Below are 57671 nucleotides of genomic sequence, written 5' to 3'. Positions count from 1 at the left end.
TCCGGCAACTTCACCTGGCGCGACGGGTTCGACAGCAGCACGCCGCAGCGCGAATGGCTGTCGTTGCGCGTGCCCAAGCGTGACTGGGCCGACCTGCGTGCACGCCCAGGCTGGCTCACCCTGCACGCCACACCGCAAGGACTGGCCAGCACCGGCAACCCTGCGTTTCTGGGGCGGCGCCAGCAGCACACGCACTTCACCGCCAGCACCGCGCTGGAGCTGCCAGCCGATGCGGGCATCAGCGCCGGCCTGGCCGCGGTGCAGAATTCCAACGCGTGGTACGCGCTGGGCGTACGCCGCGATGGCGATGGCGCGGAGGTCTTCGTGGACAAGCGCGACGGCACGCGCACCACCACCCTGGCACGTGCGCGCATCCCGGTCACCACCGCCCCATTGCGACTGCAGATCAGCGGCGATGGCGGGCGCTACAGCTTTGCCTTCGATGCAACCGGGCACGGCTGGCAATGGCTGCAGCGTCACGACGACGCCAGCATGCTGAGCACTGCACAGGCCGGCGGCTTTGTCGGCAGCACGATCGGGCCCTTCGCCCAGCTGGACCCAGACCGCACCAAGGAGGATTGAGCATGCATTCCCACCCTGCCCCGCACGCCCGCGTGCCACACCGTGCCCTGGCGCGCGGCCTGTTGCTGGCGCTCGGCGTGGCCGCCGGCAGCACGCACGCCGCAACGCCACCCCCGCCATATCTGGACCCCACGCAACCGCTGCAGGCGCGCGCCGTCGATCTGGTATCGCGCATGACGCTGGAGGAAAAGGCCGCGCAGATGCAGAACGCCGCGCCCGCCATCCCGCGCCTGCAGGTGCCAGAATACGATTGGTGGAACGAAGCCCTGCACGGCGTGGCCCGCGCCGGCGGTGCCACGGTGTTTCCGCAGGCAATCGGCCTGGCAGCCACGTTCGATACCCCGTTGATGGCCGAGGTGGCCACCGCCATCAGTGACGAAGCGCGCGCCAAGCACCATGCCTTCCTGGCGCGCGGCGAGCACAAGCGTTACCAGGGGCTCACGTTCTGGTCGCCCAACATCAACATCTTCCGTGACCCGCGCTGGGGCCGTGGCCAGGAAACCTATGGCGAGGATCCGTTCCTCACCGCGCGCATGGGCGTCACCTTCGTGCAGGGCCTGCAGGCGCAGCAGGGGCCGTATCGCAAGCTCGATGCCACCGCCAAGCATTACGCGGTGCACAGTGGCCCGGAGGCGGATCGTCATCATTTCGACGTGCATCCCAGCGAGCGCGATCTCTACGAGACCTATCTGCCCGCCTTCCAGGCGCTGGTGCAGGAAGGCCACGTCGCTGCGGTAATGGGCGCCTACAACCGCGTCAACGGCGAGTCCGCATCGGCCAGCACGCGGCTGGAAGGCATCCTGCGCCGTGATTGGGGGTTCGATGGCTACATCGTCAGCGACTGCGCGGCCATCCGCGACATCTGGCAGAACCACAAGATCGTGCCCACGCCCGAAGCCGCCGCCGCACTCGGCGTCAAGCACGGCACCGACCTGGATTGCGGCGACACTTACGCCGCCTTGCCTGCCGCGGTGCGCGCCGGACTGATCGATGAAGCCACCATCGATCGGTCGCTGACACGGCTGATGGCCGCGCGCCTGCGGCTGGGCATGTTCGACCCGCCGGCCAAGGTGCCGTGGGCGCAGATCCCGGCATCGGCCAATCAATCGCCGCAGCACGATGCACTGGCCCGGCGCACTGCGCGCGAATCGCTGGTACTGCTGAAAAACGACGGCCTGCTGCCGCTCAAGCCCACGCTCAAGCGCATTGCCGTGGTCGGCCCCACCGCCGACGACCCGATGTCGCTGCTGGGCAACTACTACGGCACACCGGCCGCGCCGGTCACCATCCTGCAAGGCATCCGCGACGCCGCCCCGCAGGCCGAGGTGGTGTATGCACGCGGCAGCGACCTGGTGGAAGGCCGCGAAGACCCCAACGCGGCCGCACCGATCGACGCGCGCTACCTGCGCCCGGCCGCCGGTGCCAGCCAGAACGGCCTCACCGGTGAGTACTTCCGTGGCCGTGCACTGGCAGGCCAGCCGGTGCTCACCCGCATCGACCCACGCATCGCCTTCCGTTGGGACCGCAATGCGCCCACCGACGATGCGGTCGGCCGCGGCGAACTACAGCCCGGCCAGGCGCTCGGCAAGGACGACTTCAGCGTGCGCTGGCACGGCCAGTTGCTGCCGCCGGTGTCGGGGAACTACGAGCTGCAGATTGCTGCCGACGACGGCGTGCGCCTGTATCTGGATGGCAAGCCGCTCATCGACCAGTGGAGCGATGCGCCGCGCATGCGGAGCGGCACCGCCACCGTGGCGCTGCAAGCCGGCAAGGCCTACGACCTGCGCGTGGAATATTACGAAGCCACCCGCGATGCCGGCGTACGCCTGGCCTGGCGCATGCCCGGCGCCAAACCGCCATTGCAGGAAGCCCTGGATGCCGCGCGCAATGCCGAGGTGGTGGTGTTTGTCGGCGGCCTCACCGGCGATGTCGAAGGTGAGGAAATGGACGTCAATTACCCCGGCTTTGCCGGCGGCGACCGCACCGACACGCGCCTGCCCAAACCCCAACGCGAGCTGTTGCAGGCACTGCAGGCCACCGGCACGCCAGTGGTCGCGGTGCTCACCACTGGCTCCGCATTGGCCATCGACTGGGCGCAGCAACACGTGCCCGCCATCCTGCTGGCCTGGTACCCCGGCCAACGCGGCGGCACCGCAGTGGGCGATGTGCTGTTCGGCCAAGCCAGCCCAGGCGGGCGCCTGCCGATCACCTTCTACAAGGAAGACGAACGCCTGCCGGCCTTCGACGATTACGCCATGCGCGGGCGCACCTACCGCTACTTCGACGGCAAGCCGCTGTACCCGTTCGGCCATGGCCTGGCCTACACGCAGTTTGCGTATTCGAACCTACGGCTGGACCGCACCACCGTCGCCGCCGATGGCACGCTGCGCGCCACCGTGTCGGTGAAGAACACCGGCCAGCGCGCCGGCGATGAAGTGGTGCAGCTGTATCTGCACCCGCTCAACCCGCAGCGCGAACGCGCACGCAAGGAGTTGCGCGGCTTCCAGCGCATCACCCTGCAACCGGGCGAACACCGCGAGGTGAGCTTCACCATCACCCCGCGCGAGGCGCTGCGTATTTACGACGAGCAGCGCAAAGCGTACGCCGTGGACCCAGGCGCCTACGAGCTGCAGATCGGTGCCTCCAGCGCAGACATCCGCAGCAAACAACGCTTCACCGTCACCGCAAACTGATCCCACCGCACGCCGCGGAATCAACGCCCCTCTCCCGTCGGGAGAGGGGTTGGGGTGAGGGTAAGGCCACCAGCGAACTTGCATCACCCCACGATTTCAAGCAAACACCCATGCCAATTCCAACGCTCTCCATCGCAACACTCGCCCACCTACCGACCACCGTCCTCACTCCCAACTACAATCCCCAACACACCACCATCGGCATCGTCCACTTAGGCGCCGGCGCCTTCCATCGCGCGCACCAGGCCGTCTACATCGATGACCTGCTCGCCGACGACCCCGCCTGGGCCATCTGCGCGGTGTCGCTGCACAACCCGCAGGTGCGCGATGCGCTGCGCCCGCAGGACGGCCTGTACACGCTCGCCCTGCTCGATGCACAGCCACAGCTGCGCGTGATCGGTGCCATCGCCGAAGTGCTCTGCGCCAGCGATGAGCAACCTGCCGTGCTCGCCCGCCTCGCCGATCCGGCAGTGCGCCTGGTCACGCTCACCGTCACCGAAAAAGGCTATTGCCTGGCAGGCGACACGTTGGACCTCAGCCACCCCGATATCGTGCATGACATCGCGCATCCGCAGACACCGCGCAGCGCGATCGGCTACCTGGTCGCCGGCCTGCATGCACGCAGGCAGCACGGCCGCGCACCGTTCAGCGTGCTCAGCTGCGACAACCTGGCCGACAACGGCAGCCTGCTGCGCCGCGCCACCGTGCTGCTTGCGCAGCAACGCGATCCCGCGCTCGCCGCCTGGATCGAACAGCACGTCAGCTTTCCGCGCTCGATGGTGGACAGCATCACCCCTGCCACCGACGAGGCGCTACGCGCGCAAGTGCTCGCACAGACCGGCCTGCACGACGCCTGGCCGATCCAGCGGGAGCGCTACGCCCAGTGGGTGATCGAAGACCGCTTCTGCAACGGCCGCCCGGCATTCGAACGCGCAGGCGTCACGCTCAGCGACGATATCGCCGGCTACGCGCGCGCCAAGCTGCGCCTGCTCAACGGCCCGCACTCGGCGCTTGCCTACCTCGGCAGCCTGTTGCAGCTGGAGACCGTAGCCGATGCCATGCAGTACACGCCGCTGGCCAACTTCGTCGAAATGCTGATGCGCGAGGACATCGCCCCCAGCCTGGCGCCGATGCCCGGCTTCGACCCGCACCGCTACAGCGACGCCATCCTGGCCCGCTTCCGCAACCCCGCCATCCGCCACCTGCTGGCCCAGATCGCCTGGGACGGCTCGCAGAAGATTCCGGTGCGCCTGCTCGGCACCATTGCCGACGCACTCACCGCCGGCCGCCGCATCGATCGCCTCTGCTTGCCGGTCGCAGCCTGGCTGCACTTTGTGCGCAGGCAAGCACACGCGGGTGTTGCGTTGGTTGATCCGCTGGGCGACGCACTTGGCACGCTGGGGCGTTCGGCCATCGATGATGCCGGCACTGCGATGTCGACCTTTTTCACGTTGGAGACCGTGTTTGGTGCGCTGGCTGCAGACCCGCGTTTCACCGAGGCCCTGCAAGCGGCCTACGCCGCGCTGGGCAAGGGCACGCCGGCAGACGTGGACCGCGCGCTTCGAGCGCAGCGTCTCACCTGAGTGATGTGCTGCGGCCGGCATTGGCTGTGAAACTGGACACGCTGCAGGTGCCAGCGGGCACGTGCGCATGCTGTCCCTGCAAACCTAGCGCCGCACTTCTTCACTGTGGTGTAGCCCTGCGGCGCCATGAGCAGCCTGGCGTGTGATCACGGCGTACATCACCCGGCTGCGATCACCTGCCCGATCCGCAGCAAGTTGCCGCTCTCATCCACAATCGCAAATTCGCGCATGCCCCAAGGCTTGTCGCCGACTGGATCGATCCGTGGGATGCCTTGTGCCGGAAGCGCCGCCGCGCGCATCGCGGCATAGACCCCATCCACATCAGTCACGCGCAGATAGCAGCCCGCATAACAGGCCGTCGGATCAAGATCCGGATGCGCAAAGAAGTGCAGCTCCACATCGCCGCGCCGCAGGATCGCGTAGCCCGCATCATGCGGGTGCGCATCGCCGGTAAAGCCAAGCGCGCGATAGAACGTCAGCGTCTGCGCAATCGAGCGGCTGGGAAGGATTGGGATGGTCTGGTCACCGACATTGGCGCTGGCATTCATTCTTGTCTCCTCTGTCCAAGGGATCAGTGCTGAACACATTACGGCGATCATTGGCAGCGTAATAGCCCAAGCGGTGTTCACGCCACCGCCCTGCGATTTACCTGATTCACCACGCAGCTCAGAACCTGCCATCGGCCCAGGCTTCATCATCACATTGTCGCTTGCAGATAGTGCCGCCCGCTCCCTCAGACCGCCTGATCACTTCGCATGGCGGCGTTCTTCTTCAAAAGACGCATCAGCACCACTGCAAGCAGGATCAGAAAGCTAAACTCCCACACGTAGAACGCGGCGCCCACGTGATCGATCATGACCTGATGACCGGCCTCGTTCTTGTCGAACCTGGTTGCGCGAAAGGTATCCAGTCCGATTAGGCAGGCTGATACCAGCAAGGCTGCAGCCAACTTGTCCAGTTTGAGGAAGTAACAAAGCCACGCCAGGAAGAACAGTGGGTTGCTTAACCAGGCGATACATTGGCCATCGACCAGCTGGATCCAGCCAAGCAGCAAAATGACGAAACCGCCAAGTTGATCGTTGCCTCCATGCAATGCGGGAAGACAGAGCGCAATGCCATAGAGCAGTGCAGATAACACGAGGAGAGATACTTTCACGACCGTCCTTGTCTGAGACGAAGCCTGCGCTTCATCGCTTGGGGTGGGTCCACAGAGCAGGCGCCTGCCAGCGGCCCCGTACTATAGACAATGGGCCCGAAGTTGTGGCCTGCCAGATGACTGGCCATGTCACCTCGTGAGCGGTTCATTCCCGAGGCATGGCTACGGTACATGGCTATGACATGCTTGAGCCCTCATCGCCATGCCTCTTGAGTCAGCACCCACATGGCAGCGCCCAAGAAACAACACTTGCCAGAGAAGGTTTGCGTTCAGTGCGGACGACCGTTTCGTTGGCGCAAGAAGTGGGAGCGTGTCTGGGACGAGGTGAAGTACTGTTCCGATCGCTGCCGTCATGCGCGTAAGGCTCAGCCGAGCAGCTGATGTCCGTTGAGTTTGCGCGGCGCTCCCTGCAACGTGCCGCGTTGTAGCGAGCGAGGGCACCGGCTTGGCAAGCCGCGGCGGTTAGCGCGGAGCATCCGCGCTGCCTGGTGGCCTGCTGCGGTGCAGACGTGCTGGATGGATGCTGCGTACTGGCGAGTTGGAGCAACCATCAACACGACGACGCAGCCGCCCGCGCCGGTGCACGGAATCCTAGGCAGCGCCGTGCACCCAAGTTCCTCCGTGTCGTCCGCACCCACTCGCTCACTACGTTGTATTGGCCGCTCCTACTCCGGGGCTTTCCTGGTTTTCGATTGCTTCGCAACCGCCATATTGTCCACCAGGTTGGGGTACGGACGGCCTGCAGCCTTGGCGCGGGCCTTGGCTTGGGTTTTCTGCGCAGCCGACAGTGGCCTGGATGTCTTGGCCGGGTTGGCTTTTCTCCAGGGAGCTATCTTCTTGCTTGCGGGTTTCTTGGCAGCCGTCTTGTTGCTTGTTGCTTTTTTGGCAGCCACCTTCTTGGTGGCGCTCTTCCGCACGCTGCTCTGCTGTGTCGCGCGTCTGCTAGTGGCATTCTTTGCCGTGCCCTTGCGGGGTGGGGTCACGGCGCACGCGCGTGCCGATACACTGGCCAGTCACCGCAATCAGGCAGAGACGTCCATGAGCTCTTTGGCGACTTCGCTCCGCGCAGCCGTGTTCGCTGCCGGGGTCACATGTATTCCTGCGCACGTATACGCCACACCCGATGGCAACCGCACATCGGCTGAAGCCGCACAGGCGGTGCGGCCCGCGCAGTGGCGCACGGTGGCCACGCACAACACGCCGCACGCGCGCCATGAGAACAGCATGGTCGCCATTGATGATCGCCTGTACCTGCTGGGTGGGCGCGACGACCGGCCACTGGAGATCTTCGATACCACCACGCAGCGGTGGTCGCAGGGAGCCACACCGCCGCTGATGGTCAATCATGCCCAGGCCGTGGTGTCGTCCGGCAAGCTCTACGTGGTGGGTGGCTTTACGGGCAACTATCCCGAAGAAGCCTCGCTCACCAACATGCTGATCTACGACCCGAAGACCGACCATTGGCAGGTCGGGCCGAAGATTCCCACGCAGCGCCGTCGCGGTGCCGCCGGCACGGTGGAGCATGCCGGTGTGTTGTATCTGGTCGGCGGCAATACGCGTGGCCACATGAGCGGCTACGTGCCCTGGCTGGATGCTTTCGACACCCGGACACAACAATGGACGCAGCTGCCCGACGCACCGCATGCGCGCGATCACTTCCATGCGGTGGTACTCGACGGCAAGCTGTATGCCGCCGGCGGGCGTCGTTCCGCGCATGAAAGCGGCAATACCCTGGCGCAGACAATCAGTGAGGTCGATGTGTATGACATTGCACAGCGCAGCTGGACAGTTGCACCCGCCATGCTGCCGACGCCACGTGCGGGCACCGCCGTGATCGCACGCGATGGCCGGCTGCTCGTCATGGGCGGCGAGAGCACGCGTCAGGTGAAGGCGCACGAGGAGGTGGAGGCCTACGACCCGCGTACGGCGCGCTGGACGATACTGCCAACGTTGCCGCAGGGGCGCCACGGCACGCAGGCAGCCGCGGTGAAGGGCGATGTCTATCTCGCTGCGGGTAGCGCCAATCGAGGCGGTGGGCCGGAGCTGGAGGATGTGCTGGTGTTGGCGAAGGCTCAGGGGACGCAGTCACTGGACTAGCCAGTGCGCTGCGGGTGTGCCTGCATCAAGTGCCTGCACATGCCGTGCATCGGCACTGCCCTGTCGCGGCCAAGGCCGCTCCTACGGTGGAGCGGCTATCGCGAGCCTTCGGTGCGTGGTGCGCTTGTCAGCGTACAAACTCCAACCCAAGCGAGGTCACCTGCACCCGCGCCAGCAGTGCGTGCGAGGTCATGTACAGCGTGTGGCCATCATTGCCGAACGCGCAGTTGGAAATGGCGGCACCGGTTTCGATGCGGCCGAGTCTGCGGCCGTCCGGATCGAACACGATGACGCCGCCGGGGCCGGTAGCGAACAGGCGGCCATCTGCCGACACCGCCATGCCGTCCGGCAAGCCGGGCGTGTCTTTGTTGACCAGGTCGGAGGCATCGGCGAACACACGCTTGCCGGTCACCGCGCCCTGCGCATCCAGCGCATACGCCATCCAGATCGGGCGCGCCGGATCGGAGTTGGCCACGTAGAGCGTGCGCTGATCCGGCGACAGCGCAATGCCGTTGGGAAAACTCAGGCTGTCGTCGAGCAGGTGCACGCTGCCGTCGGTGTCCAGGCGATACACGCCGTTGAAGCGCAGTTCCTTGACTGGCGACTCGTTCATGCCCTTCAAGCCATACGGTGGGTCGGTGAAGAACACCACGCCATCCTTGCGCCGCACCACATCGTTGGGGCTGTTGAAGCGCTTGCCATCGAAACTGGTGGCCAGCGGAGTTTTCGTGCGCGTGGCAGGGTCCAGCCGCGCCACGATGCGGGTACCGGAATCGGCCAGCAACACGGTGCCGCCCGGTTCGGCAAACAGGCCATTGGCACCGGCTTCGCGCAGCGCGGTGACATCCGTGCCGGCATAACCGGAAGGCGACAAGAACACCGATAACCCCGCATCGTCGGACCAGCGATACAGCTTGTTTTCTGGCACATCGGTGAACAGCAGATAGCCACCCTGCCGCACCCAGGTGGGGCCTTCGGACCAAGTGAAGCCCTCGGTGAGTTTTTCGATGCGCGCCTGCGGCGCCACCACCTCGCGAAACGCCGGGTCGAACGTGGTGATGCGGCCCACGGCGGTGAAGCGCTGCGCAGGTGGCTCGCGCTTCACGCAGCACGTGAGCAACGTAATCACCGAGACAGCCAGCAGTACGCGGGTCGGGAGGCGCATCGGCAATTCCTGTTGGAGGGCTGCGCAATGATGCCATCCGGGGCGCCAGCACGCTTCATCTCAACGCTCGCCGAGCAACGCTGCTCAGCGCGCTGCAGTCGGTTGGCCTGCGCCAAGCGCACACGACAGCTACACTGCGCGCAACGGTGATGCCGCACGCGCGTTGCGCGGTGGCGAGCCAAAGGAGAGCTGCAGCATGGACATTCATTTCGCCGGCGGGATTGACCCGCCAACGCTGCGCGTCGCCCGCGCAGGCCGTCGCGTGCAATGCGGCGCGCTGTTACTGGCGACCGCATTGCTGGCGGCCTGCGCGGGTGCGCAACCCTCTATCCCATCGAATCCCCATACACAGGAGCGGGCCATGTCGGAGATGACGTCAGAGCAACTGGCACACGCAGTCGTACGGCTGATCCTTGCGATCGGCGGCAAACGCGATCTCACGCCCACGCAGGTTGCCGCACACACGGGCCTGCACATTGCGGCGCAAGACAACACGCAGAGTTTCGGCGCATCCGGTCAGCTGGCCGATGGCAGTAGCTATGCCTTGAGTTCAGTTGCCGATGCAGACGGCCTGCCACCCTCGCGGTTGGACATCACGTTTTCGCAGGCACCCGGGCGCGCAGCGGCTGTGGATTGTGCGCAACCCATCGGGCCTTACCGGCAGGCGCTGGTCGACGCAGGTTTCGTCGCGCAGTGGATCGCGCCGCCGCGTCTGGGCAGCCTCGGGCGTTGGCACTTCGAGCGCGGCGACATCGTCGTGTATGCCTTTGTCGGTAAGGACGCTGCGCAGGACGATGCACGGGCATGCGTGTCTACCGTGCAGATCCTGGCCACCGCATAAGGAGATGGGAATGGCAGACCTGAAACAGATGCTGGACACGTTCGAAGCAGCGCACGCCACAGAAGGCCGGGCGCTGCGGCAGATGCTGGACAACACGCCAGAACTCAAGGCGCAAGTACAGCAGGCAATTGATCAGAAGCAGCTGTCCGGCTTTGCGCCGTCCGAAAAGGAGGGAAACGGTTACTTCAGTCCGAGGACCGGCCAAATCGGGTTGCCCATGGACGTGCTGCGCAGCGCGAGGATGGATGTGCCGCGCGATGACTCGGCCAATACCGCGCGAATGGTTCTTGGCCATGAGATCGGACATGCGCTCAACAAGGCCGCCATCCAGACGTCCGACCGGACATTCGAGAACAAGATCGCCGAGGTTGCCCGATCGCCGTCGCCGCACGACTACACCGCCCTGATCAAAGCGCACGTCGCGGAAGATCGCACACGTGAAGCCAAGGACGAGATCGCCGGCATCAATACGCTGGCCGGCCACATCAAGCGCAGCACCCCCAATGCAACGCTGGGGGATCTGTATGAAGCCAGCAGGGAGATGGCCAGCTACATCGACAAACAGGGCGTGGCTCCCCACGCCGTCTACACAGCCAAGGAGGGCCTACGCTTTGGGAACGATCTGAAGATCGATCCGGCTGTGCCGAGCAATGTCGAGGCCATGGGCAAGTTGTTCTATGACGCGCGCGGCTACCCACAACAATACGGCGCACGCGACCTGGTTGCGGCGGCCGAGGCCGAAGCAGCCGCGCAGCGGGCTGACCCCACGCGCGCGCAGCCGGACGTGCATGTGGACCTGAAAGCAATTGGCATCCTGGAAAAGGACGCAGCGGCATCATTGTTCGGCAGCGGCTTTCGCGACACCAGCGCAACGCCGCCGGACGCCAAGCGGGCCGCCGAGCCGAGCGAGGCGAACCGTGCCTTGCACGGCAAGCTTCGTCGTGGTGTGGCCGAGGCCGAGCAGGCGCTGGGCAAGGACTGGGACGACAACAGCGAGCGCATGACCGCCAGCCTGACCTTGCTGGCCAAGCAGAATGGCTTCACTGACCGCGACCAGCTGTCGGTGGGCTTCAACCGTGCGACCGCCGCGCATCAAAGTGGCGAGCTGGCGTTCGTCTACCGTGACGGCCCCACGGCGTCGCCCGACCCCCACGCCAACCGTGCGCACATGACGACGCAGGAGGCGATTGCGCGGCCGGCGCAGGACACCTACCAGCAGTTGCAGGAGCAGAACGCGCAACACGCGCACACCCAGCGCACGGTGCAGGCGGAACAGCCGGACCACGCGCAGGCGCAGACACCATCACCGCAGGTGTTGACACGCTGAGCCACGCTGGCGCGTGCGCGCCCCCGGCAGCGGACCCTAGACGCTAGGGCTGCTGTCGCGGTGCGGGCGGCGCCGCTGCCGGCACCGCCAGCACCGCATCCAGGGCCGGCTTGGGCTGGTGGTTGCGGTCGAACAGCAACGGGTAGTTGGTGCGGCCGGGCACGGGGTAATCGTTCTTCCAGGACATGCCATCGGTGACGCCCCAAACGCTGACGCGCGCCAGCTTGTCGCGCTTGCGCCAGAACAACGCGAACAATTCCGCATAGCGGTCACGTAGCTGCGTCTGCACCTGTGGTGGCAGGCCATCCGGGTACGGGTCGAGGAAGTGCTTGAATTCCGGCAACTGGAACTGCTTGTGCGCAAACCCGGTGCCGATCACCTGGCCTTCCTTGGTGACCGGCAGCACGTCGATGTCCAGCTCGGTGATCATGACCTTGACCCCGAGCGCAGCGTAGGCGTCGATGGCGGCTTCGATGTCCTGCACGCTGGGGTAGTTCAGGCCCCAATGCCCTTGCATGCCCACGCCGTCGATGCGGATGCCGGCCTGCTGCAGCATCTTGACCATGCGCACGATGCCGTCGCGCTTGGCCGGCCGCCAGGCGTTGAAGTCGTTGTAGTAGAGCTGTGCGTCGGGCGCATAGCGCTGCGCGAAGGCGAACGCATTGCGCACCACGGTGTCGCCATCGCCGACGCGCTGCACCCAGTTGGTGGAGCGGTAGCTGCCGTCCTCGTCGATGATCTCGTTGACCACGTCCCAGGCCTGCACCTTGCCCACGTAGCGGCCGGCCACGCGTGCGATGTGCGCGCGCATGCGTTCGAGTTGGGCCTGCGACGTATTCGGTTTGCCGTTTGCATCGACAAAGAACCACTCCGGCGTCTGGTTATGCCAGACCAGCGTGTGGCCAACGATGAACATGCCACGCCGCTGCCCGTCGGCGACAAAGGCATCGGCCGCGGTGAAATCGAACACGCCCGGCTGCGGCGCCACCACCTCGGCCTTCATCACGTTCTCGGCGGTCACCGCGTTGAAGTGGCAGCCAACCAGCGCTGCGGAGGCCGCATCCTTGCCGGAGACGATGTCCGTATTGACCGCGGTGCCGATCAGAAAGCCGCCTGCATACGCGTCCTTGAGCGCCGTGGTGCCCGGTGCGCAGGCCGCCGAGGCGATGGGCGAGACGGCCATGCCGAGCAAGCCCAGCAACATTGCACATCGAAAGGAGAGTGGGCGAAACAGGTGCATGCAGTGATTCCTGGAAGGGATGCTGTCACAGCGGGTGCAGTTGCGCGCGCGTTGGGCCATGGACGCCTCTGTAACTGAGCGAGCGACCACGGGCAACACCACGCTCATTCCGCCAGCACCTGCACGCTGGCGGACTGCAGCGTGTCGGATTGCACGTGCACGGTGATCGGCCCCTGCGCGCCCGGTTTGGCGCGCACGATCACCAGGCACAGACCGTTGAAGGCGTTGCGCTCGGGCAGGACGAAGGCCTCCAGGTTGGTCGGGTCACCGTTGTCGGTGGCGACCAGTTCGCCTGCGCCTTCCACGCGGAACCGCAAGCGGTCACCTGCAGTCGGTGCAGGGCGCCCGTCGGCATCGAGCAGGCGCACGGTGATGAAACTCAGGTCCTTGCCATCGCCACGGATCTGGTTGCGGTCGGCGCTGAGCTGCATGCGCGTGGCACGGCCGGCGGTCTGCACACGGTCGCTGGCCCACGGCTTGCCATGTTTGTAAGCCTGCACGCGCAGCTCGCCCGGTTGGTACACCACCGCATCCCAGCGCAGCCGGTACTGCAACGGCGCCTTGCGCTTGCGGCCTTGCGAGACGCCGTTGACGAACAGCTCGGCCTCGTCGCCAGAGGTGAACACGTGCACCGGCGTCACCTGGCCCTCGCGCCCCGGCCAGCTCCAGTGCGGCAGCAGGTGCGCCATCGGCAGCTCCGGCCGCCAGCGCGCCTGATACAGCCAGTAGCGGTCCTTGGGGAAGCCAGCCAGATCCAGGATGCCGGAATAGGAACTGCGTGAGCTGTAGTACGGCGTGGGCTCGCCGAGATAGTCGAAGCCGGTCCACACAAACTCGCCGGCCACGAACGGATGCCGATCCAACGCGGCAAAGACCTTGTCGGCACTGGAGCCGAAATCCACCGCGTGCAGCTCATACGCACTGACCTGGTGAGCCACTGAATCGCCGCCGCGGCCATCGCGCACCGGCGCGCTGCTCTGCGCACTCACCGGAAACAGGTACACGCCCCGACTGCTCAGCGCCGAGGCTGTCTCGCTGCTGAGGATGGCCTTGCGCGGGAATTTGGCATGGAACGCCGGGTATTGCGGCGGCTTGCGGATACGCTCGGTGCCTTCGAACTCGGGCGTATCGCGGATGCCTTCGCCCTGGTAGTTGAGGCTGATCACATCCAGCGCCGCCGGCAGCGGCATCTCGGGCGAGGCGTAGTTCATTGCAGCCGTCGCCGGGCGCGTAGGGTCTTCGGCGTGCACGATGGCGTGCAGCCTGCGCGCGATCGCGGCGCCCGCTTCGCCGGTGTATTGCTCGCCCACTTCGTTGCCCACGCTCCACAAAATGATGGAGGGATGATTGCGGTCGCGGCGCAGCATGGCGCGCAGATCCGGCTCGTGCCACTGCGGAAAGATCAGGTGGAAATCCAACGGGGTCTTTTTCATCTCCCAGCTGTCGAACACCTCGTCCACCACCAGCAGGCCCATGCGGTCGGTGAGCTCCAGCAATTCCGGCGCGGGTGGGTTGTGGCTCATGCGGATGGCATTGGCGCCCATCTGTTGCAGTAACTGCAGCTGCCGCTCGGCGGCGCGCATGTTGAACGCGGCCCCCAGCGCGCCCAGATCGTGATGGTTGTTGACCCCGCGGATGGGCACATGTTCGCCGTTGATGACCAAGCCCTTGTCCGGGTCGAAGACCACGCTGCGCACGCCGAACGGCGTTTCGACACGATCGACCACGCGGCCACCCTGGCTGACCTCGGTCACCGCGACATAGCGATGCGGTTGCTGTGTCGGTGGCGGGCCCCAACGCCGTGGCGCCTCGATCTGCGTACTGCCCTGCACGCGTGCACTGCCACCCGCCGCCACCTGTACCTGCACCGCGGCGATCTGCGCCACCGCCGGGCCACGGCGCAGCCCGCTGGCGTCATCCAGCGCGTACAGCGCGGTGCTCACCTGCGCCTGCACGGCAGCGGCACCGGCATTGTCCAGCTGCACCGCCAGCTGCACCTGCGCGCGCTCGGCCGACACCTGCGGCGTGCTCAGCTGCGTGCCCCACTGGGCAACGCGGAGCGGGCCGGTCTTGGTCAACCAGACATTGCGATACAGGCCACCGCCGGGATACCACCGCGCCGAGTCAGGCGGGTTGTCCAGCCGGATCGCGAGCTGGTTGTGCCCGCCCGGCACCACATACGGCGTGAGATCCACGCGCCAGCTGGTGTAGCCATACGGCCAGCCGCCCACCAGCTTGCCGTTGAGCCAGACGGTGGCGTAGGACATCGCGCCATCGAGATCGAGAAACAGCGAGCGACCGCGGTCGCTGGCCGGAATCTGCAACGCCTTGCGATACCAGCCAACGCCCCAGCTTGGCAATCGCCCCATGCCGCCATGCGGGCCATCGGCCAGGAACGGCCCTGCGATTGCCCAATCGTGTGGCAGGTCCACGCGCTGCCATGCGCTGTCGTCGAACATGGGCTGCACGTAGGCCACCGTACTGCCCGGGTGCCCGGGCGGGCGCACATGCCGCTGCGTGGGGTCGGCGATCAGGTTGTTGGCAGTTGGCAGGATCCACGGTTTGAGCACGTCGCGCGCGTCGGCGTCGATGCGTTGCGCCTGCTCGGGCCGCGCATCGGCCACCTTGCCGTCTTCGCTGCGAACCACCTCCGGGCGTACGTCGTAGTCCAGCCGCACGGTATTGCCCGGTGGATCGGCGCGCTGGAAGCGCCAGTCGGCGTTGAGCGAGATCCGTTCGCGCGGCGCGTTGGTTGGCTCCGCCGCTGCGGCTACACCTGCTGTAGTGCAGAGGCAGATCAGCGCCATGCACCCAGCACGCAGGCTGCGCTGCAGCGATTGCTGCGTAGTGTCTGGGCGCCCATCGCGTGCACGCCTGCGGAGGCGATGCAGCACACCCCGTAGGTGATGGATGGCGCAGGCCATCGCCACGCCTACGCCGCGCTCGCTCACGCGCTGTGCGGTCGTGGTTGCCTGCTGCTGCATAACGCCTGGTGTCATCCCCTCACTCCCTCACTGCCCTCAGGTGCAGGCCGCCTGCAGTGCGCCAGTCCTCGCAAGGGCGCACACCGCGCCGATGTCCGCGCTCACAACTTATAGGCCTGCTTGGGCAGGCGGTACGCCAGATCGATCGCGACCTCCATGGCCTCGTCTTCGTCCAGTCGATGCTCGGCCACCAGCTTCGCAAGGAATGCGCTGTCCACGCGCCGCGCCACATCGTGGCGTGCGGGAATCGACAAAAACGCGCGGGTGTCGTCGTTGAAGCCCACCGTGTTGTAGAAGCCGGCACTGGCCAGCGTCTGCTCGCGAAACCGCCACATGCCTTCCGGCGCATCGTGGAACCACCACGCCGGGCCCAGCAGCAGCGCCGGGTAATGCCCGGCCAGCGGCGCCAGTTCGCGGCTGTAGCTGGTTTCGTCCAACGTGAACACGATCAGGCGAAAGCGTGCGTCGTTGCCGAACCGGTCCAGCAGCGGCTTGAGCGCATGCACGTAGTCGGTGCGCATCGGGATGTCGGCACCCTTGTCGCGCCCGTACCGCTCAAACAGCGCGCGGTTGTGATTGCGGAAACAGCCCGGATGCAGCTGCATCACCAGGCCATCGTTCACGCTCATCGCCGCCATCTCGGTAAGCACCTGCGCGCGGAACAACTCGGCCTGCGTCGGCGTGGCCTGGCCACGCACCACCGTGTCGAACAGGCGTTGTGCCTCGGCGGCCGAAAGGTCTGCGGTGGCCGCACTGGGATGGCCATGATCGGTGGAGGTGGCACCGGCCGCAGCGAAGAACGCGCGGCGCTGCCGATGCGCACGCAGATAGCCGGGCCACTGCATGACATCCTCGCCGGTCAGCGCGCCGAACTGCTGCAGCGCGCTGGCGAATTGCTCATGCTCCGGGTCCACCACCGCATCCGGGCGGTAGGCGGTGAGCACGCGCCCGCTCCAACCGCTGTCGCGAATGGTGGCGTGGTGCTCCAGCGTGTCCAGCGGTGACTCGGTGGTGGCGATCACCTCGATGTTGAAGCGCTCGAACAGCGCGCGCGGCCGGAACGCCGGCGTCTGCAGCGCGGCGGTGATGTGGTCGTAGTAGTGGTCGGCGCTGCCGGCATCCAGGCGGATGCGCAGATCGAACACCTGATGGAAGACGTGGTTGAGCCACAACGCCGAGGGCGTGCCACGCAACAGCGCGAACTGGCTGGCGAACACGCGCCAGGCCTCACGCGGGTCCACCGGCGCACGTGATCCATCGGCATGCGGAATGCCGAGTTGATCCAGGTCGATGCCCTGGCTGTACAGCATGCGGAACACGTAGTGATCGGGCACCAGCAGCAGCTCGGTCGCGTTGGCGAACGGGGCATCTGTGGCAAACCAGGCCGGGTCGGTATGGCCGTGCGGGCTGATGATCGGCAACGCCGCGGTCTGCGCATACAGGCGGCGCGCGATGGCACGCGTGGCGGGGTCTGCCGGCAGCAGGCGGTCGTCGTGCAGGATCAAGGGTGTGGGCATGGACTCAGGTCACCAGACAACAGGGGAGAACGGTACAGCCACGGCAGCGCATCACGGCGCGCGCACGCCAGGATGCTGGGCCACGTAGTCGCGCAACCAGCCCAGCGCCGGCCGCTCGCTGCCATCGGCGCGGATGAGATAAGCCGCTTCCTTGTCGCGCCACAAGCCGGGGCGATAGCCCCACAGCGTGATGCCGCGCACCGCCGGGTGCTCCCAGAACACCGGAAACACACGCTGGTAGCTGGCCACCTGCTGCGCATCGCTTAGGCCATCCAGATCGAATTCGGTGATGTAGATCGGCAGGCCGGTGCTGGCCAGCGTGTCGAGATTGGCACGGTGCACCGACATCGCCACGTTCGGTGTGGTTTCGAACGCGTGCTCCTGCACGCCGATCGCATCCACCAGCTGCTCGCGCTGCAACAGCTGCACGATCTGCAGGTAACGCTGCGTGGCTTGCGGGCTATTGGTGATGCTGTAGTCGTTGATCATCAACCGTGCACGCGGAAACTGCTGGCGCGCCAGCCGGAACGACTGCAGCACCCACTCCCAGCCGCTGGCACCGTTGCCGCCGAGCGCCTGCAGATAATTGCCGCCGCCGTTATCGTCCTTGCTGGGCGGGTCGTTCAGCGGCTCGTTGACCACTTCCAGCAGGTCGATATCCGGGTAGCGCTGCGCCACCGCGGCAAACCATTGCTCGATCTCGCGGCGCTGCTCGGCCGGCGGCAGGTGCTTGATCCATTCCGGCTGCTGGTTGCCCCACACCAGCACATGCATCTGGAACGGCATGCCGTTGGCCTTGGCGAAGTTGTAGGCGGCATCCAGGCCGCTCCAGTCCATCTGGTCGCGCACCGCCTCCACACTGCCCCACTTGCCGGCGTTTTCCGGCGTGAGCTTGTTCCAGTACTGGGTAAACCCCGGTGCCTGCTGCGGGCCATAGGCACTGCCCAGGAACTTGGACGCACCCGCCGCCAGCGGCGCGGCCTGCGCGGCTGGCGCCAGGCCAGCGGTGAGCATCAACAACAGTGCGCATGCATGCGTGGACATGGTGGGCCCTCAGGGGTGCGTGGCGGGAGGTGCGGGTGCATCGGCGGGCAGCTGCGCCGGCTCCAGCCGCGGCACCAGATGGTGCACGATGGCCAGCGCCAGTAGGTAGGCCGAGCCCGCCATCAGGAACACCGGCACGTAGCTGCCGGTGGCTTGCAGCAAGAACCCGATGAAGGTGGCGATCAACATGCCGCCCACCGCGCCGGCAAAGCCGCCGATGCCGACCACGGTGGCCACCGCATGGCGCGGAAACATATCCGAGGGCAGCGTGAACAGGTTCGCCGACCAACCCTGATGCGCGGCCGTGGCCAGCCCGATCAAACCGACCGCCACCCAGAGATTGTCGGCACGCGCGGCAAACACGATGGGCACCACCGACAACGCGCAGATCAGCATCGCGGTCTTGCGCGCGCGGTTGACGCTCCAGCCGCGCGCAATGAAGCGCCCGGCCACCCAGCCGCCGGCGATGCTACCGATATCGGCCAACACGAAGATCACGATCAACGGCGCGCCCAATTGCAGCAGGCTCAGGCCGTATTCGGCGTGCAGGAATTTGGGCAGCCAGAACAAAAAGAACCACCAGATCGGGTCGGTAATGAACTTGCCCAGCACAAATGCCCAGGCCTGCCGGTGCCGCATCACCTGCAGCCACGACAACCGGCGCTGCACCGGCTCGTACACATCGCTGCGGATATGCGCAAGCTCGGCCGCCGTCAGCCCCGGCTGCTGCTCGGGTGGGTGGTAGCTGCACCACCACACCACCAGCCAGGTGGCACTGAGCACACCGGTGAACAAGAACGCGGCCTGCCAGCCCCAGGCGGTGGCGATCACCGGCACCAGCAACGGCGCGACAATGGCGCCGATATTGGAGCCGGAATTGAAGATGCCGGTGGCCAACGCGCGCTCGCGGCGCGGGAACCATTCGGCCACGGTCTTGATCGCCGCCGGGAAATTGCCCGATTCGCCCAGCCCCAGGAAAAACCGCGCAATCGCAAAGCCCACCACGGTGGTAGCCAGCGCATGCCCCATCGCGGCCAGGCTCCAGATGCCGATGGCCAAGGCATAGCCGGCCCGCGTGCCGAAGCGGTCGATCACCGCGCCGCTGCACAGCAAGCCGAGGGCATACGCGGCCTGGAAGGCGGTGACGATGTAGCCGTACTGGATTTCGTTCCAGCCGATCTGCGTCTGCAAAAACGGCGCCAGCACGCCCAGCACCTGGCGGTCGACATAATTGATGGTGGTGGCCGCCAGCAACAGCGCGCACACACGCCAGCGCATCCGGCCCAGCCGCGCCAGCGGCCCGGTCGCTGCGGCGTTCACCGGCAACTCGCTCACAACGTGCACCGCGGCGGCAGCGCGCAACGGCAATCCGCCAATGCCCTGTGCGCGCTGCCCCTGCGCGCCATTTGGCAACGCGGTGAACGTGGCGCGGTGGCCGTGTGTTCTTCGGTTCGATTCATCGACCACTGCACCTGCACGAGGGTGGCATTGCGCCACGGGTGATAGCGCTACCATTACCATGCGCATCGGCAGAATCCATTACGCAGTGCAGCACGCCAATGCGCACTGCCGTGATGCAACACCACGCACCTGCCTGTCACACAGCCGCCTCCGCTATGCCTGCCAATCTATGCTGCCCTGCAGCGTGATGTCTGCGATTTGGTAGCGCTAACATCCGGCGCCACCAGTCGCCTGTTGCTCCGCCGCTTCATCGCCGCCCCGCATCCGCCGGTGCCGGCACTCCCTGCGCAGGGGCGATGCGTGGGACATCTGCTCACCTGATAGGGAAGGGATTACGGTGAAGAACAGTTATGCACGTACCACGTTGTCCTGCGCATTGAGTACCGCCTTGCTGGGCATGGCCAGCACCTGCGCCTTTGCGCAATCCACCGATGCAGGCGCTGCGGCCACGACCGCACAGACGCAGCCCAACACCGCCGGCAGCGGCGATGCCGTCACCCAGCTCGATACTGTCACCGTCTCCGGTTACCGGCGCAGCATCCAGTTTTCCACCGATGCCAAGCGCGATTCGGTCGGCTTTGCCGACACCGTGTTTGCCGAAGACATCGGCAAGTTCCCGGACATGAATATCGCCGAGTCGCTCAACCGCATTCCCGGCGTGCAGCTCTCGCGCGACGTCAATGGCGAAGGTCTCAACATCGCCATCCGCGGCCTGGGCACCAGCTTCACCAAGACCACGCTCAACGGCGCCAGCATCGCCACCGCCTCGATCGGCCTGAACGCGCAGAACCAGAACCGCGAGGTCGACCTCAACCTGTTTCCCACCGAGTTCTTTACCCAGCTCACCGTGAGCAAGACACCTACCGCCAGCATGCTCGAGGGCGGTGTCTCCGGCGTGGTGGACATGCGCAGCGCGCGCCCATTCGATCGCCCCGGCGTGCACGTCACCTACCAGGCGCAGGCAGACTGGAACAGCACCAGCGAAAAGACCACCCCGCGCGGCGCGGTGATGGGCAGCTGGACCAACGAGCAAGGCACCTTCGGCGCGCTGTTCGGCGTGGCCTCGGTGCGCAGCAAACTGGGCGTGGAAGGCTTCGAGAGCGTGGGCTGGACCAATCCCGGCCTCACCTACACCCAGTGCGGGCTCACCCCACCGGCCGGCACGCCGGCAACCAACCAACCCACCGCCTGCAACGTCAATGGCGGTGGCAACTGGCGCATTCCCGACCGCGTGCCGGCCACCGCCGGCAGCGGCCTCACCACGGGCGAAACCATCGACGCGGCATGGCTGCTGGCGCGCAACCCGGGCCTGAGCATCGACCAGATCAGCGATGCATTGATTCCGCGCCTGGGCCGCAGTGTGTACATGACGGGCGATCGCGACCGCGATGCCTCGGTGATGTCGCTGGAATGGCGCCCGTCCGACAGCATGCATTTCTACCTGGACACGCTGTATTCGGAAGCCAAGCGCACCACCGAGCGGATCAGCATGAATTTGATCGGCCGCAACGGCAACATGATCCCGCTCGGCATGCAGCTGGATCAGAACAACGTGGTCACCAGCGCCACCTTCGCCAACGCGCAATACTTCCTGGAAGCGCGCCCGTACCGCGAGGAGGTCAAATTCTGGAGCGTCAATCCGGGTGCCGAACTGCTGTTCGGCGAGAACCAGGACATCAAGCTCAACGTGCAGGCCAATGCCACGCGCAGCTGGCTGGCGCGCGAGTCGCCCAGCATCCTGGTCACCTCGCCATTCACCACCGTGGACTACCGCAACGAGGGCGGCGACCGCCCGTCGATCAGCAGCCCGCTGGACCTCAACGACCCTAACCTGGGTTGGGGCTGGGCCGGTGGCCGCGTCAACATCCAGAACGAAAAGCGCGTCACCCAGACACGCGGCGCGCGTGCCGACCTGCAGTTCGGCGAAGACAAGCGCAACATCAAGATCGGCACCTCCTACGACCAGGCCGAGCGCACCATCCGCGGCTTCGACAACAGCACCGCGTGGGAACAGGTGATCTGCCGCGGCGGCGGCGGCAACGTGTGCAATGGCGGGCCGGGTTCGGCGATCCCCAACGCGGCGTTGTCCGGCTATTTGCGGCCCGGCCCGGGCGGGTTCATCACCGCCGATTTCAACCGCTTCCTTGGCGATACCAACTACTACGCGTTGCGTGATTCCGCACCGGAAACCAACTCCGCCAACACCGGCGCCTCGGCCGGCGGCATCCGCGAAAAGAACCTGGGTTTCTACATCGAAACCAATGCCGAAACCGAAGTGTGGAACCGCACGCTGCGCCTGAATGCCGGCGTGCGCTACGTGACCACCGACCAGACCATCACCGGCCCGGTCACCATCAACGGCATCCGCCAGGTGCAGGTGCTGGATTCGGACTACAAGGAAACCCTGCCCTCGTTCAACGTGGCCTGGGATGTGGCCGACAACGTGGTCATGCGCCTGTCCAGCTCGCGCACGCTCACCCGTCCCGACCCCAGCGCGATGTTGCCCAACACCAACTTCAGCGACCCCTCCGCGCAGACCGCGACGCAAGGCAATCCCAACCTGGCACCGTACCTGTCCACCAACGTCGACTTCGGCGGCGAGTGGTACACCGGCGGCGAAGGCTATGTGGGCCTGACGTTGTTCAACAAGCGCATCAGCGGTTTCACCGTTAACGGCGTGCGGCGCATCCCGTTCAATGATCTGGGCGTGCCGTACGAGAGCCTGCTGCCGATCCAGCAAGCCGGCCTGGACCAGCGCGGCGGCCCGAATGCAGCCACCGTGGACGTGCAGACCCAGGTCAACGCCGATGGCGTGCTGAACATCCGCGGCACCGAAGCGATCTGGGTGCAGCCGCTGGACAAGCTGGTCGACGGCCTGGGCTTCAGCGTGAACTACACCCACGTCACCCAGTCCTCCGAAGGCGAAGGCGTGCCCGCCGTGGCAGTGGGAGTGGCGCCCAACCTGTGGAACGGCACCGTGTACTGGGAAAAGAACGCCGCCTCGGTGCGCCTGTCCTACACCTGGAACGACGACATGGTGATCTCCGGCGCCAACCAGAACGGCATCCCGTATGCACGCCTCAACGCCGATGCACGCGGCCAGCTGGATCTGTCGGCGAGCTACGCGCTGGATTGGCTGCCATCCAAGCCGCAGATCACGCTCAACGTGACCAACCTCACCGACGAACCGCTGCGCACCACCTACGCCTGGCCCAACGCCACCTATGACCTGTACCAGCCGGGGCGCACGGTGATGCTCGGCATCCGCGGTACCTTCTGAGTGTTGCCGTCACCGGTCGCGGGTCCTCCCAACCGCGACCGGTGGCGCACTGCGCGCCGCGGCGTTTCCGCAGCACTCCTCGAGCCTGCCCCACCTCATGAATGATCGGTCACAGCAGCTGTCCTTGCGCGAAAAGATCGGCTACAGCCTGGGCGACCTGGCGGCCAATCTGATCTTCCAGACCCTGGTCACCTTCCTCGCGTTTTTCTACACCGATGTCTTCCGCATTCCCGCAAGCGCGGCCGCCACGCTGATCTTCGTGGTCGGCCTGCTGGGCGCATTTGTGTTCACGCCCATCATCGGCATCCTGGCCGATCGCACGCGCACCCGCTGGGGCAAGTTCCGCCCGTGGATCCTGTGGACGGCGCTGCCGTTCGGCGCGCTCTCGTTGGCCGCGTTCAATACCCCGGCACTGGGCGAGCACGGCAAGCTCATCTACGCCTTCGCCACCTACACGCTGTTGATGCTGGTGTATGTGGCCAACAACCTGCCGTATTCGGCCTTGAGTGGCGTGCTCACCGGCAGCATGGAGCAACGCAATAGTTTGTCGGCGTATCGCTTTCTGGCAGTGACCTTCGCGCAGTTCATCATCCAGGTGCTGTTGCTGCCGCTGGTGCTGATCCTGGGCAATGGCGACAAGGCGCAGGGCTTTCGCAACACCATGGCGTTGTTCGCCGCGATCGGCACGCTGTGCTTTTTGATTACCTTTTTCACCACCCGCGAGCGCGTGCTGCCGATCACCGAGCAGCGCACCAGCGTGCGCCAGGACCTCACCGACCTGGTACGCAACAAGCCATGGCTGGTGATGCTGGCGCTGACCATCCTGGTGTTCATCAATCTCGCCATGAAAGGCGGGATGTACATCTACTATTTCAAGTACTACCTGGACGCCGGCGCCTTGGCGCAGTTTCTGGATAACGCCGGCTTCAACCGCTTCATCGGCGCCATCAACGGCGTGCTCACCGGTGCCGGCATGAGCGCACTGCAGTGGCCGCAGGACGCGCCCACCTCGGCCTTCAGCGTGTTCAGCGCCGGCGGCATCCTGGCGATGATCGTGGGGATTGGTTTTTCCAAGCGCCTCGCGGACCGCTACGGCAAGCGCAATGTGTTCGGTGGCGCGCTGCTGATGTCCACCCTGTTTCTGCTGGCGTTCTACGTTTACTCGCCCACGGCGATCGGCTGGGTGTTCGCCTCCTACGTGCTGCACGGCTTTTTCTACGGCATCACCATCCCGTTGCTGTGGGCGATGATCGCCGACGTGGCTGACTACTCGGAATGGAAGAACCACCGGCGTGCCACCGCCATCATCTTCTCGGCCATGTTGTGCGGCCTGAAGATCGGGCTGAGCGTGGGCGGCGCCCTGGTCGCCGGCATCCTGGCGTTCTACGGCTATGACGCGGCAATCCCGCAACAGAGCGCCGCGGTCAACGGCGGCATCCGCCTGGCCATCAGCGTGTATGCGTCCATTCCGTTCCTGCTCGGCACCGCGCTGCTGGCGCTGTACGAGATCGACAAGGCGCTGGAAACCCGTATCGAACACGAGCTGGGCACGCGCCGCCAGGCCGCGCCGCTGGCTGCTGGCTGATACCCCTCCCCTCCCTCTCATGCACAGGTACGCGCATGTCCAATGAACTGGAAGCCGCCGCACTGCAGGCCCTGGCGCGCACCGCCATTTCCACACCGCTGGTCACCCACGTCTACACCGCCGACCCGTCCGCGCATGTGTTCGACGGCGCCCTGTACATCTATCCCTCGCACGATATCGATGCTGGTGTCGCCTTCAGCGACGATGGCTCGCACTTCGACATGGCCGACTACCACGTGTTCCGCATGGCGCATCCTGATGCGGCGGTGGAAGACCTGGGCCAGGTGCTGCACGTGCGCGATGTGCCGTGGGCACAGCGCCAGATGTGGGCGCCGGATGCCGCGCAACGCGATGGCAAGAACTACCTGTATTTCCCGGCAAAACGGGCCGACGGCATCTTTCAGATTGGCGTGGCGGTCGGCGATGGACCACAAGGCCCGTTCGTCGCCGAACCCGAGCCCATCGCCGGCACCTACTCGATCGACCCGGCCGTGTTCGCCGACGACGACGGCGCGCATTACCTGTATTTCGGCGGCATCTGGGGCGGCCAGCTGCAGCACTACCGCGACAACGTGTATGCCGCCACCCACCAGGAACCGGCCGACGATGCACCTGCGCTCGGCCCGCGCGTCGCCCGCCTGCGCGAGGACATGACGCAACTGGCAGAACCCACCCGGGAGATCGTCATCCTCGACGAACACGGCGCCCCGCTGCGCGCCGGCGATCACGCCCGCCGTTTCTTCGAAGGCCCCTGGGTCCACCACCACGCCGGCCGCTATTACCTGTCGTATTCCACCGGCGACACCCACCTGATCTGCTACGCCACCAGCGACTCACCCTACGGCCCGTTCGTCTACCAGGGCGTGCTGCTCGACCCGGTGGTCGGCTGGACCACGCACCACTCCATCTGCGCGTTCGAAGGCCAGTGGTATCTGTTCTATCACGACGCCGTGTTGTCGGGCGGGCAGACGCATCTACGTAGCATCAAGATGGCGCCGCTCGAGCACACTGCAGATGGGAAGATCGCGCGCATTTATCCGTATGGAGAAGCGGCCGTGTCGCCTTGGTGACGCGCTGAGGTGTTGCTGGTTGCGAGGTTCAAGACCCGTCATATGCTCGATCGCAGTAGTGCACGGGGCGCTGCTCGTGCATGTGCCTATACGCATCGCTGATGGCCTGTGTAGCGACTGGCTCTTGATCGGGCAGGCATCAACTTGAGGTTCAATACAGCGCTGACTCACACGCAATCTCGACGCGCTAGCGTTCTCGCCGCAATGCTGAAGCAACTTGAACGGTAGAGTCCGGTCAGCGCGCTAGAGCCCGTCGCATCTCGGTAAAGGATGCCCTGCACAACGTGCATCCAGACGCATCGTTGCTACGTAGGCCTAGGAACGTATTTCTCTTGGGTGAGGTTGCCATGCGGCAGGGTTCGATGCTGTTCTTACTGACACTCGCAGTCTGCGGGAGTGCAAGCGGCAGCGAGCCGCGTCCCGCATTGCCCCGCGCAGACAGCGTTGACGTGCCGCGCTTCATGGGCGACTGGTACGTCATCGCGCACATTCCCACCCGGCCGGAACGCAAGGCCTTTGACGCAGTGGAGCGGTACGCGCTGCGACCGGATGGCCGCATCCAGACCACCTTCACCTTCCGCAAGGGCAGCTTCCAGGCGCCGCTCAAGTCCATGCACCCGGTCGGCCAGGTCGCGCCGGACGGCAACGGCGCGCTCTGGAGCATGCAGTTTCTGTGGCCGTTCAAGGCCGAGTACGTGATTGCCTGGCGCGATGCGAACTACACGCAGACCATCGTGGCGCGCAGCAAACGCGATTACGTCTGGTACATGGCCCGCACGCCGCAGGTCTCCGACGCCGACTATCAGCAGGCCATTGGGCGCATCGCAGCCATGGGCTACGACGTGAGCCAACTGCGCCGCGTGCCGCAGTCAGTGCGCTGATACCCAGCCGCGCGATGGAGGGTCTGCGAGCTGTGCAGTCCTCCGAACCGGCCGAATGCGTCAGGCGTCTTTCGTGTCCACAGAAAATTCCCATCCATCGTTCAAGCCGCCCAAGGGCTTGGCCTCGCTGGCCAGCTCTTCCTCGAACGCCGAAATCGCCTTGTACGACGGCACCATGGTCGGATACACCGTGACATCCATGGGAAATGCCGTGTTTTCTGCGTAATGGCAGCAGCGCACCTTCTGCTCGAAGCGCAGCAGCGTCACGGAAAATTCCAATGCCGATTCTTTCGTCGGGAACACCACGGAAAACGCAATCTCCCGCGGCTTGGAAAGATCCACCCCTTGCTGGGCGATGTGCCAGAGGGTGTCGCCGTTATCGTCGTTGGGATACAGGTCAGGGTTTCGCTGCATGGTTGCTTCAGTCTGTGAGGCCGGTTGCCGAATGCGCATCGTAGCGTCTGGCTGGTGTGCGGTCTGAGTCAGTGCCGCCAAGCGCCGGGCGTTGGATCGTGCAACCAGCCGCGTCCCGTTTTACCAACGCTTGCCGCAGCAATGAGTGCAACGCAGGTGGCCGCGCCAGGCGCGACCACCTTGATGACGTTACGGAATCCAGACCAGATTCATCAACTGCGGGTCGGCGGTGACCTTGACCAGCTTGCCGCTGGGGCCGAACTGCACCTGGTATTCGGCGAAGCTGGTGCGCCAGTAGCGCCACAGCGAGGCGTCCAGGTTGGGGTTCTCGCTGCTGATCGGGTAGCCGACCGCCATCAGCACCTGTTCGCGGGTCATGCCGCCGGTGAGCTTGCCTTCGGTGATGGCCTGGCGGATCTTCGGCGGGAAGGTGGCCAGCTTGAGCTTGGGGTCGGCGGTGACCACATAGCGGGCGGCGAAGGCGGTGTTGTCCAGGTCGCGGCTGTAGTCGTTACCGATGGACTGCTTCTCGCCGGCGACCTTGATGTTGACGCGGTTGCGGCCAAAGCCGGTGACGCTGACCGGGGTGCCCACGGCAAGCACGCGCTTGCCGTCTTCGGCGTAGTTGCTGTCGCTGATCCAGCTGCCGTCGGTGCGCAGGTTGCAGCACAGGAAACCGTCGTACTTGGTGACGTCGGCGGCCGTGGCCAGGCCGGAGGCGGTGAGCAGGCTCAGGGCCAGCAGGGAAGAACGCAAACGCATCGTACAGACTCCTTTCTCGACGGCCGTGGCCGCGCGGCAATGATGGGGTGGGGCGCGCCGCCGTTTCCCCAACGGCGCGCCCGCATTGTCGCAGCCTCCGCCGGGTTGGCAAGCCGGGTGACGCAGGTCGCCGGGGGTTGTGTATGCTCGGGGGGTGGAGACGCTCTCACCCGCCGAGATTGCCGAGCAGATCGCCGAGTTGCGACGCGCGCACCGCGCGTTGGACGAGGAGATCCAGCGCGTGCCTGCCAATGTGGACGACGAGCTGCAGATGAAGCGCCTGAAAAAGCGCAAGTTGCACCTCAAGGACTGCATCACCCGGCTGGAAATGGAGCTGGTGCCTGACGAGCCGGCCTAGGTCGGCGTCGTTTCTGGTTGAGCTCGTTTGTTGGCGTGGAACTGGCGCGCCTGTGCAGATAGTGCGCTTGACGTTCGCGCCCCCGAGTCTGGGTGTTGAGGTCTACCTGTTGAGGTTGGCCTGCCGCCAGTGCAGCGCTTGAGTGGCTGCAATGCCGCATACCCTGCTGAAGCCTCTCTCGCCTTGAGAAAGAAGCTCTGCTACCGCGTGCCGATGGAATCGCAGCGCTTGGTGCAGGCCGATGCGCGGCATTGAGCGAGCTTTCCTGCGTCAATCCGCCTGATCGATCGCGGCCAGTCGTAATCAGCCTTTTCTGGCAGCGGCTTTGCACAGGCGAGCCAACTGCAGGCACTGGAAGCACGCGAGTGATCGGGTGCAGGCATCGCGTGGCGATACCTGCACCCGTGTGCTCAGCCCGCGCGCAGCAGGATCTTGCCGCTGCGTCCGGGCTCGTCGCTGGCCGCGGCGGCCTTGGCAGCATCCTTTAAGTCGAACACCGCTTCCACCGGCAGCGCCAGGCTGCCATCGAGCGCGGCCTTGAGCAGTTCGCCGATCATGCGGCGCTTGTCCTCGGCCTTGGTGGCCTGCATCACCTTGCTGCCCCAGAAGCCACGCACAGTGGCCTGCTTGAAGATCACATCGCCACTGGAGACCTGCAGCGGCTCGCCGGTCATCGCGCCGAAGGAAATCAGCTCGCCGCCTTCGGCCAGCAAGGCCATCAGCTCACCGGCTGCACTGCCGGCGACCGAGTCGATGGCGCGCACGATGGGCGCATCGCCGGCCAGCGCGCGCACCTGCGCCTGCCAGCCGTCCTGCGCAGTAGACACCGCATTGCCGATGCCCAGCGCCGCCAGCTCGTCCACGCCCGCATCGCGACGCACTAGATTGATCACCTGGATACCGCGCGCCGCGGCCAGCATCGCCACCGTCTTGCCGACCGCACCGTTGGCGGTGTTCTGCACGATCCAGTCGCCTTTTTTCACCTGCAGGAATTCGATGAGCATCAGCGCGCTCAGCGGCATGGCGATCAACTGGCAACCGCGCTCGTCGTCCAGACCATCCGGCAACGGCACCACGCCGGAGGCGTCGGCAAGGAAGTACTCGGCCCAGGCCTCGTGCACACCGGCGGCAACCACGCGCTGGCCGACCTGCAAGCCCTCGACACCCTCACCCAGCGCATCGATGACACCCGCCGCTTCGCTGCCGCCGATGGCTGGCAGTTCCGGCTTGTAGCCGTAATTGCCGCGCACGGTCCACAGGTCATGGTTATGGATCGGCGCGCGCCGCATCGCAACGCGCACCTGGCCCTTGCCTGGCTGCGGCGTGGGGCGCTCGCCCAGTTCAAGCACCTTGGCCGGATCGCCGAATTGGGTATGGATGGCTGCGCGCATGGAGGTCTCCTGCCGGGCACGCTCTTGCTGCGACGCGCCCGATCGTTGTGAAAGGTGGCGCGATGCTATCGGCAGGGCTGCAAGGAAGGGATGAAGCGAACGGAACTGCTGCGTGAAGTTGTTGGCGTGCGCGCGTAGTGACGATGCTCTGCTGCAGCGCTGGAGGACTGCGTGCTGGCCGACCCTCACCCGCCCTTCGGGCACCTTCTCCCGGGGGAGAAGGGAAGCGCCTTGCGCGTCTGCGCCTACCTACACGTGCCCTGCCATTGGCCCACCTCACGTACTGCAGGAGACGATGGCGTTTGTACCGCCGTCTTACTCAGCCGGCGGCGACACCACATCCGGCTTTGCCGCTTCCGGGCTGACGCGTTCGATGGTGTGGCGCAGCTCGCGGCCGAGGATGAACTTGGCGTCCTTGGCCCACGCGTCCAGGCGCTCGTCGAACATCAGCTTGCTGTTCTCGTCCGGCCACACCAGGCGCAGTTCGCGCAGTTTCTGGATGAAGCTGCGGAACAGGGTCTTGTCGAAGAACTCCGGCGCGGCCGGTGCATACAGCAGGCTCAGACGTTGCGCGGCCTGCTGGCACAGGCTTTCCAGCTCGCCGGCACCGAGCACGCCGGGGCCGTTCTTCACCAGCACCGAAATGGCGATGTAATAGCGCTCGAACGCCTGCTGCAACGAATGGCCGATCGCACGCAGGCGGAACACCTCGTCGGTCTGCCCGGTGTTGCGCGCCAAGATGCCGCCATCGTCATCGGTGACGTTGAGCAGCAAGCCCTCGCGCACGAACATGTCGATGGTCTGCTCGATGCGTTCGGCAAAGCGGTCCTCGCTCCACGGCAGGAACAACTCGGCCTGCAGGAAAGGGTACACCGTGCGGCCCAGCCGCAACAATCCGGCGCGGCTCATGCGGCGGTTGTTCTGGAAGCAGCACGCCACCCACGAGGAGGCGGTGAACAGGTGCAGCACGTTGTTGCGGAAGTAGCTCAGCAACACCGCGGTATCGCCACTGACGCTCAGCACATCGCCCAGCGGGTGCGAGACGCGGGTGAGCACGTTGATCTCTTCAGCGTGGGTGATGATGCGCGCCGGCGTATGCGGCGTGACCGTGACGCGGTCCGAATACGGCATTTCGGCCAGCAGCTTCTTGCACAGCTCGATCTGCGCGATCAAATCGGCTTCGCCCATCGCGTGCTTGGGCGTGGACAGCAGCGCCAGCGCGAGCAGGTTGATTGGATTGACGTCGGCGGCGCAGTTGATGCGGGTCTGGATCTGCGTGGCCAAGGTGTCCACCGCCGGTGCAAGCCAGGTCGGCTTTTCATCGTCGGGCAGTGGTTCGCCATTCCATTCCGGCGCGTGCTTGGCCAGCACGTCGTTGAGCGCGATCGGCTCGCCGAAGTTCACCACCACCTGGCCGTAGTTCTGCTTGAGCACCTTGGGGATGGACCACAGCAGGCCCCAGATCGATTCCTTTTCCTTCGGGCGGCCGGTGAGTTCGTCGAGATAGCTGTTGCCTTCCATCAGCTTCTCGTAGCCGATGTACACCGGCTGGAACAGCACTGGCTTGCGCGGCTGGCGCAGATACGCGCGTAGCGTCATTGCGATCATGCCGCCCTTGGGCTGCAACAAGCGGCCGGTGCGCGAGCGCCCGCCTTCGACGAAGTACTCGATCGAATAACCGCCAGCCACCAGCTGCGCCACGTATTCGCTGAGCACCGCCGAATACAGCGCGTTGCCACGGATGCTGCGGCGGATGAAGAACGCGCCGCCCTTGCGCAGCAGCGTGCCCACCACCGGCAGGTTGAGATTGATGCCCGCCACGATGTGCGGCGGCACGATGCCGCGCTCATACAACAGGTAGCTCAGCAGCAGGTAATCCATGTGGCTGCGGTGGCTGGGCACGTACACCACTTCGTGCCCGGGCGCGGCCTGCTTGAGCTTGTCCAGGTGATGCACCAGCACGCCGGCGTAGATGCGGTTCCACACGTGGGTGAGCAGGAAGCTGGCCGAGCGCACCACCGGGCTGGAATAGTCCGCGGCGATTTCCCAGGCATAGGCGTGCGCCTTGCGCCAGGCATCGACCGGCTTGGAGTTGTCGCGCTTGGCCTGGGTGGCGATGGCTTCGCGCACCGAATCGGCGGCCAGCACCTGGTCCACCAGCAGACGGCGGGTGGACAGATCCGGGCCGATCACCGCCTCGCGGATGCGCCGGAAATGCGTGCGCAACACGCGCTGCAACTTGCGCAGCGTGCGCTCGGGCGGCAGCCCTTCGGCCATGGTCTGGCGCAGCGAGATGGGCGGCGCGAAACGCACGATGGTGGTGCGGCCATTGAGCAGTACCGAGAGCAGGCGGCGGAAGCGGCCGACCAGCGCCCAGTTTTCAGAAAACAGCACCGCAAACCAGCCGCTTTGCTTGTCCGGCGCACGGCCGACGAAGATCGACACCGGCACCAGATGCACGTCCAGGTCGGCGCGCACGCGGTGCGCCTGCAGCAACTTGGCCAGCGAATCGGAATGCGTCTTGCCGCCGCGTTGTTCGGGGATCAGCGAATTACTGCTGCTGCGCCGCGACAGCGCCAGGTAGGCGCGCTTGCGCTCCAGCGGGTCGCCCGGCAGCGGCACCAGCGGCGACGGCAGGCCGGCTTCGCGGCAGGCCTTGTCCAGGATCAGGGCATTAGAGAGGCCGTAATCCTCGAGCACATACACCACCGGCTTGCCGTCGTCGTAGCGCCCGGGTTGTTCGGGTTCGATGGTCAGGCTCAGCCACGGGTCGGCCAGCCGGCCGAGCAGGCGCGCCCACCACGGGCGTTTGGCCACGCGTGCCGGGGCGAGCACTGGCGCGGCGGGCGCCGGTGCGTCCAGCGCCACGGGCGCGGCAGGCGGCAGCGCAGCAGCCGTCGCGCCGGTCTCGGCGCCGGCAGGGCTGGGCGGGGCGGATTGGCCGTCCGGGAACGGCAGGGGATTCTGTTCTGGCATCGCCGTCATTATCGCCCACCCGGGCCTTTGCCGGTGCTGGCAGGCAGCGCGGGCGTGGCCGCCGGCGTGTCGGGCGCCGCCGCAGCAGCGGGTGGGGACGCCGCCGGCACTGCGCGCAACACGGCCTGCACGTCGTCCTGGGTCTGCTGCTGATACCAGTGGCCCTCGCGCTTGATCAGGCTGACGCTGAGATCGATGTCGCGCGCGGCCAGTGGGTAGCGCAGGCGCACCTGAGCGCTGTCGCCCTGCTGCTTGACCAGGCCGGTGCGCAGCGCATCCAGGCTGCTGTCCAGCGACAGGTCGTAACGCTCCAGCACCTTCTTGCAGGCCGCCCAGAACGGCCCGAGCCGGCGCAGGCTCTCTTCCATGCCCAGCTGCTGCAGGTCGGCGTCGGACTGGATTCCGGTGGCACGCGCGGCGGCCACCAGCTCGGCGATGCTGGCCTTGGCGCGCGGGCGGTCGGCCAGCGGCGCAGTGGCGGCCCAGGCGCTCAGCGCATTGACCAGCTGCACGTAGTGGGCGCGCTGCTCCGGTTGGTAGTCGGTGCGGCTGCGCAGGTACTGCACGCCGAACTGGCCCAGCGACTGCGCAGCCTGGCGGATGCCCTGCGCCTGCCCGGCCAGTTGCTGGTCGAAGGCCTGCTGCAGGCGGCGTTCGGCATCCGGGGCAGACAGGTTGCCCAGCAAGCTGCCTACCTCATTGGGCAGCGGCAGCTCGGTCAACGGCCAGCGGCTGGCGCCACTGCGCCAGGCCGCTTCCAGTGCGGTGTATTGCGTGGGCGTGACCCGGATGCGCGCATAGGCGACCAGGTCGTTGCGGCGCAACGGCGTGGTCATGGCCTGCATCGCCGCCGCCGGTTCGGCATTGGCACCTGGCAGCGCGGTGGCGTGGTCGCTGCGCTTGCAGCCGCCCATGCACAACAGCGCAAGCAGCAACCACCCGGCGGACTGGAACCGACCTGGGCGGACGGTGGATAGCGACATGCGCACGATGTTCCCCTGATCGATCGGCGCATCTTGCTGTCTGAATGCAGCCGCGGCAAGGCGCTGGCCTTCCGTGCGGGCGCGTACGGTGCGCGGCGCGGTGACGCGCGGCGCGCTGCACGATGGCGCCGGATGTCAGGCGCTGACCGCTATTGTCTTCTCGGACAAAGTTGTCCATGCCCGCGCCCGGAGTCCTTGCCGGAGTAAGGATTCGCCCGATGCTGCAATGCATCATGTAAGCGCTTGCAGTTCCTGTTAGCGTGCGCGCCATCTCGCTCTGAGGTCGCCATCGGATGGGGCCGATGTCATTCATGCGCAAGTTCGCCACGAACGCTCTGCCCGTATGGACCGTCCGCCAGCCCCTGGCGCGCGTCGCCTGGCGCATGCTTTGGGGAAACACGCCATGAGCCGGCCACGTTCGGACAGCGGCAGCGTCACCATCAAGGATGTCGCGCGCGAGGCGCAGGTGTCGGTGGCCACGGTGTCGCGCACCATGAACGGGCATCAGCATGTGGCCGAGTCGGTGCGCGAGCGGGTGCTGCAGGTGGCGCGCGCGCTGCACTACATCCCGCATCACGCCGCGCGCAGCCTGAGCAGCCGCCGCACCCACACCATCGGTGTGGTGTTGCCGGACCTGCACGGCGAATTCTTTTCCGAATTGATCCGCGGCATCGACCAGGTGGCGCGCGACCAGGGCTATCACCTGCTGGTCTCCAGCTCGCACGGCGACCCGCAGGCGCAGCGCAAGGCGCTGGAACGCCTGCCCGGCCGCGTCGACGGCGTGGTGGTGATGTCGCCGTCGCTGGGCGATTCGGGCGTGCACGAAGACGCGCTGCCCGGCGGGCTACCGGCGGTGCTGCTCAATTGCGCCGGCACCGCCAGCCAGCGCCCGGTGCTCAACGTGGACAACTACGGCGGTGCACGGGTGATGACCCGCCACCTGCGCGACAGCGGCCACCGCCGCATCGCCTTCATCGCCGGGCCGGACGACAACTTCGACGCGCACGAACGCCTGCGCGGCTACCGCGACGAACTGGCGCTGGATGCGCAGGCGCAGCCGTGGGTGCTGCCAGGCAACTTCGACGAAGAATCCGGCTACCGCGCCGGGCAGACGCTGGCGCAGCACGACCGCCCGGACGCGGTCTTCGCCGCCAACGACATGATGGCGCTGGGCTGCCTGTTCGCGCTGGGCCACGCCGGGCTGAAGGTGCCGCACGACATCGCACTGGCCGGTTTCGACGACGTGCCGATGGCCCGCTACGTGCTGCCGGCGCTGACCACCATGCGCGTGGACATCGCCGGCCTGGGCGCACGCGCGCTGCGGCTGTTGCTGGGCCAGCAGCTGGTGGACGCTCCGGCGCCACCGGCCGATGCCGCACCGCCGGCGTTGTCGGAGATGGTCCCGGAGCTGATCGTGCGCGCATCCAGCGCGCCGCGGAGCGCATCCGGTGGCTGAGGCGCGTGCGCCGCGTCGCATCTTCACGCGATCTTTGCAGTTTCTTATGGTTTTTTAACTTACGCCGTTTGCTTGATTTGGTTGCCGCTGTTCTTGAAACAACGCATTACACGCGCCACGCCAGCGACTGCCGGTAGGCGCCTGACCCCTGGGAGGGGGACGCCATGAAGACCTACCGTACTGTCTCGACCTTGCCGGCGCGCAGCCTGCTGGGCTGCGCGCTCGCCGTTTCGCTGCTGGCCACCACCCCGGCCATGGCGCAGTCCAGCAATGCCACGTTGCGTGGGCAGGTGTCGGCAGGCCAAGCCGGAACCACGGTCACCGCCACCAACGTCGCCAGCGGCGCAGTGCGGCGCGCGACCACCGGTGCCGACGGCAGCTACGCGCTGGTGGGTCTGCCGCCGGGCACCTACAAGGTCGACGCCGGCCCCGGCACCGAACAGACCGTCACCTTGTCGGTGGCCTCGTCGGTGAGCCTGGATCTGGGCGGCAGTGGCGCCAATGCCGCGGCGCCTGCCGGCGATGCCACCACGCTGGATGCGGTGCAGGTCACCGCCACCACGCTGCAAGAGGTCAAGACCTCCGAGGTGGGCACCAACATCTCGCTGAAGCAGATCAACACCGTGCCGCAGCTGACGCGCAACTTCCTGGAGTTTGCCGACACCGTGCCGGGCATGCAGTTCGAGACCGATGCCAACGGCAACAGCCGTATCCGCGGCGGCGCGCAGGCCAGCTCGGCCGTCAACGTCTATATCGACGGCGTTGGCCAGAAGAGCTATCTGTTTGGCGGTGTGTCCGGTCAGCAGCAGAGCGCCGGCAACCCGTTCCCGCAGCTGGCCATCGGCGAATACAAGGTCATTACCTCCAACTACAAGGCCGAGTTCGACCAGGTGGGGTCGGCGGCGATCGTGGCGTCCACCAAGTCCGGTGGCAACGAATTCCACGGCGAGATCTTCGGGCGCACCACCAACACCGATTTCCGCGCGCGCCAGGCCGACGAACGTGCCGGTGCGCCCAATGCCGATGGCAACAAGCGCCAGACCCACCAGGACGAGTACGGCATGGCCTTCAGCGGGCCGATCGTCAAGGACAAGGCGCACTTCTTCCTCAGCTACGAGGGCAAGGGCTTCGAGGTCTCGGCCAATCCGGTGTCGGTGCCCGACAACTTCAGCAACCTGCGCGACGACTTGCCGGCCGGCGTGCAGAGCCGCCTGGGTTCGGTCACCCGTCCGTTCAACGAAGACCTGTACTTCGGCAAGATCGACTGGGACATTGGCGCCAACGATCGCCTGGAGCTCACCGCCAAGTACCGCGACGAAGAAAGCCGCGATAGCGTGGGCGATCGCAATACCGCCATCGCCGCCAAGATCAACCTCAACACCGAAGAACGCTACGACCTGCGCTGGCAGCATTTCGGCGAGAACTACGTCAACGAAGCACGCGTGTCGTACGAAGACGTGCTGTTCAACCCGACGGCCTACACCATCGGCAGCCAGAGCGTGTACACCCGCGCCATTGCCGAAGACGACGTGCTGATCAACGACGATGCCACCAGCGGCCTGGCGATCCAGCGCAAGGGACAAAAAGGCCCGAGCTTCCAGAACGACCTCACCCTCAACAACATCGAGTGGCACGGCAACCACGTGATCAAGATGGGCGTGAAGTACAAGGAAGTGGAGCTGACCCAGAGCGAAAACTCCGCGGCCAACCCGTCGTTCTACTACGCCGTCAACGATGGCGCAGGCACCGCGCCCATTCCCTACCAGGTGCGCTTCAATCTGCCGTTTGCCGGCGCCGCGCCGTCGGTGACCACCACCAGCAAGCAGCTGGGCCTGTACCTGCAGGACGATTGGGACGTCAACGACAAGTTGCAGTTGAACATCGGCGTGCGCTGGGACGGCGAAAAGATTCCGTCCTACCTGGACAACGTGACCCCGCCGGAAGTGATCGCCGCATTGAACGGCCCCGGCACCGACCCGGCGGTCAGCGCCACCTATGCCGAACAACTGGCCAAGGGTGGAGTGAACATCAACGACTACATCAGCAACGGCCGTAACCGCAAACAGGACAACAACAACTTCGCGCCGCGCCTGGGCTTCTCCTACGACTTCCGTGGTGACGAATCGCTGGTGCTGTTCGGCGGTGCGGGGCGCAGCTACGACCGCAACCTGTTCGACATCATGGGCCTGGAACAGGTCAAGTCGGCGCTGTCGCAGTACACCATCCGCTTTGTCGAATCCTCCGGCTGCACACCGGCGGCCGGCACCTGCACCAACTTCAATCCGGCCTTTCTCAGCAACCCGGACAGCCTGGGCGGGCTGGTCGATGCGCGCGTGCGCAACGGCGAGATCGACCTGCTCAACAACGATCTGAAGACGCCGTATTCGGACCAGTATTCGATCGGCCTGCGCACCCGCGTGGGCGACTGGAGCAACTCGGCCACCGTGTCCTACATCCACAGCAAGGACGGTTTGATCCTCACGCTGGGTAATCGCTATCCCAATGGCGATTTCTTCCAGGCCGGTGCACAGCCGTGGACCCAGCCGCCGCCGGGATTTGGCAACCTGATCATCGGCAACAACGGTGTGGAGACCAAGACCGCGCAGTTGCTGCTGTCCACCGACAAGGCCTACACCAAGGAAAGCGGCTGGGGCCTGACGGCGGCGTACACGTTCTCGCGCGCACGCGGCAACCGCGGCAATGACGATCAATACGGCTTCGATGCCGCCACGATCGCCAACTACCCGTTCCTGGATCTGAATTCGGTGCCGCGCCACCGCCTGGTGGTCACCGGCATCTACGACTTGTTCTGGGGCATCAGTGCCTCGGCCAAGTTGACGCTGGCCACGGTGCCGCCACGCAACGAGGCGGTGTCGTACGACCTCTACGGCGGCCCGCCATCGGACAACATCCGCATCGTGTCGGTGGACGCACCCGGCGGCAAGTTCCTGGCCGGCGGCGACATCTTCGGCACCCGCCAGCTGGACCTGTCGCTGTCCAAGGACATGCACATCACCGATACGGTGACGGTGCAGGTGCGCGGCGATCTGATCAATGCGCTGAACTTCCGCAACTACGACCAGTACAGCATCGATTGGGGAAACAACGGTGTGTACAACCCGCGCGCGAGCATCAACCAGTACGGTGCGATGACCACCCCGCCCCGCACCTTGTTCATGAGCGCCCGCATCATCTGGTAACTGTTTGAGCAGCCGTTCGACCACGCTGTCGAACGGCTGCTGCTATCGCTACCGGAGTTCCGCTTTTTATTCCCGTGCATGGTCAGCGCTTCGTTCCGGACTGGTAACGGTTACTGGTCCATCGCTGACGGTGCACCGACGCGCTCGCTGTGCAGCACGCCTTGATTCCGGCGCTGCGTGCGCAGCCCGTTTTGAAGTGTTTTTGTCGTCTTTTGTTTGCAATGCCTGTTGTTTGTTGCTGTTGCCCGCTGTTCCCGTGTCACTCACATCAAAGCACCAACCTCGACGCGCCAGTCACTCCACTGGTTCGCGCTTTACCCCTGGGAGGGGGAAAGTCATGAAGAAGCACCGTACCGTCTCCACCCTGCCCGCGCGCAGCCTGTTGTGCTGCGCCCTGGCCGCCTCGTTGTTTGCCACCACCCCGGCCATGGCCCAGTCCAGCAACGCCACGTTGCGCGGCCAGGTCGCCTCCGCGCAGAGCGGCAGCGAAGTCGTCGTCACCAATGTCGCCACCGGCTCGGTGCGACGCGCGCCGGTCAATGCGAACGGCAACTACACCATCGTCGGTTTGCAGCCGGGCACCTACAAGGTCGAATCCAACGGCATCAGCCGCACGGTGACCTTGTCGGTGGCCTCCAGTGCCACTGTCGATCTGGGTAACGAGACGGCGGCTGCGCCGGCCGGCGATGCGACCACACTGGACACGGTGACGGTCAGCGCGCCGATGATTCGTGACGTCAAGACCTCGGAAGTAGGTAATACGGTTTCGCTGCGGCAGATTCAGCAGTTGCCGCAGGCTACGCGCAACTTCCTGGAGTTCGCCGACACTGTGCCGGGCATGGTGTTCACCATCGACCAGGACGGCAACACCAAGTTGCGCGGCGGTGCTTCCAACGCCAGTTCCAGCAATTTGTATATCGACGGTGTGAGTCAGAAGAGCTACGTCTCCGGTGGCGGTATTGCCGGCCAGGACGAGACTCAGGGCAATCCATTCCCGCAGCTCGCCATCGGCGAGTACAAGGTGATCACGTCGAACTACAAGGCCGAGTACGGCCAGATCAGTGGTGCGGCGATCACCGCAGCCACCAAGTCCGGCACCAATGAGTTCCATGGCGAGGCGTTCTATCGCTTTACCAATCAGGATCTACGTGAGAGGCGCCCGGACGAAGAAGACGCCAAGGTCGATTCACAGACCAAGGAATACGGCTTTGCCATCGGCGGCCCGTTGATCCAGGACCGGATGCATTTCTTCTTTGCCTACGAAGGCAAGGACAACGTGGCGCCCAAGAGCGTGCAGCCGAGTGCCGAGGCCTCGCCGTTCATTGGCCTGCTGCCGTCCAATCTTCGCGATCAGTACGGCGCGTCCAACATGCCGTTCACCGAAGACCTGTACTTCGGCAAGATCGACTTCGAGCCGACCGATAACGATCGCATCGAACTGGCAACGCAGTACCGTGACGAAACCCAGGTCAGTAATGTCGGCGGCCAGAACGCGCCGGACCGCGCGGTGGACAAGATCAACAAGGACAAGCGCACCAGCCTGCGCTGGCAGCACAGTGCCGACAGCTGGTTCAACGAAGCCATCCTCACCACCGAGGATTCGCGCAATGTGCCGACGCCGCGCGGTGTCGGCAACGGCTCGATCTACACCTACATTGATCGCACGCAGGCCGATCCGCGTCAGTGGGTATTTCTCAACACCGGTGCTGCCAGTGGCGAAGACTTCAAGCTGCGTAGCCAGAAGGGCTGGTCGTTCCAGAACGACCTAACCTTCAATGCGCTGGAGTGGCATGGCGAGCACACCATCAAGACCGGCGTGACCTATCGCGACATCAAGTTGACCTCGCGCGAGTCCAGTTCGCTCAACCCGCAGTTCAGCTATGAAGTCGGCCAGAACGGTGTTGCGCCGGTTCCCTTCCAAGTGCGCTATATCCGTGCATTCGACAATCCCGGTCAGGTGCCGGTGGTCGAGTCGCCGTCCAAGCAGTACGGCATCTACCTGCAGGACGACTGGGCTGTGAACGACAAGCTGATGCTCAACATCGGCGTGCGTTACGACTACGAAGACACCCCGGCTTACACCGACTTCGTGACCTCGCAGCCGTTCATCAATGCGCTGTATTCGGACGACCCAGACAACCCGGGTCAGCCGTGGGCCAACCGCCTGCTGCCCAGCGGCATCAACGTGGCCGATTACATCAGCACCGGCAACAACCGCAAGAACTTCAAGGACGCCTGGGCACCGCGCTTCGGCTTCTCGTATGACTTCTTCGGCGATGAGAGCGCGGTGCTGCATGGCGGCGCCGGTCGCTCTTACGATCGCAACCTGTTCGAGCAGCTCGCACTGGAATCGGTCAAGGCTGCGCTGTCGCCGGTGGTGGTGTACTTCAGCGATGCTGCCAGCGGACAGGGCTGCTTCCGCGACGACCGTGCGTGCACGGCATGGAATCCGGCATATTTCACCGGTATTGATCAGCTCAATACGATCGATGGCACCAGTGACAGCTCCGAGCTTTTCATGTTCAAGAACAAGCTCAAGACTCCGTACAGCGATCAGTACAGCATCGGTATCAGCAACCAAGTCGGCGACTGGTTGACCGACGTAACCTTCCAGCGCGTGCTGGCCTATGACGGCCTGGTGATGAGCCTGGTCAACCGCTACCCGAATGGTGCGTACTTCGACGCCACCGGCAGCGTGCCCTGGGGCGAGCCGGTGCCGGGCTACCGCAATACGATCCTGGGCTACAACGGCTTGGAGCAGCGTAGCAGCCAGGTGTTGCTGTCGGCCGAGAAGCCCTACACCAAGGAATCGGGTTGGGGCTTGAACCTGTCCTACACCCATACCAGCGCGCGCCAGAACCGCACGATCGACGAGCCATTTGCTTTCGACAAGGCGACCATTCGCGACTACCCGTTCGTGAAGTCGGATGCCGTGTCGGCGCATCGTTTCGTTGCGTCCGGCTCGATCGATGGCCCGTGGGGCGTCACCTTCGGTGCAAAGCTGGTGCTGGCCACGCCGGAGCCGATCAACACGATCGCCTGCTACGGCTTTACCGATCCGGATGGCGGCACCTGCCAGGCCGTGGGCGTGACCCCGCCGGGCAATGGCAAGTTCCTGCTGGGTGGCAAGATCTGGGGATATCGCACCGTCGATCTGCAGGCGAACAAGGAGTTCACCGTCGTGGGCGACTTCAAGCTCAACGCACGTATCAACGTGCTGAATGCCTTCAACTTCAAAAACTTCACCCAATACCAGTACAACAGCTTCGGTAGCGACGGACGCTTGCAGCCTGATATCACCGTGGTCGACAACGGCGAGATCAGCTATGTGCCGCGCAGTGTCGTCCTGGAAGTGGGTGCAAAGTTCTGATGCAGTGCACATCCATGTGCACGCTGTCGGCGTGTGCATGATCCGAACGGGGCCGCTTGGCCCCGTTTGCCTATCCGCGGTTTCCTCTTTCGTGCAGGATCGAACGCATCATGATCCCCGCTCCACTCCGCAACATCGTCATCGTCGGCGGCGGAACCGCCGGCTGGATGGCGGCCGCCGCGTTTGCCCGCGTGCTTGGCCCCAGCTTCAACGTGCAGCTGATCGAATCCGAGCAGCTCGGCACCATTGGCGTCGGCGAAGCCACCGTGCCGCACATCAAGGCGTTCAACAATCTGCTCGGCATCGATGAAGCCGAGTTCGTGCGCCAGACCCAGGGCAGCTTCAAGCTCGGCATCGAGTTCGTCGACTGGCAACGGCCGGGCACCTCGTATATCCACGGCTTCGGCACCCAGATCGGCCATCCGCTCGGGCTGCTGCCGTTTCATCAGTACTGGATCAAGCAACAGCTGCGCGGCAAGGCGCAGCCGTTGGGTGCCTACACGCTCAATACCGTTGCCGCCACGCGCGGCAAGTTCATGACCTCCGCCGGCGATGTGCCAGCCAATTCGCCGCTGGCCAACATTGCCTACGCGTATCACTTCGATGCCAGCCAGTACGCGCGCTTTCTGCGCGGCTACGCCGAGCAGCGCGGGGTCACGCGTCTTGAGGGCTTGATCGAACAGGTGCAGCTGGATGCGCACACCGGCAACGTGCAATCGGTGCAACTGGCCTCCGGGCAGGTGGTCAGTGGCGACTTGTTTATCGACTGCTCCGGCTTCCGCGGTCTGTTGATCGAAGAGGCGCTGCACACCGGCTACCACGACTTCACCCATTGGCTGCCGTGTGACCGCGCATTGGCCGTGCCCTGCGAAAAAGTCGGCCCGCCCACGCCCTACACCCGCTCCACCGCGCGCGCAGCCGGCTGGCAATGGCGCATTCCGTTGCAGCACCGCACCGGCAATGGCTACGTGTATTCGAGTGCACACATCAGCGACGACGAAGCCGCCGCCACGCTGCTGGCCAATCTGGATGGCACACCGCTGGCCGATCCGCGCCCGCTACGTTTCACCACCGGGCGACGCAAGCAGTTCTGGAACCGCAACGTCGTGGCGTTGGGGTTGGCCAGCGGCTTTCTGGAGCCGCTGGAATCGACCAGCATCCATCTGATCCAGTCCGGCATTTCCAAGCTGCTGGAGCTGTTCCCACGCGAGGGCATCAGCCCGGTGCTGGTGCAGCGCTACAACGACCGGCTGGCCTTCGAGTTCGACCGCATCCGCGATTTCCTGGTGCTGCACTACCACGCCACCGAACGCGACGACAGCGCGTTCTGGCGCCACTGCCGCACGATGCCGATCACCCCGGAGCTGCAGGCCACGCTGGACCTGTTCCGCGACAGCGGGCGCTTCTACCGCAATGCCGAAGAGATGTTTGCCGAAATCAGCTGGGTGCAGGTGATGGTGGGCCAGGGCATCCTGCCGCAGGGCTATCACCCACTGGTGGACCAGGTGCCGGACACCGACGCCGAAGGCTTTCTGGCCAGCGTGGCGCAGACCATCAGCCATTGCGTGGACGTCATGCCGACCCACCAGCAATTCATCGACCGCTATTGCCGCGCTGATCCAATGCGGTGAGTGCGCGTTGGCAAACCTGGCCCAGACAAGGTCAGCGTTGCCGTCGCGAGGGGCTCACGCTGCGCCCGCCGCGGTGTGGCACAAGGCAATGGGGATCACCGTGTGGTGCGGCCAACCTGCATGGGGCTGGGCGTTGCCGCGCAACGGCGCGCCGTGACGGGCGGCAGGCGGTGGGTCAGTGCGTGCCTTCCGGGTTGCGATGCCGTTACGCGCGCCGCCGATGTCGACGACACGGCGTGGTGCACCCACAGCAGCTCCGGTCCGTGCGGGCTTGAGATCATCCCGAAGCTGCCCGCGCCCTGCATGGCTTGCCGCCAGCGAGCAGCGCGGCGTGGGCGTACCCGAGGCGCGATGATTTGGGCTGCAGTTCCCACGTGGCCTGGCTTGATCGCTGGCGGCCGCCCGGCCACCGGTCAAAAAAAAGGATCGGGCACAAGGCCCGATCCCTTCAAAAACCGGGACAAGCCCGGTGGACAATGCGTGGCACAACTTCCGACTGACATCGGACGCCGGCATCGTACGTCGACTTTAACGTTAAAGCAACACTTTAAAGATGAGCTCCTAACTACTTGATTTTGTTAGGCGCCGAATGTGCCGCGCGGCAGCCTCAATCCCGGTGCTGCACCACGGCCGCGCGGATTTCGGCCTGGATGGCGGCGGCGGCGGCGGCGGGGTCGTGGGCCAGGCGGATCGGGCGGCCGACCACGATCGCATCGGCGCCATCGGCGAAGGCCTGCGCCACGCCCACGGTGCGCTGCTGGTCGTCGCCAACCGGGCCGCCGGGGCGGATGCCGGGGCAGACGATCGAAAAGGCCGGGCCGGTGGCGCGGCGGATCATGCCCGCTTCCTGGCCGGAGGCGATGACGCCGTCAATGCCGGCGGCTTGGGCGGCCAGCGCGCGCTCCACCACCACGTCCACCGGCTCGCGGTCGATGCCCATCGCGGCCAGGTCCGGCCGGCCCATCGAGGTCAGCACGGTCACTGCGAGCAGGCGCATGTCGCCCTGGTTGGCCGCAGCGGCGGCTTCGAGCATGCCGGCGTGCCAGCCGTGCACTGTGCAATAGCTCACCGGCCATTGCGACAGGCGGCGAATGGTGCCGGCGACGGTGGCGGGAATGTCGAAGAACTTCAGGTCGACGAACACGCGCTTGTTGCGCTTGGCCAGCGCATCGAGCACGTGGAAGTACTCGCCCGACGCCAGCAATTCCATGCCGATCTTGTAGAACGCCACCGACTCGCCCAAACGGTCCACCCAGGCGATGGCCTCGTCATGGCCGGGCACATCCAGCGCAAAGATCAGCCGCTCGTGCGCGGCCAGCGGTAACGGGGGACGGTTCATCGTGCGAGCTCCAGTGCGGCGCGCTTGGCGTCGTGGCGGGTCTGCCAGGGTTGCGAATAATCGTTGTTGAACTGGGCCGGCTCCCAGCCACCGTAGCTGGGGTTGGGCAGCATCCACCAGCGCTCGCCGAACCAGTCGTGGTAGTGCTGCAGCAACGCGCCACGGGCCTGGCTGGTGTTGGCGCTGACCTGCACGAAGTCGCCGAGCTGATCACCGAACTGCATCAGCACGCGGTACTTCTCGCCGGCCAGGCGGCGGCGGCAATTCTTCTCGCTGCCGTTCTGCTCGCAGCCGGGCACCACCGTGCCCAGGCCCAGGAAGACGCTGTCATCGGCCACCGGCAGCCCGGCGCTGCGCAGATTGGCCAGGGTGGCGTCCTTGAGGTGCACGGCGCGGTTGGAGATGTAGATCAGGGTGATGCCGCGGGCGTTGGCCGCCTTGGCGAAATCGACCACGCCCGGGATCGGCTTGGCCTTCTTTTCGGCCACCCACTGGTCCCAGCTCAGTTCGTCGTACTCCTTGCCATCGCGCACCAGGCGCGCCTGGTACGGCGAGTTGTCCAGCACGGTCTCGTCCACATCCAGCACCACCGCCGGCTTCAGGCCGGTGGCGGCATTGCCGCGTTCTTCGGGCACCAGCGCGTCCCAGTTGGGCTGCTTGAGCGCGGCGTCGAGGGTCTCGGCTGCGGCGCGGTAGGTCTGCTCGGCCACGGCGCGGTATTCCTCCGAACGCTGCATCCACAGCACCGCATTGAGGTTGTCATCGCCGGCGGGTGCGCCGGCTGTTGCCGCCGGCTTGGCCGCAGCAGCGCTGGCGGCGGCATTGGCAGACACGGCAGCGGCTTGCGCGCGCTGCGCCGTCGCTTCATGAGTGGGCTTGCAGGCCGACAGCGCCAGCACGGCGCAGGCAAGCAGGGACATCGGTGTGTGAAGCGAGGGGCGCATGGCATCCACCAGGACAGGAACGGCAATGAAGCGCGCAATTTTAGCCGGTTCGCGTGGTGGCGCCCTGCTCCGCGGCTGCAGCGTGCGCGCCACCCCTCGTGTCGGGTGGGTCTTGCGGTGTGCAGGCGGCGAGGCGATCTCTCGCTTCCAACCACGGTGCGCCTGGTTGGCATGCGGCCCGCAGCGTGCGCAGGCCTTCTGCCATCTCCCGCTATCCATACGCGCGCTGACGCCGCCGGGTGCACGAACAGCGGCGGCTGACGCAACCATGATGCACCGCACGGCCCTGCAAGGCGGCAGCGTCGCGGCGAACGAGGCGCAAAACGCCGGCACGGGATCGGCATATCCTTGCGGGCTGATCGCCCAGGAGTCGCCGCATGACAGAGACATTGCCCACGCCCGTTCTCGATACCGCCCAGGCCCGCGTGCTCGGCTGCCTGATCGAGAAGGAAGCGACCACGCCGGACGCCTACCCGCTCACCGTCAATGCCGCCCAGGTGGCTGCCAACCAGAAGACCGCGCGCGAGCCGGTGCTCACCCTGCAGACCGGCGTGGTGCATCACGCGCTGCGCCAGCTGGAAACCCTGGGCCTGGTGCGCCAGCAGTTTTCCTCGCGGGCCGAGCGGTACGAACACAGGCTGGGCAGCGCACTGGACCTGACCCGGCAACAGGTCGCGGTCATCGGCCTGCTGCTGTTGCGTGGCCCGCAGACGCTGGGCGAGCTGTTTGCGCGTAGCGAGCGGCTGGCCCGCTTCAACGACAGCGACGATGTGCGCCATCACCTGGAACGGCTGATCCAGCGGGGCCTGGCCGTGCAGCTGCCGCGCGCCAGTGGCCAGCGCGAAGACCGCTACGCGCATCTGCTCAGCGGCGAGCTGGACCTCGAGGCGCTGCAGGCCGCCGCCGCGCGTGCGGCGCCGAGCGCACGCAGCGGCGCCGACAGCAGCGAGCTGGAAGCCCGCGTGCTCGGCCTGGAAACCACCGTGGCCGAGCTGCAGGACGCGCTGAGCGCGCTACAGGCACGCCTGGATGCGGCTGGCGCCTGAGCGCAGCCGCTCTTTTGGGTCCACCTGAGCGAGTAGCGGGCCTGGCCGCTTGTGGGTTGCTGGAAAGGCAGCCCTGGCTGTTTCCAATTCCGCTTGCCCGAGAGTGTCAGGCGGATTCGGATACCTGCGCACCAGCCCGCATCAGACGGCCAAACTGCTTGCCGCGCTCCAGCCGGCACGCGCGACGGAGTGCCAGCGGGGCGTTGTAGCGGCGCCGTGCCAAGCCGCTACCCGCAGAACACGCCCTCAGGTCGGCGTATCCACTTCGTCCCAGGCTGCATCTTCGAAATGCAGCAGCCAGTTGAGCGCGTAGTGCCGCTCGTAGACCACGCCGGGCACGACGCCGGCGGGCACCGGCTGCTTGGACTGCCCGGCCTGGCGCACTGCCCAGTGCAGGCGCAGGTGCCGGTCCAGCGCATCCAGCAGCTCCGGCAGCGGGCGCAACGCCAGCACCGGCGGCGTGTGCGCCTCGGCGTGCTCCAGCGCGCGCCGGGCCACGCCCGGCACATCGCACAGATCGGTTGGCAGCGGCAGCGTGTCGGTCATGCCCGCCGCCCATTGCAGCGTCGCCAGGCTTTCGTAGCGCCAGCCGAAGTTGGCCAGCTGCTGCGGATCCGGCTGGGCCTGCTCGAAAAATTCCAGCTCCTGCGGTGACAGCGCTGCCGCCAGGCCCGGCAGCCGCGCGCCCATTTCGGCAAGCGACGGCGGTGGATCGCCTGCGGCGAGGATCTCTGCACGCAGCGCCACCGCAAACAGCGCGCGCATGCGCTCGGCCACGGCTGTGGCATCGCGCACCCGGGCTTCGGCCTCACCGGGCACCGGTGGCAGGCTGGGCGGCACGCGGATGCCCAGCGCGGCCAACTGGTCCTGCTGCCGCGCGCGGCGCTCCAGCGCGTCCGGCGGATACGGCACCTGCGCATCGTCATCGAGCGGCGGCTCGCCCTGGCTCAGCAGCACGTGCCCGTGCGGGTCGCGCACGCTGCCATCGGCCAGGAAGCACACCGCGTTGGCCTGCTCGGCCCACGTGGCCAACGCACCGAAGGCGGCATCGTCCACCTCGAAGGTGAACTGCTGGCGCACCCGCTGTACGTGACGCATCAGGTGGTAGCGCGCCTGCGTCATCTGGCCATCGCCGGCCTGGCTCACATAGCCGACAAACCCGTGCAGATGGTTGGTCAACTCCGGGTCGGTGTGGTCGCGGTGCTGCACCGCAGCCTGCGGCAGAAAATCCGGCCACACGGGATCGCGCAGCGTGGAATAGGCATTGACCAACAACGGCATGACGCGTCCTTTTGGCGGCAAGACAGGCCGGCAGCGTGCCGCAGGCCAGCTCAGCTGTCCACGCCAGGGCCAAGATCGATCACGTAATACAGCACCCCCTCGGTGCCCGGACTCAGCACGCGCAGCCCCTGCCGCTGCAGCCCGAGTTGTTCCAGCGCACGGATCGACTCGCTGTTGTCGGGCGACACGATCGCGCACAGCTGCGGCAGCTGCAGCACATCGCGCGCATACCGCAGCACGGCATGCCCGGCCTCGCGCACATAGCCCTTGCCGCGATAATCCGGCAGCAGCGCAAAGCCGATATGCGGTACCGGCAAGGTGTCGCGGCACAACAACCCCAGGGTGCCTGCGAAGGCGCCTTCGTCACGCGTTTCAACCGCCCAGTGCGCGAACCCGTGGCGCTCCTGATGCGCCTGCGCCCACTCGCGCAGGTACGCGCGCGCCTGCTCGCGGGTCCGTACGCCACGATCGTTGATGCCGGCGATGAAGGCGGGGTCGTTGACCAACGCCAGCATTGCGTCGGCGTCGCGCTCCGCATCAAGCGTCCGCAAGCGCAGGCGCGGGGTTTCGATCACCACGGTCACGGTGTGCTCCGACATCAGGAACACCCAGCCTGCCGTGCAGATGCCTCACTGGCAAGCCTGTGCGGGCGCAGCGTCGTGGGGTGGCAGGCGTTTACTTGCAAGGCAAAACCGCCTGGCGATAAGCATCAACAAATGCCACACGACAATTGCTGCACACCTCGGTCCACTCGTTGCAGTTGGCACGCTGCGCACCGCGATCGCGTGCTATGCGCACGACCGAGAGTGCCTGCATCGTTGCCATGGTTGAGAAGGCGTCCGCCGCAGCACGCATGCGACCACATGCTGCGGGATTCCAGACGCCTGCAGCACGCGCAAACACAGCGCATCAGCTCGCTGCTTGAAACCCCCAGGGACTCATCGTGCAAACGATGCGCATCGGCGCCGACCAGCGACTTACCGCCTCTCACACGCACGTGTTGTCAGCGTGCGTTAGTCAAACAACGCCTGGATCGCTGCCAGCCCCGCATTGGCGCGTTCCTTCTTGCGTTCGGCATCGGCCACCGGGTCGGCGCCGTCGCGTTGCAGTTCGGCCGCCGGAATCTCGTCAAAGAACCGGCTCGGCTTCAGTCGCACATGCTCGCCGAACTTGCGCGTCAACTTGCTGTAGCTCATCCACAACTGCTGCTTGGCGCGGGTGATGCCCACGTACAACAGGCGCCGCTCTTCCTGCAGGTTGCCTTCTTCCAGGCTGACCTCGTGCGGCAGCACGCCGTCCTCGCAGCCAACGATGAACACGTAGCGGAATTCCAGGCCCTTGGACGCGTGCATGGTCATCATGCGCACCTGGTTGCCGCCGTCGTCCTTGTCGTTGCGCGACAGCAACGCCAACTGCGCCGCCAGATCGCTGGCGCTGGCGCCGCGCGGGCCGCCTTCGAACCATTCGGCCAGCTCGTCGAGGTTGCGCTTGCGGCGCTGGAACCCGGCTTCGTCCTTGGACTGATTGCGCAGGTCGTTGAGCAGGCCGGACTTGTCGGCCAGCAAGCGCACCAACTCGCCCGCCGGCATGCTGGTGGCGTGCTGGCGCAACTCGCGCAGGATGTCGGTGAACGCGCTCAGGCCGTTGGCCGCACGTGGCGGCAGATGCTGCAAGGCGCCCATCGATTCGGCCGCACGCGACATCGGCACCGACTTGCCGCTGGCCAATTCGGCCAGGCGCGCGAGCGAGGTCGCCCCCACTTCGCGCTTGGGCGACTGCACCGCACGCAGGAATGCCGCGTCATCGTCCGGATTGACGATCAACCGCAGCCACGACAGCAGGTCCTTGACCTCCTGCCGCTCCAAGAACGCGGTGCCGCCGGTGAGGTGGTACGGCACACGCAGCAACTGCAGCGCCTTTTCCAGTGGCCGCGACTGGAAGTTGCCACGGAACAGGATGCAGAAATCGCTCCACGGCACCTGCTTGGCCGTGCCCAGGAACGAAATCTCGGCGGCGACCTTTTCTGCTTCGTGCTCGCTGTCGCGGCACTCCCACACGCGAATGCGCTCACCGTCGGCCTGGTCGCTCCACAGCGTCTTCAAGTGCTCGTGCGGGTTGTGCGCGATCAAGGCATTGGCCGCACGCAGCACGCGGTTGGAGCAACGGTAGTTCTGCTCCAGCTTGATGATTTCCAGCGCCGGGTAGTCGCGCCCCATCTGCTGCAGGTTTTCCGGGTTGGCGCCACGCCAGGCGTAGATGCTCTGGTCGTCGTCGCCCACGCAGGTGAAGTTGCCGCGCGGCCCGGCCAGCATCTTCAGCAACCGGTACTGCGCATCGTTGGTGTCCTGGCACTCGTCGACCAGCAGATAGCCGATGCGTTCGCGCCAGCCCATCACGATCTCTTCGTTGGCCTCCAGGATCTGCACCGGCAGGCGGATCAGGTCGTCGAAGTCCACCGCGTTGAAGGTGGTCAGCCGCGCCTGGTAGCGCTCATACAGGCTGGCCGCTTCCTTCTCGCGGTTGCTGCGCGCCGCGGCCATCGCCTGCTCGGGCGACATGCCGGCGTTCTTGGCCCGCGAAATCAGGTTCTTGGCGTCCTCGATCGCATCGGGCTTGGCCCCATGCATCAGGTCCTTGATCTGCGCGGCCGCATCGTCGGAATCGAAGATCGAAAACCCGCGCTTCAACCCGGCCGCAGCATGCTCGATCTGCAGGAACTTCAACCCCAGCGCGTGGAAGGTGCAGATGGTCAGCCCGTCGGCCCCGTCGCCACGGATACGCTTGGCCACACGCTCGCGCATTTCCTTGGCCGACTTGTTGGTGAAGGTGATCGCGGCGATGCGCTTGGCCGGATAGCGGCCGATGGCGATCAGATGCGCGATCTTCTCCACGATCACGCGCGTCTTGCCGCTGCCGGCACCGGCCAGCACCAACAGGGGACCTTCGCAGTGCAGGACGGCAGCGCTTTGCGGGGGATTGAGACCGTGCATAGGGACTTCCAACAGAGCGGGCCATTGTACCGGCGCGGCTGCGGGCGGTCCGCCGCGGCCGGTTCATGCAGCTGCACGGCGCCCTGCGCACCTGACCCGGCAGCCGCTGGCCCGGCCCGGTAAAATCCCCCGATGGCCAAGCTCTATTTCTACTACTCGGCAATGAATGCCGGGAAGACCACCACCTTGCTGCAGTCGGCGCACAACTACCGCGAGCGGGGCATGCGCACGTCCATCCTCACGCCCAAGCTCGATCACCGTGCCGGCAGCGGCGTGGTCGCCTCGCGCATCGGCTTGCGCGCCGAGGGGCAGACCTTTGACCGCCAGACCGAATTGCTGCAGCTGATCGAGCACGACATTGCCGCGCACGGCCCGCTGCACTGCGTGCTGGTCGACGAGGCGCAGTTCCTCAGCCGCGCGCAGGTCTGGCAGCTGAGCGAGGTGGTCGACCGCCTGCGCATCCCGGTGCTCTGCTACGGGTTGCGGACCGATTTCCGCGGCGAGCTGTTCGAAGGCAGCCAGTTCCTGCTGGCCTGGGCCGATGAGCTGGAAGAGATCAAGACCATCTGTCACAGCGGCAGCAAGGCCACCATGACCGTGCGCGTGGACGCACAGGGGCATGCGGTGCAGGACGGCCCGCAGGTGGAGATCGGCGGCAACGAGCGCTACGTCTCGGTCAGCCGCGCCGAGTTCAAGAAGATCATGCGTGGCGAAGGCCGGATCGACCCGCTGCAGATCGCGTTGCCGTTGCCGCCGGCGTAAGTCGCGCTTCGCCACGACGCGCACGCCGGCGGGTGCCGAGCGTCGTGGCGCATTGGACAGGGACACGAGGTCTGCAACCTTGCTGGCGGCGATCGCCTTTCCGCGCTGCCGCTGGCCGATGCAGGCGCGCGTGCAGGCTCCACACCGCAGCATTGGCAGCTGCCATCAGCAGGCGACATACCGCTGTATCAGCGCGTTATACCGATCGTCGGACCACCACACGCGATTGCGCCGACAACGCCGCGCTCTCACAACCGGACGCAACCGGGCTCCTGTAAACTGCGCCCATCACGGTCCGGGAAGAAACGCATGGGTCAGCTTCCTCCCGAATTGCACGCCGATGTCGCGCGTGTCGGCCGGCTGTCGTCGGTCCCCGATGTGCTGACCATCCTCACCCGCCTCACCGGCATGCGCTTTGCCGCGGTCGCCCGGGTCACCGATGCGCGCTGGGTCACCTGCCAGGTGCAGGACACGCTCGCCTTCGGTCTACAACCCGGCGACGAACTGCCACTGGCCACCACGTTCTGCGATGGCGTGCGCCTGCGTAACCAGGCGGTGTCGTTTGGCCATGCCTCGCAGCACCCGGTCTACCGCGACCATCCCTCGCCCAAGTTGTATGGCTTCGAAAGCTATGTGTCGGTGCCGATCCGTCTCGACGACGGCAGCGTGTTCGGCACCTTGTGCGCGCTGGACCCGGAGCCGCGGGTGATGGATGCGCCGCTGGTAGAGAAGATCGAACTGCTCGCGCAATTGCTGGGCGCGCAGATCCAGGCCGAACTCCGCGCCGAACAGAGCGCGCTGGAATCGCGACAGGCGCGCAGCGAACTCGGACGCGTCGGCGCCTCGGCGCGGCTGCGCGAAGAGTTCATCGGCATCCTCGGCCACGACTTGCGCAACCCGCTGCAATCGATGCACGCGGTGGTGGACATGCTGTCCATCGACCAACTCAGCCAGCGCCAGGGCGGCGCCATCCGCTCGCTGCAGCGCAGCCTGCGGCGCATGGAGGAATTGATCGACTTCGCCAGTGATTTCGCCCGCGGCATCGAACGCGACTGGCTGCAGCTGGACTACGGCAATGGCAGCGATCTGCTCGATGCGCTGTCGCAGGTGGTGGACGAAACCCGCGCCGCTTATCCCAACCAGGTGCTTTCCGCGCACGTGGCCATCGACGAACCGGTGCATGGCGATGCCATCCGGCTGGCGCAGATGTTCGGCAGCCTGATGATCAACGCGGTGGTGCAAGGCCAGCAGAGTTCGCTGATCAAGGCCATCGCAGTTACCGAACAGGGCCGGCTGCGCATCGAAGTCTGCAACCTGGACGGCATCGAACCACGTCGGCTGGACGTCCTGCACGCCTCCACGCATGTGCATACCGCCGGGCGTGCCCTACCCGAGGTCGACCTGGGCCTGCACATGGCCGCACAGATCGCACAGGCCCATCAGGGCGAGCTGCGCATCACCAGTGGCAAGGACGGCACCTGCTTCCACGTGGAGCTGGCCTGCCAGCGCCCACGTGCGCGGATGCAGCTGGTCGACAACCGCTCGACCCCGGCCTAAGCGCGGCCAGGTCCGGGCAACGCAGGTCAGTAGATCTTGCGTTCGTTCGCCGGCGGCGGCGTCCACTGGTACAGCCAGGTTTCGGTCAACGGCTTACCGTTGGCGCGCAGGAACAGACGGATGTCGATCTGCTGGGTGCCCTCATCCGGCGGCACCAGGTCGAACATCGCCCGGTAGCCCTTGAGCTCATGCAGCGGCCGCGCCGAGACGATCTCGGTGGTGCCGCGCGACACCTGCAGCACCGCTTCGACCTTGGCCTTGGGGTCCTTTGCAAGCGCAGCCAGTTCACCGCCGGCAAAATCCACCGCAAAGCGCCAGGAGAAATGGCTGCGTTTCTGGCCCACGATGCCGCCCAGCCCGGTGCGCGTGGCCACGCAATGCGCCAGCGGCGAACTGGCCGGCGGGTGCGCACCCCAGTACAAGCGGTACCCCATCAATAGTTCCTGCCCCGGCTGCGGCTTGGCCTGCGGGTTCCAGAACGCCACGATGTTGTCGAAGGTCTCGTCCACGGTGGGGATCTCCACCAACTGCACCGAGCCCTTGCCCCAGCCGCTCTTGGGCTCCACCCACAGGCACGGGCGCTTCTCGTAGAACACGCCGTCGTCCTGGTAATGATCGAAATTGCGATCACGCTGCAGCAGGCCAAAGCCGCGCGGGTTCTCGTCAACGAACATGTTGAACCGCAGGTGCGGCGGATTGCATAGCGGCCGCCAGATCCACTCGCCGCCGCCGGTCCACATCGCCAGGCCATCGGTATCGTGGATTTCCGGGCGCCAGTCCCAGTCCATGCGGCGGTCGTTCTCGCCGGTCTGGTACATGCTCGTGCACGGGCCGATGCCCAGCCGCTCGATCGCCTTGCGCGGATACAACGCACTGTCGATATCCATCACCAGTACCTCGCCATTGGTGATGGCAAAGCGGTACGCGCCGGACACGCTGGGCGAATCCAGCAAGCCGTAGACCACCACCGTGTCCGAGTCGTCGGCCGGTTGTTCCAGGTAATAGGCGATGAAATCGGGAAATTCTTCCGGCCCACCGGTGCCGGTATCGATCGCCAGCCCGCGTGCCGATTGCCCGTACTGGCCTTCCTTGCCTACCGCACGGAAGTAGCTCGCCCCCAGGAACGCAGAGAAATCGCGGTCGGTATCCTTGCGCGTGTTGAGCCGGAAGCCGGCAAACCCCAGATCCTTGGGCAACTGTTTGCCACCCAGGCCACTGCGGCCGTAATCGAACGCCGCCGGGTCGTACGCCAGCTGCTGCGCCTTGCCGTCGACGATGTCGTAGATGTGCACCGGGGTGTGGAAGTACAGGCCCAGATGGAAGAACTTCGCCTGGAACTTGCCGTTGCCGTCGGCCCACAACGCGTGATCCTGGCGGTAGCGGATCGACTGGTACTGATCCCAGTTCAAGGATTCCAGCGGGCCAGGCAACACCTGCTTGTGGCTTTTGTAGGGCGCCTTGGCCAATGCACGCGCCTGGCCCTTGAGCCACGCATAATCGAACGGCTGTGGCTGGCCCAGGCGACGCAGCCCCACTGCCTTGGCCGCCAGCGCCCACTGCGGCAGCGCCGGCAAACCGAGCGCAGCCAGGGCGGCGGCGGCATTCTTCAGGAAGTGGCGTCGTTGCATGCGCTGGATCTGATCGGTGGTGTGGGCTACATCATAGCCACACCAACGCCCGGCACAGACGTTATGCGCTACTCAGGGCACCGCAGGCGAACCGGCGCAGGCATTAGTCAACGCAAGCTCCTGCGCCTTGCTGCACAGGAATTGCCGCTGCGCCTGCCGCTCGTTGGGCCCGGTATAGCGCAGCAGCGTCCATTGCTCCTGCGCCTGCATGTCGGCACCGGGCGCGAGCGTGCGATACGGCGCGTGCACCTCCATTTCCAGCAGACCGTGTTCGGGGTGCTGCGGGGGCGCGTCCAGATACAGTTCCACCTGTCCTTGTTCGGGATGGATACGCGCCTTCGGCTGGTGCGCAAAGCGAATCACCAACACCTGCGTGCCGGCAAAACCAGCCATCCAGCCAGCGGACGGCTGCAGCAGCAGCTTGCCGCGCTGGATCAACGTGTCCGCGCGCCTGTCGGCACTCAAGACGAACAGGCCACCTTCAAGCTGATAACGCGGCGCGACGGTACCGGGATCGCTGGGTGGTTGCAGGCGTAGATCGGCCGCGTCCGCCACCGGCACGAACACCCGCGTATCTGCAGCCACACGTGTGTTGAACCACAGATCCCAGCTGAGCGGCTCGGTGCGGATGTTGCGTGCGCTGGCCTGCACGTCGATGGTGTCCGGGCGCAAAGGCGACAGGGCCACACGCTTGCGCAGTTGCACGCCGGTCACCGGGCTGGGCACGCTGTCCATCACTAGCTGCGTCGCGTCGTGTGTTGTGGCCCGCGTCGTCGCCAGCGAGAGATACGGGTCCGGCGGCCACACTGCGCCTGCTGCCTTGCGCTGTGGATTGGCCTGTTGATGCAGCCACCAGTGGCTTTGCGGGCCAACCCAGACGTCATGCCCCAGGTAGGCGATATCGCCTGCAGTGGCGGACACCTGCGGTGCCGGCTGCTGTTCCACCGCCGCACCGAGCTTGAGTACGCTCGGCTGGCCCCGCAGCTGAAACGCCAGGATCCGCCCACCAAACGACGGCGTGGCCGTCACTTCGATCACCTCGTTACCGAGCGTGAGGCGTTCGATGGCGGGGGGCGTCTTACGCGCTGCAGTGTCTGCGCGGCTGCCCGCAGAGGGCAATACGAGCAGTCCCGCCATGACCGCCACCACAGGAAAGCGCACCACCTTCGCCATGCCCAACTCCGCATCCATCGATCAGCCAATTGTGGCGCGCTGGTGCGCTGCACACCAGCAAGTACGCTGCAGGAGCGAGCGCTGCCGATGTCTGCAGGTGCAACTGGCAAAGCACCGAATAATGCGAAACGTAGACGCGATGCCGATACGCATCAGATGGAAGCGCCGCTGCACATCTATGCAGAGACTGGCGGTTTTACAAAGTGATGCGGTGGAATGCGTTTGGCGAATGCCAACAGGCCTCAGCTGGGAGCCGCTGTGTCTACGCTGCGGATCGCGACTTACAACGTGGCAGTGGTGAACTTAGAGCAGCTATCAAAACGACTGCGCAGCCTTCAGGCGGGCGCGGCTGGTGCTCGGAATCGGCATGTACCTACGTACACTCCGGTTCCTCCGCGCCGTCCGCACCCACCTGACGACTGCTCGCTACGTTTTGTCAGCCGCTCTTAGCCGCGTGATACAGACAGGCGTTAGCTGGAAGCCATGCTGCTCTGTCTATGCCGCAGGTAGCGGCTTACAAAGTGGCATGGTGGATGCAGTAGATGATTCGACAGATTTCAGGAAGAGGCGAAGCGGCGACGTTTAAGCAGCATGTAGCTGCTTACGAAGTGACGCTTGGCTCCGTCGCACTGTATGTATTTGAAAGGCAGCTAGCGCTGGCAAGCCGCACACCACACCGTGGCGCGTTGGCCGATTGTGGCGTGCTTCAACTCGCGACCGCAGTGTTTGCAGGCTTCGCCTTCGCGGCCATACACCATCAATTCCTGCTCGAAATAACCGGGCGCGCCGTCCGGGCTGATGAAATCGCGCAGCGTGGTTCCACCGCGCTGAATTGCATAGGCGAGGATTTCCTTCACCGCATCCGCCAGCCGCCGATAGCGCTCCCGCGACACCTTGCCAGCCTCCCGCAGCGGGCTGATTCCTGCGCGATGCAGGCTTTCTGCCGCATAGATATTGCCAACGCCGACCACCACCGCCTGGTCCATCAGGAACGTCTTGACCGCCGCACGGCGACCGCGGGCCAATGCGTGCAGATAATCGCCAGTAAATGCACCAGATAATGGTTCGGGCCCAAGGCTGGCCAGCAGCTCATGCGTTTCGCCATCGCGCTGCCATAACAGGCAACCAAAGCGCCGTGGGTCATTGAACCGCAGGACGCGCCCATTCTGCAGGCTGATATCCACATGGTCGTGCGCGCGTGGTGGCGTATCGCCCGGCAAAACCCGCAGGCTGCCCGACATCCCCAAATGCAGCACTGCACTGCCGCCTGCGTTGGTATCCATCAGCAGATACTTCGCCCGCCGACGCACATCGGTAATCGTGGCGCCTGGCAGCAACTGTTCGATCTGCTCTGCGATCGGCCACCGCAGGTCAGGCCGCCGCAGGATCACGCCATGGATGCGTTGCCCCACCAAGTGCGGGGCCAGCCCACGTAAGGTGGTTTCGACTTCGGGAAGCTCAGGCATGCAGATCGACTCGACACACGGCAACAGACCGGAGCACACCACATGGTGGTGCAGGCAGGCAAACACAAATGCTGTGGCGGTATGAGCGGATCTGGGTCCCCGAATGCAGCAGCAGATTTCAGCCGCCTACCGGCCCTGCCAAGTGATCTAGACACGTGGCGGCTACTGCAGAAATGTACTTAGACATGGCATCTGACTAAGCGCACCACTCGTCTCTGCAGCAGAGTGCAGTAAATGCCTATTACCCGGTGCCGAAGAGGCCAAGATCTTTACGCATAGCGCTTACGTATAACGCCAGGCTGAGCAGCAAAGCGGCTTAGAAACGGTCGATTCAGGCAGCCTCTCCGCTAGGGCAGTTAGTTGGAGACCCTAGTCGCCAACGACAACGCCAAAGCGAGCGTGTCCAAGCCGAGTCCGCATTAAATCGCTAGGACCGCG

Annotated in this window: 41 protein-coding genes and 1 other RNA gene (1 of these 42 running past the window's edge); 20 read left to right on the top strand and 22 right to left on the bottom strand. The window is 65.6% G+C overall.

Translation table 11 applies throughout. The annotated features are described in order from the left end of the window. The 3 genes from QRM89_RS13595 to QRM89_RS13585 form a co-directional block, all read left to right on the top strand. Nucleotides 1–582, top strand: partial view of a glycoside hydrolase family 43 protein gene (locus tag QRM89_RS13595; protein ID WP_285448281.1) — the final stretch only. It extends 1101 nt beyond the left edge of the window; the window shows 582 of its 1683 coding nt (coding positions 1102–1683); its start codon lies off the left edge, out of view; it ends in the stop codon at nucleotides 580–582. Between the two features lie 2 nt (nucleotides 583–584). Then, complete coding sequence (locus QRM89_RS13590; protein ID WP_285448248.1) at nucleotides 585–3275, top strand: glycoside hydrolase family 3 protein; 2691 nt, start codon at nucleotides 585–587, stop codon at nucleotides 3273–3275. A 110-nt stretch (nucleotides 3276–3385) separates the two neighbouring features. Further along, nucleotides 3386–4858: a mannitol dehydrogenase family protein gene (locus tag QRM89_RS13585; protein WP_285448247.1), complete on the top strand. Its 1473-nt coding sequence runs from the start codon at nucleotides 3386–3388 to the stop codon at nucleotides 4856–4858. A gap of 158 nt (nucleotides 4859–5016) precedes the next feature. Here the strand turns inward: QRM89_RS13585 and QRM89_RS13580 are convergent, their stop codons facing one another. Both QRM89_RS13580 and QRM89_RS13575 read right to left on the bottom strand, forming a co-directional pair. After that, nucleotides 5017–5406 carry a VOC family protein gene (locus QRM89_RS13580; RefSeq protein ID WP_228437081.1) on the bottom strand — a complete coding sequence of 130 codons (390 nt, stop codon included), beginning with the start codon at nucleotides 5404–5406 and terminating at the stop codon, nucleotides 5017–5019. A 185-nt stretch (nucleotides 5407–5591) separates the two neighbouring features. Next, complete coding sequence (locus tag QRM89_RS13575; protein WP_285448246.1) at nucleotides 5592–6014, bottom strand: hypothetical protein; 423 nt, start codon at nucleotides 6012–6014, stop codon at nucleotides 5592–5594. 225 nt (nucleotides 6015–6239) lie between these two features. Between QRM89_RS13575 and QRM89_RS13570 the strand changes: the two genes are divergently transcribed. After that, on the top strand, nucleotides 6240–6395 hold the full coding sequence (locus QRM89_RS13570) for a DUF2256 domain-containing protein (RefSeq protein WP_011039179.1): 156 nt from the start codon (nucleotides 6240–6242) through the stop codon (nucleotides 6393–6395). Between the two features lie 284 nt (nucleotides 6396–6679). Here the strand turns inward: QRM89_RS13570 and QRM89_RS13565 are convergent, their stop codons facing one another. Further along, entirely contained in the window at nucleotides 6680–6997 is a 318-nt protein-coding gene (locus tag QRM89_RS13565; protein ID WP_285448285.1) for a hypothetical protein, read from the bottom strand. A 55-nt stretch (nucleotides 6998–7052) separates the two neighbouring features. Here QRM89_RS13565 and QRM89_RS13560 point away from each other — a divergent pair, with 55 nt between their 5' ends. Further along, a complete protein-coding gene (locus tag QRM89_RS13560) occupies nucleotides 7053–8111 on the top strand; it encodes a kelch repeat-containing protein (protein WP_285448280.1) in 1059 nt (352 codons plus the stop codon). A 127-nt stretch (nucleotides 8112–8238) separates the two neighbouring features. Here QRM89_RS13560 and QRM89_RS13555 read toward each other — a convergent pair whose 3' ends face one another. Beyond that, nucleotides 8239–9276 carry an SMP-30/gluconolactonase/LRE family protein gene (locus QRM89_RS13555; protein WP_285448245.1) on the bottom strand — a complete coding sequence of 346 codons (1038 nt, stop codon included), beginning with the start codon at nucleotides 9274–9276 and terminating at the stop codon, nucleotides 8239–8241. A 361-nt stretch (nucleotides 9277–9637) separates the two neighbouring features. On the opposite strand from QRM89_RS13555, the gene QRM89_RS13550 reads away from it, so the two are divergent. Together QRM89_RS13550 and QRM89_RS13545 are read left to right on the top strand one after the other, a co-directional pair. Further along, on the top strand, nucleotides 9638–10117 hold the full coding sequence (locus QRM89_RS13550; protein WP_172666265.1) for a hypothetical protein: 480 nt from the start codon (nucleotides 9638–9640) through the stop codon (nucleotides 10115–10117). A 10-nt stretch (nucleotides 10118–10127) separates the two neighbouring features. Then, the gene (locus QRM89_RS13545; protein WP_285448244.1) at nucleotides 10128–11444 is read left to right on the top strand and encodes an XVIPCD domain-containing protein; all 1317 of its coding nucleotides are present in this window, start codon (nucleotides 10128–10130) and stop codon (nucleotides 11442–11444) included. A 43-nt stretch (nucleotides 11445–11487) separates the two neighbouring features. On the opposite strand, the gene QRM89_RS13540 is transcribed toward QRM89_RS13545, so the two are convergent. The 5 genes from QRM89_RS13540 to QRM89_RS13520 form a co-directional block, all read right to left on the bottom strand. Further along, nucleotides 11488–12684, bottom strand: a complete 1197-nt coding sequence (locus tag QRM89_RS13540; protein ID WP_285448243.1) for an endo-1,4-beta-xylanase — start codon at nucleotides 12682–12684, stop codon at nucleotides 11488–11490. Nucleotides 12685–12788: 104 nt separating this feature from the next. Then, nucleotides 12789–15683 carry a beta-galactosidase GalB gene (gene galB, locus QRM89_RS13535; RefSeq protein WP_285448242.1) on the bottom strand — a complete coding sequence of 965 codons (2895 nt, stop codon included), beginning with the start codon at nucleotides 15681–15683 and terminating at the stop codon, nucleotides 12789–12791. Nucleotides 15684–15769: 86 nt separating this feature from the next. Further along, nucleotides 15770–17185 carry a glucuronate isomerase gene (uxaC, locus tag QRM89_RS13530; RefSeq protein ID WP_285448241.1) on the bottom strand — a complete coding sequence of 472 codons (1416 nt, stop codon included), beginning with the start codon at nucleotides 17183–17185 and terminating at the stop codon, nucleotides 15770–15772. A 51-nt stretch (nucleotides 17186–17236) separates the two neighbouring features. After that, the gene (locus QRM89_RS13525; RefSeq protein ID WP_228437173.1) at nucleotides 17237–18199 is read right to left on the bottom strand and encodes an endo-1,4-beta-xylanase; all 963 of its coding nucleotides are present in this window, start codon (nucleotides 18197–18199) and stop codon (nucleotides 17237–17239) included. A 39-nt stretch (nucleotides 18200–18238) separates the two neighbouring features. Continuing rightward, a complete protein-coding gene (locus tag QRM89_RS13520) occupies nucleotides 18239–19507 on the bottom strand; it encodes an MFS transporter (protein WP_285448279.1) in 1269 nt (422 codons plus the stop codon). A 520-nt stretch (nucleotides 19508–20027) separates the two neighbouring features. Between QRM89_RS13520 and QRM89_RS13515 the strand changes: the two genes are divergently transcribed. From QRM89_RS13515 to QRM89_RS13500, 4 genes are all read left to right on the top strand, one after another. Continuing rightward, entirely contained in the window at nucleotides 20028–22970 is a 2943-nt protein-coding gene (locus QRM89_RS13515; protein WP_285448240.1) for a TonB-dependent receptor, read from the top strand. A 97-nt stretch (nucleotides 22971–23067) separates the two neighbouring features. After that, nucleotides 23068–24555: an MFS transporter gene (locus QRM89_RS13510; protein ID WP_115573872.1), complete on the top strand. Its 1488-nt coding sequence runs from the start codon at nucleotides 23068–23070 to the stop codon at nucleotides 24553–24555. Between the two features lie 35 nt (nucleotides 24556–24590). Continuing rightward, nucleotides 24591–25625, top strand: a complete 1035-nt coding sequence (locus QRM89_RS13505) for a glycoside hydrolase family 43 protein (protein WP_285448239.1) — start codon at nucleotides 24591–24593, stop codon at nucleotides 25623–25625. A 347-nt stretch (nucleotides 25626–25972) separates the two neighbouring features. Continuing rightward, nucleotides 25973–26506, top strand: a complete 534-nt coding sequence (locus QRM89_RS13500; protein ID WP_114999294.1) for a lipocalin family protein — start codon at nucleotides 25973–25975, stop codon at nucleotides 26504–26506. 60 nt (nucleotides 26507–26566) lie between these two features. Here the strand turns inward: QRM89_RS13500 and QRM89_RS13495 are convergent, their stop codons facing one another. After that, on the bottom strand, nucleotides 26567–26920 hold the full coding sequence (locus QRM89_RS13495; protein WP_228424440.1) for a ribonuclease E inhibitor RraB: 354 nt from the start codon (nucleotides 26918–26920) through the stop codon (nucleotides 26567–26569). Nucleotides 26921–27109: 189 nt separating this feature from the next. Next, nucleotides 27110–27682: a hypothetical protein gene (locus QRM89_RS13490; protein WP_042595818.1), complete on the bottom strand. Its 573-nt coding sequence runs from the start codon at nucleotides 27680–27682 to the stop codon at nucleotides 27110–27112. 154 nt (nucleotides 27683–27836) lie between these two features. Between QRM89_RS13490 and QRM89_RS13485 the strand changes: the two genes are divergently transcribed. After that, nucleotides 27837–28040: a YdcH family protein gene (locus QRM89_RS13485; protein ID WP_014509561.1), complete on the top strand. Its 204-nt coding sequence runs from the start codon at nucleotides 27837–27839 to the stop codon at nucleotides 28038–28040. A gap of 410 nt (nucleotides 28041–28450) precedes the next feature. Here QRM89_RS13485 and QRM89_RS13480 read toward each other — a convergent pair whose 3' ends face one another. The 3 genes from QRM89_RS13480 to QRM89_RS13470 form a co-directional block, all read right to left on the bottom strand. Continuing rightward, nucleotides 28451–29431, bottom strand: coding sequence for a zinc-binding dehydrogenase (locus tag QRM89_RS13480; RefSeq protein ID WP_285448238.1), 981 nt, complete (start codon nucleotides 29429–29431; stop codon nucleotides 28451–28453). Between the two features lie 315 nt (nucleotides 29432–29746). After that, nucleotides 29747–32416 (bottom strand): glycerol-3-phosphate 1-O-acyltransferase PlsB, encoded by a 2670-nt coding sequence (gene plsB, locus QRM89_RS13475; RefSeq protein ID WP_011039197.1) that lies wholly within the window; start codon nucleotides 32414–32416, stop codon nucleotides 29747–29749. Further along, nucleotides 32416–33390: a hypothetical protein gene (locus QRM89_RS13470; protein WP_285448237.1), complete on the bottom strand. Its 975-nt coding sequence runs from the start codon at nucleotides 33388–33390 to the stop codon at nucleotides 32416–32418. Before QRM89_RS13470 ends, plsB begins: the two co-directional genes overlap by 1 nt. A gap of 403 nt (nucleotides 33391–33793) precedes the next feature. Between QRM89_RS13470 and QRM89_RS13465 the strand changes: the two genes are divergently transcribed. The 4 genes from QRM89_RS13465 (at nucleotide 33794) to QRM89_RS13450 (ending at nucleotide 43047) form a co-directional block, all read left to right on the top strand. Continuing rightward, on the top strand, nucleotides 33794–34846 hold the full coding sequence (locus QRM89_RS13465) for a LacI family DNA-binding transcriptional regulator (protein WP_012439663.1): 1053 nt from the start codon (nucleotides 33794–33796) through the stop codon (nucleotides 34844–34846). Between the two features lie 164 nt (nucleotides 34847–35010). Then, entirely contained in the window at nucleotides 35011–38046 is a 3036-nt protein-coding gene (locus QRM89_RS13460; protein ID WP_285448236.1) for a TonB-dependent receptor, read from the top strand. Between the two features lie 337 nt (nucleotides 38047–38383). Then, nucleotides 38384–41416: a TonB-dependent receptor gene (locus QRM89_RS13455; RefSeq protein ID WP_011039201.1), complete on the top strand. Its 3033-nt coding sequence runs from the start codon at nucleotides 38384–38386 to the stop codon at nucleotides 41414–41416. A gap of 110 nt (nucleotides 41417–41526) precedes the next feature. Beyond that, complete coding sequence (locus QRM89_RS13450) at nucleotides 41527–43047, top strand: tryptophan halogenase family protein (RefSeq protein ID WP_285448235.1); 1521 nt, start codon at nucleotides 41527–41529, stop codon at nucleotides 43045–43047. A 607-nt stretch (nucleotides 43048–43654) separates the two neighbouring features. On the opposite strand, the gene pyrF is transcribed toward QRM89_RS13450, so the two are convergent. Both pyrF and QRM89_RS13440 read right to left on the bottom strand, forming a co-directional pair. Next, nucleotides 43655–44386, bottom strand: a complete 732-nt coding sequence (pyrF, locus tag QRM89_RS13445; RefSeq protein ID WP_285448234.1) for an orotidine-5'-phosphate decarboxylase — start codon at nucleotides 44384–44386, stop codon at nucleotides 43655–43657. Beyond that, on the bottom strand, nucleotides 44383–45339 hold the full coding sequence (locus tag QRM89_RS13440; RefSeq protein WP_285448233.1) for a 5'-nucleotidase, lipoprotein e(P4) family: 957 nt from the start codon (nucleotides 45337–45339) through the stop codon (nucleotides 44383–44385). Before QRM89_RS13440 ends, pyrF begins: the two co-directional genes overlap by 4 nt. A 368-nt stretch (nucleotides 45340–45707) precedes the next feature. Here QRM89_RS13440 and QRM89_RS13435 point away from each other — a divergent pair, with 368 nt between their 5' ends. Next, nucleotides 45708–46376, top strand: coding sequence for a DUF480 domain-containing protein (locus QRM89_RS13435; RefSeq protein ID WP_285448232.1), 669 nt, complete (start codon nucleotides 45708–45710; stop codon nucleotides 46374–46376). Nucleotides 46377–46622: 246 nt separating this feature from the next. On the opposite strand, the gene QRM89_RS13430 is transcribed toward QRM89_RS13435, so the two are convergent. The 3 genes from QRM89_RS13430 to rep all read right to left on the bottom strand — a co-directional run bounded on the left by QRM89_RS13430 (nucleotide 46623) and on the right by rep (nucleotide 50647). Continuing rightward, the gene (locus QRM89_RS13430; RefSeq protein WP_161960406.1) at nucleotides 46623–47657 is read right to left on the bottom strand and encodes a DUF4272 domain-containing protein; all 1035 of its coding nucleotides are present in this window, start codon (nucleotides 47655–47657) and stop codon (nucleotides 46623–46625) included. Between the two features lie 50 nt (nucleotides 47658–47707). After that, nucleotides 47708–48256, bottom strand: a complete 549-nt coding sequence (locus tag QRM89_RS13425) for a GNAT family N-acetyltransferase (RefSeq protein ID WP_285448231.1) — start codon at nucleotides 48254–48256, stop codon at nucleotides 47708–47710. Nucleotides 48257–48670: 414 nt separating this feature from the next. Then, the gene (rep, locus tag QRM89_RS13420; RefSeq protein ID WP_076040308.1) at nucleotides 48671–50647 is read right to left on the bottom strand and encodes a DNA helicase Rep; all 1977 of its coding nucleotides are present in this window, start codon (nucleotides 50645–50647) and stop codon (nucleotides 48671–48673) included. A 132-nt stretch (nucleotides 50648–50779) separates the two neighbouring features. Here rep and QRM89_RS13415 point away from each other — a divergent pair, with 132 nt between their 5' ends. Then, nucleotides 50780–51409 carry a thymidine kinase gene (locus QRM89_RS13415; RefSeq protein WP_115007868.1) on the top strand — a complete coding sequence of 210 codons (630 nt, stop codon included), beginning with the start codon at nucleotides 50780–50782 and terminating at the stop codon, nucleotides 51407–51409. Nucleotides 51410–51718: 309 nt separating this feature from the next. Continuing rightward, a complete protein-coding gene (locus tag QRM89_RS13410) occupies nucleotides 51719–52966 on the top strand; it encodes a GAF domain-containing protein (RefSeq protein ID WP_011270100.1) in 1248 nt (415 codons plus the stop codon). A gap of 26 nt (nucleotides 52967–52992) precedes the next feature. Here QRM89_RS13410 and QRM89_RS13405 read toward each other — a convergent pair whose 3' ends face one another. Further along, the gene (locus QRM89_RS13405; RefSeq protein ID WP_285448230.1) at nucleotides 52993–54594 is read right to left on the bottom strand and encodes a glucan biosynthesis protein D; all 1602 of its coding nucleotides are present in this window, start codon (nucleotides 54592–54594) and stop codon (nucleotides 52993–52995) included. A gap of 72 nt (nucleotides 54595–54666) precedes the next feature. Further along, nucleotides 54667–55785 (bottom strand): DUF4380 domain-containing protein, encoded by a 1119-nt coding sequence (locus QRM89_RS13400; RefSeq protein WP_285448229.1) that lies wholly within the window; start codon nucleotides 55783–55785, stop codon nucleotides 54667–54669. 349 nt (nucleotides 55786–56134) lie between these two features. On the opposite strand from QRM89_RS13400, the gene QRM89_RS13395 reads away from it, so the two are divergent. Continuing rightward, a non-coding RNA gene (locus tag QRM89_RS13395) (sX9 sRNA) lies at nucleotides 56135–56209 on the top strand. Nucleotides 56210–56417: 208 nt separating this feature from the next. On the opposite strand, the gene mutM is transcribed toward QRM89_RS13395, so the two are convergent. Next, nucleotides 56418–57233, bottom strand: coding sequence for a bifunctional DNA-formamidopyrimidine glycosylase/DNA-(apurinic or apyrimidinic site) lyase (mutM, locus tag QRM89_RS13390; protein WP_115573890.1), 816 nt, complete (start codon nucleotides 57231–57233; stop codon nucleotides 56418–56420). Nucleotides 57234–57671: the final 438 nt, after the last annotated feature.

It is taken from the genome of Xanthomonas sp. LMC-A-07 (assembly GCF_030208825.1).
Lineage (GTDB): Bacteria > Pseudomonadota > Gammaproteobacteria > Xanthomonadales > Xanthomonadaceae > Xanthomonas > Xanthomonas campestris.
This window is presented reverse-complemented; position numbering and strand designations above follow the sequence as displayed.

Coding starts and splice junctions, on each gene's coding strand:
- QRM89_RS13590 (WP_285448248.1), top strand. CDS start 585: ATGCATTCCCACCCTGCCCCGCACGCCCGCGTGCCACACCGTGCCCTG.
- QRM89_RS13585 (WP_285448247.1), top strand. CDS start 3,386: ATGCCAATTCCAACGCTCTCCATCGCAACACTCGCCCACCTACCGACC.
- QRM89_RS13580 (WP_228437081.1), bottom strand. CDS start 5,406: ATGAATGCCAGCGCCAATGTCGGTGACCAGACCATCCCAATCCTTCCC.
- QRM89_RS13570 (WP_011039179.1), top strand. CDS start 6,240: ATGGCAGCGCCCAAGAAACAACACTTGCCAGAGAAGGTTTGCGTTCAG.
- QRM89_RS13560 (WP_285448280.1), top strand. CDS start 7,053: ATGAGCTCTTTGGCGACTTCGCTCCGCGCAGCCGTGTTCGCTGCCGGG.
- QRM89_RS13555 (WP_285448245.1), bottom strand. CDS start 9,276: ATGCGCCTCCCGACCCGCGTACTGCTGGCTGTCTCGGTGATTACGTTG.
- QRM89_RS13550 (WP_172666265.1), top strand. CDS start 9,638: ATGTCGGAGATGACGTCAGAGCAACTGGCACACGCAGTCGTACGGCTG.
- QRM89_RS13545 (WP_285448244.1), top strand. CDS start 10,128: ATGGCAGACCTGAAACAGATGCTGGACACGTTCGAAGCAGCGCACGCC.
- QRM89_RS13540 (WP_285448243.1), bottom strand. CDS start 12,684: ATGCACCTGTTTCGCCCACTCTCCTTTCGATGTGCAATGTTGCTGGGC.
- galB (WP_285448242.1), bottom strand. CDS start 15,683: ATGACACCAGGCGTTATGCAGCAGCAGGCAACCACGACCGCACAGCGC.
- uxaC (WP_285448241.1), bottom strand. CDS start 17,185: ATGCCCACACCCTTGATCCTGCACGACGACCGCCTGCTGCCGGCAGAC.
- QRM89_RS13525 (WP_228437173.1), bottom strand. CDS start 18,199: ATGCTCACCGCTGGCCTGGCGCCAGCCGCGCAGGCCGCGCCGCTGGCG.
- QRM89_RS13520 (WP_285448279.1), bottom strand. CDS start 19,507: ATGCGCTGGCGTGTGTGCGCGCTGTTGCTGGCGGCCACCACCATCAAT.
- QRM89_RS13510 (WP_115573872.1), top strand. CDS start 23,068: ATGAATGATCGGTCACAGCAGCTGTCCTTGCGCGAAAAGATCGGCTAC.
- QRM89_RS13505 (WP_285448239.1), top strand. CDS start 24,591: ATGTCCAATGAACTGGAAGCCGCCGCACTGCAGGCCCTGGCGCGCACC.
- QRM89_RS13500 (WP_114999294.1), top strand. CDS start 25,973: ATGCGGCAGGGTTCGATGCTGTTCTTACTGACACTCGCAGTCTGCGGG.
- QRM89_RS13495 (WP_228424440.1), bottom strand. CDS start 26,920: ATGCAGCGAAACCCTGACCTGTATCCCAACGACGATAACGGCGACACC.
- QRM89_RS13490 (WP_042595818.1), bottom strand. CDS start 27,682: ATGCGTTTGCGTTCTTCCCTGCTGGCCCTGAGCCTGCTCACCGCCTCC.
- QRM89_RS13480 (WP_285448238.1), bottom strand. CDS start 29,431: ATGCGCGCAGCCATCCATACCCAATTCGGCGATCCGGCCAAGGTGCTT.
- plsB (WP_011039197.1), bottom strand. CDS start 32,416: ATGACGGCGATGCCAGAACAGAATCCCCTGCCGTTCCCGGACGGCCAA.
- QRM89_RS13470 (WP_285448237.1), bottom strand. CDS start 33,390: ATGTCGCTATCCACCGTCCGCCCAGGTCGGTTCCAGTCCGCCGGGTGG.
- QRM89_RS13465 (WP_012439663.1), top strand. CDS start 33,794: ATGAGCCGGCCACGTTCGGACAGCGGCAGCGTCACCATCAAGGATGTC.
- QRM89_RS13460 (WP_285448236.1), top strand. CDS start 35,011: ATGAAGACCTACCGTACTGTCTCGACCTTGCCGGCGCGCAGCCTGCTG.
- QRM89_RS13455 (WP_011039201.1), top strand. CDS start 38,384: ATGAAGAAGCACCGTACCGTCTCCACCCTGCCCGCGCGCAGCCTGTTG.
- QRM89_RS13450 (WP_285448235.1), top strand. CDS start 41,527: ATGATCCCCGCTCCACTCCGCAACATCGTCATCGTCGGCGGCGGAACC.
- pyrF (WP_285448234.1), bottom strand. CDS start 44,386: ATGAACCGTCCCCCGTTACCGCTGGCCGCGCACGAGCGGCTGATCTTT.
- QRM89_RS13435 (WP_285448232.1), top strand. CDS start 45,708: ATGACAGAGACATTGCCCACGCCCGTTCTCGATACCGCCCAGGCCCGC.
- QRM89_RS13430 (WP_161960406.1), bottom strand. CDS start 47,657: ATGCCGTTGTTGGTCAATGCCTATTCCACGCTGCGCGATCCCGTGTGG.
- QRM89_RS13425 (WP_285448231.1), bottom strand. CDS start 48,256: ATGTCGGAGCACACCGTGACCGTGGTGATCGAAACCCCGCGCCTGCGC.
- rep (WP_076040308.1), bottom strand. CDS start 50,647: ATGCACGGTCTCAATCCCCCGCAAAGCGCTGCCGTCCTGCACTGCGAA.
- QRM89_RS13415 (WP_115007868.1), top strand. CDS start 50,780: ATGGCCAAGCTCTATTTCTACTACTCGGCAATGAATGCCGGGAAGACC.
- QRM89_RS13410 (WP_011270100.1), top strand. CDS start 51,719: ATGGGTCAGCTTCCTCCCGAATTGCACGCCGATGTCGCGCGTGTCGGC.
- QRM89_RS13405 (WP_285448230.1), bottom strand. CDS start 54,594: ATGCAACGACGCCACTTCCTGAAGAATGCCGCCGCCGCCCTGGCTGCG.
- QRM89_RS13400 (WP_285448229.1), bottom strand. CDS start 55,785: ATGGATGCGGAGTTGGGCATGGCGAAGGTGGTGCGCTTTCCTGTGGTG.
- mutM (WP_115573890.1), bottom strand. CDS start 57,233: ATGCCTGAGCTTCCCGAAGTCGAAACCACCTTACGTGGGCTGGCCCCG.